General features: G+C 69.5%; 57 protein-coding genes and 1 pseudogene (2 of these 58 cut by a window edge). 23 read left to right on the top strand and 35 right to left on the bottom strand.

Annotated elements, in window-relative coordinates:
- The 7 genes from KCH87_RS05825 to KCH87_RS05795 form a co-directional block, all read right to left on the bottom strand.
- Window positions 1-308, bottom strand: the 5' portion of a protein-coding gene (locus KCH87_RS05825; protein WP_308298754.1) for a nucleobase:cation symporter-2 family protein. It extends 1063 nt beyond the left edge of the window; only the first 308 of its 1371 coding nucleotides appear in the window; its start codon is at window positions 306-308; its stop codon lies off the left edge, out of view.
- A gap of 233 nt (window positions 309-541) precedes the next feature.
- Window positions 542-1921, bottom strand: a complete 1380-nt coding sequence (locus KCH87_RS05820; protein ID WP_210584698.1) for an 8-oxoguanine deaminase — start codon at window positions 1919-1921, stop codon at window positions 542-544.
- A 110-nt stretch (window positions 1922-2031) separates the two neighbouring features.
- On the bottom strand, window positions 2032-2955 hold the full coding sequence (pucL, locus tag KCH87_RS05815; RefSeq protein WP_210584696.1) for a factor-independent urate hydroxylase: 924 nt from the start codon (window positions 2953-2955) through the stop codon (window positions 2032-2034).
- Window positions 2956-2963: 8 nt separating this feature from the next.
- Window positions 2964-3362, bottom strand: a complete 399-nt coding sequence (gene uraH / locus KCH87_RS05810) for a hydroxyisourate hydrolase (protein ID WP_210584694.1) — start codon at window positions 3360-3362, stop codon at window positions 2964-2966.
- A 15-nt stretch (window positions 3363-3377) separates the two neighbouring features.
- On the bottom strand, window positions 3378-3887 hold the full coding sequence (gene uraD / locus KCH87_RS05805; RefSeq protein WP_210584692.1) for a 2-oxo-4-hydroxy-4-carboxy-5-ureidoimidazoline decarboxylase: 510 nt from the start codon (window positions 3885-3887) through the stop codon (window positions 3378-3380).
- 131 nt (window positions 3888-4018) lie between these two features.
- Window positions 4019-4330 carry a helix-turn-helix domain-containing protein gene (locus KCH87_RS05800; protein WP_210585005.1) on the bottom strand — a complete coding sequence of 104 codons (312 nt, stop codon included), beginning with the start codon at window positions 4328-4330 and terminating at the stop codon, window positions 4019-4021.
- Window positions 4331-4377: 47 nt separating this feature from the next.
- Entirely contained in the window at window positions 4378-4629 is a 252-nt protein-coding gene (locus KCH87_RS05795) for a hypothetical protein (RefSeq protein ID WP_210584691.1), read from the bottom strand.
- 138 nt (window positions 4630-4767) lie between these two features.
- Here KCH87_RS05795 and KCH87_RS05790 point away from each other — a divergent pair, with 138 nt between their 5' ends.
- From KCH87_RS05790 to KCH87_RS05775, 4 genes are all read left to right on the top strand, one after another.
- On the top strand, window positions 4768-5589 hold the full coding sequence (locus tag KCH87_RS05790) for a TIM barrel protein (protein ID WP_210584689.1): 822 nt from the start codon (window positions 4768-4770) through the stop codon (window positions 5587-5589).
- 25 nt (window positions 5590-5614) lie between these two features.
- Entirely contained in the window at window positions 5615-6508 is an 894-nt protein-coding gene (locus KCH87_RS05785; protein WP_210584687.1) for a 2-hydroxy-3-oxopropionate reductase, read from the top strand.
- Window positions 6509-6691: 183 nt separating this feature from the next.
- Entirely contained in the window at window positions 6692-8149 is a 1458-nt protein-coding gene (locus KCH87_RS05780; protein ID WP_210584685.1) for a catalase, read from the top strand.
- A gap of 404 nt (window positions 8150-8553) precedes the next feature.
- On the top strand, window positions 8554-8802 hold the full coding sequence (locus tag KCH87_RS05775) for a hypothetical protein (RefSeq protein WP_210584683.1): 249 nt from the start codon (window positions 8554-8556) through the stop codon (window positions 8800-8802).
- 224 nt (window positions 8803-9026) lie between these two features.
- On the opposite strand, the gene gcl is transcribed toward KCH87_RS05775, so the two are convergent.
- On the bottom strand, window positions 9027-10811 hold the full coding sequence (gene gcl, locus KCH87_RS05770; RefSeq protein ID WP_210584681.1) for a glyoxylate carboligase: 1785 nt from the start codon (window positions 10809-10811) through the stop codon (window positions 9027-9029).
- A 169-nt stretch (window positions 10812-10980) separates the two neighbouring features.
- Here gcl and KCH87_RS05765 point away from each other — a divergent pair, with 169 nt between their 5' ends.
- From KCH87_RS05765 to KCH87_RS48860, 5 genes are all read left to right on the top strand, one after another.
- On the top strand, window positions 10981-11736 hold the full coding sequence (locus KCH87_RS05765; RefSeq protein WP_247195715.1) for a hypothetical protein: 756 nt from the start codon (window positions 10981-10983) through the stop codon (window positions 11734-11736).
- Window positions 11737-11853: 117 nt separating this feature from the next.
- Window positions 11854-12264: a hypothetical protein gene (locus KCH87_RS05760; protein ID WP_210584679.1), complete on the top strand. Its 411-nt coding sequence runs from the start codon at window positions 11854-11856 to the stop codon at window positions 12262-12264.
- Between the two features lie 215 nt (window positions 12265-12479).
- A complete protein-coding gene (locus KCH87_RS05755) occupies window positions 12480-12839 on the top strand; it encodes a hypothetical protein (RefSeq protein ID WP_210584677.1) in 360 nt (119 codons plus the stop codon).
- A 9-nt stretch (window positions 12840-12848) separates the two neighbouring features.
- Window positions 12849-13142: a hypothetical protein gene (locus KCH87_RS05750; protein WP_210584675.1), complete on the top strand. Its 294-nt coding sequence runs from the start codon at window positions 12849-12851 to the stop codon at window positions 13140-13142.
- Window positions 13129-14250 (top strand): ATP-binding protein, encoded by a 1122-nt coding sequence (locus KCH87_RS48860; RefSeq protein WP_210584673.1) that lies wholly within the window; start codon window positions 13129-13131, stop codon window positions 14248-14250. Before KCH87_RS05750 ends, KCH87_RS48860 begins: the two co-directional genes overlap by 14 nt.
- Before the next feature lie 3 nt (window positions 14251-14253).
- Here KCH87_RS48860 and KCH87_RS05740 read toward each other — a convergent pair whose 3' ends face one another.
- Both KCH87_RS05740 and KCH87_RS05735 read right to left on the bottom strand, forming a co-directional pair.
- Window positions 14254-15840 carry an AMP-binding protein gene (locus tag KCH87_RS05740; protein WP_210584671.1) on the bottom strand — a complete coding sequence of 529 codons (1587 nt, stop codon included), beginning with the start codon at window positions 15838-15840 and terminating at the stop codon, window positions 14254-14256.
- Window positions 15837-17504 (bottom strand): AMP-binding protein, encoded by a 1668-nt coding sequence (locus KCH87_RS05735; RefSeq protein WP_210585003.1) that lies wholly within the window; start codon window positions 17502-17504, stop codon window positions 15837-15839. Before KCH87_RS05735 ends, KCH87_RS05740 begins: the two co-directional genes overlap by 4 nt.
- Window positions 17505-17770: 266 nt before the next feature.
- Here KCH87_RS05735 and KCH87_RS05730 point away from each other — a divergent pair, with 266 nt between their 5' ends.
- Both KCH87_RS05730 and KCH87_RS05725 read left to right on the top strand, forming a co-directional pair.
- Window positions 17771-20581 (top strand): AAA family ATPase, encoded by a 2811-nt coding sequence (locus tag KCH87_RS05730; RefSeq protein WP_210584669.1) that lies wholly within the window; start codon window positions 17771-17773, stop codon window positions 20579-20581.
- Window positions 20582-20783: 202 nt separating this feature from the next.
- Window positions 20784-21575 (top strand): trypsin-like serine protease, encoded by a 792-nt coding sequence (locus tag KCH87_RS05725; RefSeq protein ID WP_210584667.1) that lies wholly within the window; start codon window positions 20784-20786, stop codon window positions 21573-21575.
- A 105-nt stretch (window positions 21576-21680) separates the two neighbouring features.
- Here the strand turns inward: KCH87_RS05725 and KCH87_RS05720 are convergent, their stop codons facing one another.
- On the bottom strand, window positions 21681-22787 hold the full coding sequence (locus tag KCH87_RS05720; protein ID WP_210584666.1) for a winged helix DNA-binding domain-containing protein: 1107 nt from the start codon (window positions 22785-22787) through the stop codon (window positions 21681-21683).
- Between the two features lie 279 nt (window positions 22788-23066).
- On the opposite strand from KCH87_RS05720, the gene KCH87_RS05715 reads away from it, so the two are divergent.
- The gene (locus KCH87_RS05715) at window positions 23067-24077 is read left to right on the top strand and encodes a magnesium and cobalt transport protein CorA (RefSeq protein WP_210585002.1); all 1011 of its coding nucleotides are present in this window, start codon (window positions 23067-23069) and stop codon (window positions 24075-24077) included.
- 356 nt (window positions 24078-24433) lie between these two features.
- Here KCH87_RS05715 and KCH87_RS05710 read toward each other — a convergent pair whose 3' ends face one another.
- The 3 genes from KCH87_RS05710 to KCH87_RS05700 form a co-directional block, all read right to left on the bottom strand.
- Window positions 24434-25201, bottom strand: coding sequence for a glucose 1-dehydrogenase (locus KCH87_RS05710; RefSeq protein WP_210584664.1), 768 nt, complete (start codon window positions 25199-25201; stop codon window positions 24434-24436).
- Window positions 25202-25231: 30 nt separating this feature from the next.
- Window positions 25232-25579, bottom strand: coding sequence for a cyclophilin-like fold protein (locus tag KCH87_RS05705; RefSeq protein WP_210584662.1), 348 nt, complete (start codon window positions 25577-25579; stop codon window positions 25232-25234).
- A 208-nt stretch (window positions 25580-25787) separates the two neighbouring features.
- Window positions 25788-26453 carry an SDR family oxidoreductase gene (locus KCH87_RS05700; protein ID WP_210584660.1) on the bottom strand — a complete coding sequence of 222 codons (666 nt, stop codon included), beginning with the start codon at window positions 26451-26453 and terminating at the stop codon, window positions 25788-25790.
- A gap of 196 nt (window positions 26454-26649) precedes the next feature.
- On the opposite strand from KCH87_RS05700, the gene KCH87_RS05695 reads away from it, so the two are divergent.
- Both KCH87_RS05695 and KCH87_RS05690 read left to right on the top strand, forming a co-directional pair.
- Window positions 26650-27531, top strand: a complete 882-nt coding sequence (locus tag KCH87_RS05695) for a helix-turn-helix domain-containing protein (RefSeq protein WP_210584658.1) — start codon at window positions 26650-26652, stop codon at window positions 27529-27531.
- A gap of 39 nt (window positions 27532-27570) precedes the next feature.
- Complete coding sequence (locus tag KCH87_RS05690) at window positions 27571-28233, top strand: N-acetylmuramoyl-L-alanine amidase (RefSeq protein WP_210584657.1); 663 nt, start codon at window positions 27571-27573, stop codon at window positions 28231-28233.
- 81 nt (window positions 28234-28314) lie between these two features.
- Here KCH87_RS05690 and moaA read toward each other — a convergent pair whose 3' ends face one another.
- The 12 genes and pseudogenes from moaA to KCH87_RS05630 form a co-directional block, all read right to left on the bottom strand.
- The gene (moaA, locus tag KCH87_RS05685; RefSeq protein WP_210584655.1) at window positions 28315-29295 is read right to left on the bottom strand and encodes a GTP 3',8-cyclase MoaA; all 981 of its coding nucleotides are present in this window, start codon (window positions 29293-29295) and stop codon (window positions 28315-28317) included.
- Window positions 29289-30449, bottom strand: coding sequence for an XdhC/CoxI family protein (locus tag KCH87_RS05680; protein WP_210584653.1), 1161 nt, complete (start codon window positions 30447-30449; stop codon window positions 29289-29291). Before KCH87_RS05680 ends, moaA begins: the two co-directional genes overlap by 7 nt.
- A 149-nt stretch (window positions 30450-30598) precedes the next feature.
- Window positions 30599-32791, bottom strand: coding sequence for a xanthine dehydrogenase family protein molybdopterin-binding subunit (locus KCH87_RS05675; protein WP_210584651.1), 2193 nt, complete (start codon window positions 32789-32791; stop codon window positions 30599-30601).
- Complete coding sequence (locus KCH87_RS05670; protein ID WP_210584649.1) at window positions 32788-33768, bottom strand: xanthine dehydrogenase family protein subunit M; 981 nt, start codon at window positions 33766-33768, stop codon at window positions 32788-32790. The genes KCH87_RS05675 and KCH87_RS05670 overlap by 4 nt, the downstream gene beginning before the upstream one ends.
- Window positions 33769-33783: 15 nt before the next feature.
- Window positions 33784-34422 carry a (2Fe-2S)-binding protein gene (locus KCH87_RS05665; RefSeq protein WP_210584647.1) on the bottom strand — a complete coding sequence of 213 codons (639 nt, stop codon included), beginning with the start codon at window positions 34420-34422 and terminating at the stop codon, window positions 33784-33786.
- A gap of 291 nt (window positions 34423-34713) precedes the next feature.
- Window positions 34714-36135, bottom strand: coding sequence for an MFS transporter (locus KCH87_RS05660; protein WP_210584645.1), 1422 nt, complete (start codon window positions 36133-36135; stop codon window positions 34714-34716).
- 253 nt (window positions 36136-36388) lie between these two features.
- Complete coding sequence (locus tag KCH87_RS05655; protein WP_210584644.1) at window positions 36389-37258, bottom strand: helix-turn-helix transcriptional regulator; 870 nt, start codon at window positions 37256-37258, stop codon at window positions 36389-36391.
- A gap of 105 nt (window positions 37259-37363) precedes the next feature.
- Window positions 37364-37702 (bottom strand): MoaF N-terminal domain-containing protein, encoded by a 339-nt coding sequence (locus KCH87_RS05650; RefSeq protein WP_210584642.1) that lies wholly within the window; start codon window positions 37700-37702, stop codon window positions 37364-37366.
- Between the two features lie 35 nt (window positions 37703-37737).
- Window positions 37738-38439 (bottom strand): type 1 glutamine amidotransferase domain-containing protein, encoded by a 702-nt coding sequence (locus tag KCH87_RS05645; protein ID WP_210584640.1) that lies wholly within the window; start codon window positions 38437-38439, stop codon window positions 37738-37740.
- Window positions 38440-38468: 29 nt separating this feature from the next.
- On the bottom strand, window positions 38469-38858 hold the full coding sequence (locus KCH87_RS05640) for a nuclear transport factor 2 family protein (RefSeq protein ID WP_210584638.1): 390 nt from the start codon (window positions 38856-38858) through the stop codon (window positions 38469-38471).
- Between the two features lie 37 nt (window positions 38859-38895).
- Window positions 38896-39495, bottom strand: a complete 600-nt coding sequence (locus KCH87_RS05635; RefSeq protein ID WP_210584637.1) for a flavodoxin family protein — start codon at window positions 39493-39495, stop codon at window positions 38896-38898.
- 134 nt (window positions 39496-39629) lie between these two features.
- Window positions 39630-40338: pseudogene (locus tag KCH87_RS05630) on the bottom strand (helix-turn-helix domain-containing protein).
- A gap of 236 nt (window positions 40339-40574) precedes the next feature.
- On the opposite strand from KCH87_RS05630, the gene KCH87_RS05625 reads away from it, so the two are divergent.
- From KCH87_RS05625 to KCH87_RS50025, 5 genes are all read left to right on the top strand, one after another.
- Window positions 40575-41591, top strand: a complete 1017-nt coding sequence (locus tag KCH87_RS05625) for a zinc-dependent alcohol dehydrogenase family protein (protein WP_210584636.1) — start codon at window positions 40575-40577, stop codon at window positions 41589-41591.
- A gap of 89 nt (window positions 41592-41680) precedes the next feature.
- Entirely contained in the window at window positions 41681-42052 is a 372-nt protein-coding gene (locus KCH87_RS05620) for a DUF2255 family protein (protein WP_210584635.1), read from the top strand.
- Between the two features lie 34 nt (window positions 42053-42086).
- A complete protein-coding gene (locus KCH87_RS05615) occupies window positions 42087-43673 on the top strand; it encodes a Na+/H+ antiporter (RefSeq protein ID WP_210584634.1) in 1587 nt (528 codons plus the stop codon).
- Between the two features lie 23 nt (window positions 43674-43696).
- Window positions 43697-44632, top strand: a complete 936-nt coding sequence (locus tag KCH87_RS05610) for an NADP-dependent oxidoreductase (protein ID WP_210584633.1) — start codon at window positions 43697-43699, stop codon at window positions 44630-44632.
- Window positions 44633-44696: 64 nt separating this feature from the next.
- A complete protein-coding gene (locus KCH87_RS50025; RefSeq protein WP_282612916.1) occupies window positions 44697-45089 on the top strand; it encodes a CorA family divalent cation transporter in 393 nt (130 codons plus the stop codon).
- Between the two features lie 121 nt (window positions 45090-45210).
- On the opposite strand, the gene KCH87_RS05600 is transcribed toward KCH87_RS50025, so the two are convergent.
- The 7 genes from KCH87_RS05600 to KCH87_RS05570 all read right to left on the bottom strand — a co-directional run bounded on the left by KCH87_RS05600 (window position 45211) and on the right by KCH87_RS05570 (window position 50613).
- A complete protein-coding gene (locus KCH87_RS05600) occupies window positions 45211-45576 on the bottom strand; it encodes an adenylyl-sulfate kinase (protein ID WP_247195713.1) in 366 nt (121 codons plus the stop codon).
- A 5-nt stretch (window positions 45577-45581) separates the two neighbouring features.
- Window positions 45582-46397, bottom strand: a complete 816-nt coding sequence (locus KCH87_RS05595; protein WP_210584631.1) for a sulfotransferase — start codon at window positions 46395-46397, stop codon at window positions 45582-45584.
- Window positions 46398-46479: 82 nt separating this feature from the next.
- Window positions 46480-46959 carry an alpha/beta hydrolase-fold protein gene (locus tag KCH87_RS50705; RefSeq protein ID WP_210584629.1) on the bottom strand — a complete coding sequence of 160 codons (480 nt, stop codon included), beginning with the start codon at window positions 46957-46959 and terminating at the stop codon, window positions 46480-46482.
- 43 nt (window positions 46960-47002) lie between these two features.
- Complete coding sequence (locus KCH87_RS05585) at window positions 47003-47770, bottom strand: ABC transporter permease subunit (protein WP_210584627.1); 768 nt, start codon at window positions 47768-47770, stop codon at window positions 47003-47005.
- Window positions 47767-48684 carry an ABC transporter ATP-binding protein gene (locus tag KCH87_RS05580; RefSeq protein ID WP_210584625.1) on the bottom strand — a complete coding sequence of 306 codons (918 nt, stop codon included), beginning with the start codon at window positions 48682-48684 and terminating at the stop codon, window positions 47767-47769. The genes KCH87_RS05585 and KCH87_RS05580 overlap by 4 nt, the downstream gene beginning before the upstream one ends.
- 76 nt (window positions 48685-48760) lie before the next feature.
- Window positions 48761-49429, bottom strand: a complete 669-nt coding sequence (locus KCH87_RS05575; protein ID WP_210584623.1) for a response regulator transcription factor — start codon at window positions 49427-49429, stop codon at window positions 48761-48763.
- Complete coding sequence (locus KCH87_RS05570) at window positions 49426-50613, bottom strand: sensor histidine kinase (RefSeq protein ID WP_308298753.1); 1188 nt, start codon at window positions 50611-50613, stop codon at window positions 49426-49428. The genes KCH87_RS05575 and KCH87_RS05570 overlap by 4 nt, the downstream gene beginning before the upstream one ends.
- A 177-nt stretch (window positions 50614-50790) precedes the next feature.
- On the opposite strand from KCH87_RS05570, the gene KCH87_RS05565 reads away from it, so the two are divergent.
- The 4 genes from KCH87_RS05565 to KCH87_RS05550 all read left to right on the top strand — a co-directional run bounded on the left by KCH87_RS05565 (window position 50791) and on the right by KCH87_RS05550 (window position 54090).
- The gene (locus KCH87_RS05565) at window positions 50791-51162 is read left to right on the top strand and encodes a winged helix-turn-helix domain-containing protein (RefSeq protein WP_210584619.1); all 372 of its coding nucleotides are present in this window, start codon (window positions 50791-50793) and stop codon (window positions 51160-51162) included.
- Window positions 51159-51473, top strand: coding sequence for a hypothetical protein (locus KCH87_RS05560; protein ID WP_210584617.1), 315 nt, complete (start codon window positions 51159-51161; stop codon window positions 51471-51473). Before KCH87_RS05565 ends, KCH87_RS05560 begins: the two co-directional genes overlap by 4 nt.
- Before the next feature lie 191 nt (window positions 51474-51664).
- Window positions 51665-53776: an MMPL family transporter gene (locus KCH87_RS05555; protein WP_210584615.1), complete on the top strand. Its 2112-nt coding sequence runs from the start codon at window positions 51665-51667 to the stop codon at window positions 53774-53776.
- 92 nt (window positions 53777-53868) lie between these two features.
- Window positions 53869-54090: an SDR family oxidoreductase gene (locus KCH87_RS05550; RefSeq protein WP_374198958.1), complete on the top strand. Its 222-nt coding sequence runs from the start codon at window positions 53869-53871 to the stop codon at window positions 54088-54090.
- Window positions 54091-54427: 337 nt separating this feature from the next.
- On the opposite strand, the gene KCH87_RS05545 is transcribed toward KCH87_RS05550, so the two are convergent.
- Window positions 54428-54625: a hypothetical protein gene (locus KCH87_RS05545; RefSeq protein WP_210584613.1), complete on the bottom strand. Its 198-nt coding sequence runs from the start codon at window positions 54623-54625 to the stop codon at window positions 54428-54430.
- Between the two features lie 651 nt (window positions 54626-55276).
- Window positions 55277-55776 carry the 3' portion of a hypothetical protein gene (locus tag KCH87_RS05540; RefSeq protein WP_210584611.1) on the bottom strand. It continues 310 nt past the right edge of the window, so only the last 500 of its 810 coding nucleotides appear in the window; the start codon falls outside the window, past its right edge; the stop codon is at window positions 55277-55279.

Here is a 55776-nt window from a genome sequence, read left to right as displayed (position 1 = left end):
TTGTCCTCGGTCGAGGCGACGATCGCGGTCATGGGGGCGACACCGGCGAAGGTGACGCCGTTGACGAACGGCAGCCGGGCGCCGATCTTCCAGATGCCGATGGTCTGGAGGAAGGTGGCGAGGCCCGCGGTGAACAGACACGCGCCGGTGAGAAAGGTCAGTTCGGTGCCGGAGAGGCCGATGGCCGCGCCGATGATCAGGGGTGGGGCGACGACTCCCGCGTACATGGCGGCCACGTGTTGCAGGCCTGTCGTCGCCATCTTGGCGGCGGGGAGTTTTTCGTCGACGGGGTGGGCGGGGGCGGACACGGGCGGCTCCTCCGGTCGGTTGACAGCACGTCGGCTCTGACGTGGGTTTCAAGGAGGTGATGCGCGGTCGTGCGGGACCGTTTTCAGGAACTTTCAGGGAGAAGAGGACGGAGACCGTTCCGGGGCGCACACCTCTGTGCGCGCCCCGGCGACGGCCGCCGCGAACCCTCTTGGGGTCCACGGCCGCCGACCGGGAGCCGTCCCTCCCGGCCGGAGATCGAGTAGCCGTACGGCTAGCTGCCGGAGGCGATCCGCGCCAGCCGCTGCGCCTGTTCGCGCGTCGACCGGGCGATCGCGTCCTCGTCGACGTGCAACAGGCGGTTGTCCTCGACGATCTGACGGCCGTTCACGAACGAGGCGGTGACCGGAGCGGCGGCGCCGAAGACCAGCGCGGTCACCGGGTCGGCGATCGAGGCGTGGGCCAGGGTGTCCAGCTTCCACAGCACCAGGTCGGCCAGCTTGCCCGGCTCAAGCGAGCCGATCTCGGCGCCGCGGCCGAGGACTTGGGCACCGCCGTGGGTGCCGAGGCGCAGCGCCTGCCGGGCGTTGAGCGCGGCCTCACGGTGCGCACCGAGCCGGTTGATGAGCAGGGCGTTGCGCAGCTCGGTGTGGAGTTCGCCGGACTCGTTCGACGCGGTGCCGTCGACGCCGAGGCCGACCGGGACGCCGGCGGCGAGCATGTCGGGGACGCGGGCGATGCCGGCGGCGAGACGGGCGTTGGACGAGGGACAGTGGGCGACACCGGTCTTCGTCCGGGCGAAGGCGGCGATGTCGGAGTCGTTCATGTGGACGCAGTGCGCCATCCACACGTCCTCGCCGAGCCAGCCCGTGGACTCGAAGTAGTCGGTCGGCCCCATGCCGAACAGCTCCTTGCAGAACTGCTCCTCCTCGACCGTCTCCGAGCCGTGTGTGTGCAGCCGTACGCCGAGACGGCGGGCCAACTGGGCGCCGTCGCGGAGGAGTTCGGTGGAGACGGAGAAGGGCGAGCAGGGCGCGACGGCGACCTGGGTCATCGCGTCGAAGGAGGAGTCGTGGTGTTCCCTCACGGTCGCCTCGGTCGCGGCGAGGGCGCCGTCCAGGGTCTCGACGGCGAAGTCCGGCGGCAGCCCGCCGTCCTTCTCGCTGCGGTCCATGGAGCCGCGGGCGAGGGTGAAGCGGACGCCGGTCTCGCGGGCGGCGCGGATGATCGAGCCGGACAGGTCGCCGGAGCCCTGCGGGAAGACGTAGTGGTGGTCCATGGCCGTGGTGACACCGCCGCGGGCCATCATCGCGAGCGAGCCCTGCGCGGCCGAGTACGTCATCTGCTCGTCGATGCGCGCCCAGGTCGGGTACAGGGCGACGAGCCAGTCGAAGAGGTTGTGGTCGGTGGCCAGGCCCCGGGTGATCCACTGGTAGAAGTGGTGGTGGGTGTTGACCAGACCGGGGGTCACCAGGTGACCGGTGGCGTCGATTCGGCGTACGACGTTCTCCAGGCCCTCGGGGGCCGTGCCCGGGCCGAGCGCCTCGATGCGGTTGTCGGCGATGACGACGTAACCGTTTGCGTACTCGGTGTCGGCGGCATCGACCGTCGCGATCGAACAGTTCTCGATGACGATGCGCTGGGCTGCTGCCATGGTTCGTCCTTAGCGCTGTTGTGGAGAGGGCACGGCAGGACCCGGGGAGTTTGAGTACCGCGGCCGGGAGCCAGGCCCACCGGCCGCGGGTGCCGAGAATGTGGAGTCGGTCAGAGGTTGGTGAGGTCCACCGGGATCTTCGGCTCGCAGCCGTCCCGCAGGATCGTCGCCTCGATCAGGCCGTACGGCCGGTCGGCCGCGAAGTACACCTCGTTGTCGTTCTTCAGCCCGAACGGCTCCAGATCCACCAGGAAGTGGTGCTTGTTCGGGAGCGAGAAGCGGACCTCGTCGATCTCACTGCGGTTGTTGATGATCCGCGAACCCATCTGGTACAGGGTCTGCTGGAGCGACAGCGAGTAGGTCTCGGCGAAGGCCTGGAGCATGTGCTTCCTGGTCTGCTCGTAGGACTTCTCCCAGTTGGGCATCTTCTGCTCGTCGTCGGTCCAGTTGAACCGCCAGCGGCTGGAGACCTGGGTGGCCAGGATGCGGTCGTACGCCTCCGGGAGCGTCGTGTACTTGTCCTTGACGTAGCCCCAGAACTCGGAGTTCGTCGAGTTCATCACCACCAGGTCCTTGAGACCGGAGATGACCTCCCACTCCGAGCCGCCGTACGTGATCTGCGTGACCCGGGTCTCCTGGCCCTTGCGGACGAAGGAGTGCTTGACCTCGTCTGCGCCGATGAACTTGGAGTTGGCGTCCGAGCTCTCGATCCGCTCCCAGGAGTACTCCTCGATGCGGATCCGGGCCGTCTTGATCGGCTCCTGACTCGACACGAAGTGCCGGGCGAGGTGGATGCCGAACTGTTCGGCGGACTCGATGCCGTGCTCCTTGGCGAACGCGTACACCGTGTTCTTGGTGGTGTCGGTCGGCAGGACGTTGGCGTTCGAGCCGGAGTAGTGGACCTCGTCCATGTCGCCGGAGAGGGCGACGGACACATTGAGGTCCTTGATGTGGTGGGTGGCGCCGTCCCGCGTGATCTTTACGACTCGGTTCTCGGCCTTGCCGTACTGGTTCTGTCCCAGGATCGTGGGCATGGTGTCTGCTAGCTCCCTCGGTATACGGAGTAGCCGAACGGGTTGAGCAGCAGCGGCACGTGGTAATGCTCCCCGGGCCGCACGGCGAAGGTGATCGCCACCTCGGGGAAGAACACGGCACCGCTGTCCCGATTCGCGGGGGCGTCCTGCTGCGCATCGGCTTGCTTCTTCTCGAAATACGGCTCCACCGCGAAGTCGAGCCGTACGTGTGTGGCCCCTTCCGGCAGCGCCGGGAGGTCCTTGCACCGGCCGTCCGCGTCGGTCGCGGATCCGCCGAGCGCCTGCCAGTCCGCATCGCGACCGCTGCGGGCGGAGAGCTGGACGGGGACGCCCTCGGCGGGGCGGCCGACGCTGGTGTCCAGGATGTGCGTGGACACGGAGGCGGTGGTGCTGGTGCTGGTGCTCATACTCGGGCGTCCTCTTCAGTCTTCTTCGACGAGCCGGGCCAGGCGGATACGGTTGATCTTCCCCAGCTCGGTGCGGACGGTCTCCCGCTCCTGTACCGGCGAGTTCCCGATCCGCTCCTTGACCGCGTCCCGCATCTGCTCGCCGGTCCGGCCGGTAGCGCAGATCAGGAAGACATGGCCGAACTTCTCCTGGTAGGCCAGGTTCAGTTCCAGCATCTCCGCCTTCAGTTCCTCGGAGGCGCCGGCCATACCGCGCTGTTCCCGGGCCGAGGTCGGATCGCCCGGCTTGGGGCGGCCGATCGGCGGGTGCCCGGCCATCGCCTCTTCGAGGTCTACGGCGGTCAGCTCGGCCATCGCGGCATCGCTGGCGGTGTAGAGGTCCTCGGGGGTGGCGTACGGGCGGGCTGCGAGCAGTCGCCTGGCCCAGGTGGTGGCGGCGCAGGCCTCGTGAAGTGCGGCGAAGGCCGCGTGCTCCTCCAGGACGTTGAACCGGGCCAGTCCCGGGGGCGTGGAAGTCGAAGTCACGGGAGCCTCCGTGGCCGTTACCGGCCTAGCGTGCTGAACGGGCTGCGGACAGCTAACGCTCTCCGAAACACGACGTCAACACTTTGTTGAAAATTCCGGGTAACAAACCCCGGCGACCCCGAGCCCCGCCCTCAGACGCCCTTCTCGCGATTGAGGTAGTTGTAAACGGTGAACCGGCTGACACCGAGCGCACCCGCCACGGTCTCGACCCCATGCCGTACGGAGAAGGCGCCGCGCGCCTCCAGTATCCGTACGACCTCCTGCTTGGCCTTGCGGTCCAGCTCGGCCAGCGGCCTGCCCTTCTTGCGCTCCATGGCGGCCAGGATGTGATCGAGGGAGTCGGCCAGCTGCGGCAGACGCACGGCGACGACGTCCGCACCTTCCCAGGAGAGCACGACATCGTCGGGGCCGGCCTCGTCCGGCGGGAGCATCACGCCACCCATGGAGTCGACCAGCGGCTTCACGGCCGTGATGAAGGGCTCGTCCTCGCTCACTGCTCGCCCTCCCCGATCACATTGACCTGGAGCGAGACCCGGGTGGCGCCCGACTCCAAGGTCCTGCGCAGCAGCGCGTCCACGGCGGTGAGCACGGCATCGGCTCCGCCCTCCGCCGTGTTGCCGAACGGGCCGACGTCCACCGCGTCCAGCTCGGCGGCCTCGATGACCTCGCGGGCCACCAGCGCGTGCGCGGGTGCCTCGTCCAGGTCGAAGGGCTCGGTCGTGAACTCCACTCTCAATCGCACGCGCACAACCTAACGCGCGGCACGGAGTTCCGCCGAGCCCTCTTGACAAGCGGCAACACACGGCGGCAATCTTCCATTAAGCAGAAACGAACTTCCGTAATACGGAATCACGACCCACGGAAGGGAGCGCCTACCCACATGGGATTCGCAGAGCAGCGCTTCAACGTCAACCTGTCGATCCTCTTCACGGAACTCCCGCTCCTGGAGCGCCCCGCGGCCGCCGCCGCGGCAGGCTTCACCGCGGTCGAGCTGTGGTGGCCCTGGGTCGACTCCCCCACCCCCGAGCAGTCCGAGCTCGACGCCCTCAAGAAGGCGATCGAGGACGCGGGCGTCCAGCTCACGGGCCTGAACTTCTACGCCGGACAGCTGCCCGGCCCGGACCGGGGCGCCCTGTCGGTCCCCGGCGAGGAGTCAGAGCGGTTCCGCGCCAACATCGACGTGGCGGCCGATTTCGCCCGTTCGCTGGACTGCAAGGCACTCAACGCCCTGTACGGCAACCGCGTCGAGGGCGTGGACCCGGCCGAGCAGGACGCGCTCGCACTGGAGAACCTCGTCCTCGCGGCGCGGGCCGCCGACCGGATCGGCGCGATCCTGCTGATCGAGGCCCTCAACCAGCCCGAGTCGCCGCTGTACCCGCTGGTGAGCGCGCCCGCCGCCGTCGGGATCGTCGACAAGGTCAACGAGGCGACGGGACTCGGCAACGCGAAGTTCCTCATGGACCTCTACCACCTGTCCATGAACGGCGAGGACCTGCCGTCGGTGATCGAGCAGTACACATCGAAGACCGGCCATGTGCAGATCGCCGACAACCCGGGCCGCGGAGCGCCGGGCACGGGCGCGCTGCCCCTCGAAGACCTCCTCGACCAGCTGAACAAGGCGGGTTACGACGGCTGGGTCGGCCTCGAGTACAAGCCGGGCGACCGCCCGAGCGCCGAGGCCTTCGACTGGCTGCCCCGCTGACCCCCCGTACCGAAAGGCTCCTCTCATGAGCAACGCTCTTCCCAAGATCGCCTGGATAGGCCTCGGCATCATGGGCTCCCCCATGTCCGAGAACCTGATCAAGGCGGGTTACGACGTCACCGGCTTCACCCTGGAGCAGGACAAGCTCGACCGGCTCGCCGCCGCCGGTGGCAGCGCCGCCGGTTCGATCGCCGAGGCCGTGCGGGACGCCGACGTGGTCGTCACGATGGTGCCCGCCTCCCCGCAGGTCGAGGCCATCGCGTACGGCCCGGACGGCATCCTGGAGAACGCCAAGTCCGGCGCGCTGCTGATCGACATGTCCTCGATCACCCCGCAGACCTCGGTCGACCTGGCGAAGGCGGCCAAGGACAAGGGCATCCGCGTGCTGGACGCCCCGGTCTCCGGCGGCGAGGCCGGCGCGATCGAGGCCGTACTGTCGATCATGGTCGGCGGCGAGCAGGCCGACTTCGACGCCGCGAAGCCGATCCTCGAAGCACTCGGCAAGACCATCGTGCTGTGCGGTCCGCACGGCTCGGGCCAGACCGTGAAGGCCGCCAACCAGCTGATCGTCGCCGTGAACATCCAGGCGTGCGCCGAGGCCGTGGTCTTCCTGGAGAAGTCCGGCGTGGACCTGACGGCCGCACTGGACGTCCTGAACGGCGGGCTCGCCGGCTCCACCGTGCTGACCCGCAAGAAGGACAACTTCCTGAACCGGGACTTCAAGCCGGGCTTCCGTATCGACCTGCACCACAAGGACATGGGCATCGTCACGGACGCGGCCCGCAACGTGGGCGCGGCCCTTCCGGTCGGCGCCGTGGTGGCCCAGCTGGTGGCCTCCCTGCGCACCCAGGGCGACGGCGGCCTGGACCACTCCGCGCTGCTGCGCGCCGTCGAGCGTCTGTCCGGCGCTCAGCTCTGACGCCCACCCCAAAGACCTCCGGGCCGCGGCGGTGCTGACATCTGTCCTGTCGCGCCCAAGCGCCGCCGCGGCCCGGAATCCACTTCAACAAACTGTTGACGTCCAGATCGCCCAATCCTAGGCTCCACAAAGCGGAAGTTCTTTTCCGAAACTTCCCGCTGACACCCGCACGGAAGGTCCACGATGTCGAAGCGCGTGCTCACGACCGAGTCCGGCGCCCCGGTCGCCGACAACCAGAACTCCGCCTCCGCCGGCATCGGCGGCCCTCTCCTGCTCCAGGACCAGCACCTTCTGGAGAAGCTGGCGCGCTTCAACCGCGAGCGGATCCCGGAGCGCGTGGTGCACGCCCGCGGTTCCGGCGCGTACGGCTACTTCGAGGTGACCGACGACGTCACGGGCTTCACCCACGCCGATTTCCTGAGCACCGTCGGCAGGCGCACCGAGGTGTTCCTGCGCTTCTCGACCGTCGCCGACAACCTGGGCGGTGCGGACGCGGTCCGCGACCCGCGCGGCTTCGCGGTCAAGTTCTATACGGAAGAGGGCAATTACGACCTCGTCGGGAACAACACCCCGGTGTTCTTCATCAAGGACCCGATCAAGTTCCCGGACTTCATCCACTCACAGAAGCGCGACCCGTTCACCGGCAAGCAGGAGCCGGACAACGTCTGGGACTTCTGGGCGCACGCCCCCGAGGCCACGCACCAGGTGACCTGGCTGATGGGCGACCGCGGCATCCCGGCGTCGTACCGCCACATGAACGGTTACGGCTCGCACACCTACCAGTGGACCAACGCCGACGGCGAGGCCTTCTTCGTCAAGTACCACTTCAAGACCAACCAGGGCATCCGCTGCCTGAGCGGCGAGCAGGCAGCCGAGATCGCGGGCAAGGACCCCAACTCGCACCAGACGGACCTGCTCCAGGCGATCGAGCGGGGCGTCAACCCGTCGTGGACCCTGCACGTCCAGGTCATGCCGGCGGCCGACGCGGCGGACTACCGCTTCAACCCCTTCGACCTGACCAAGGTCTGGCCGCACAAGGACTACCCGCTCCAGCGCGTGGGCCGTCTGGTCCTGGACCGCAACCCGGACAACGTCTTCGCCGAGGTCGAGCAGGCCGCGTTCTCCCCGAACAACTTCGTTCCGGGCATCGGCCCCTCCCCCGACAAGATGCTCCAGGGCCGGCTGTTCGCCTACGCGGACGCGCACCGCTACCGCCTGGGCGTCAATCACACCCTGCTCGCGGTGAACGCCCCGAAGGCGACCGTCGCGAACAACTACGGCCGCGACGGCCTCATGGCGTCCAACTCCCAGGGCCGGCACGCCAGGAACTACGAGCCCAACTCGTACGACGGCCCGGCCGAGACCGGCCGCCCGCTGTCCGCCCCGCTGGCGGTGGGCGGCCACACCGGCACCCACGAGGCCCCTCTCCACACCAAGGACGACGCCTTCTTCCAGGCGGGCGAGCTCTACCGCCTGATGTCCGAGGAGGAGAGGTCCCGGCTGGTCGCGAACATCGCCGGCGGCCTGTCCCAGGTCTCCCGCGACGACGTGATCGAGAAGAACCTGGCCCACTTCCACGCCGCCGACCCGGAGTACGGCAAGCGGGTGGAGGAGGCCGTCCACGCCCTGCGCGAGGACTGAACTCCCTGCCGGCGCCCGGCAACCGATCGACCCGGATGAGGGGTGGTCCCTCGGTACGGGGCGCGGGCAGGGTGTGGACCGCGGCGGCGTGCGAGCCAGTGCGGTGGTGAAGGTCCCGAGGCGCTCCTTCTTCGACCTGAGGGAAGAAGCACCCGGCTCCGTCGCAACCGCCGCGGTCCCGGTACGACATCCCGGCCAATCAGGTCGGGTCAACTCGGCAGCGGTTCGGCAGCGCCCCGAAGGGGCGCGGGGAACTGCGCGACCAGCCACGATGGCGCCGCAGCGGACGACGCACATCGCGGCAATTCCAGCGGAGCGCTCAGCGTCGGATACGGACAACCCGTATCCGGCGCTCTCGGCGTTTCCGGGGTGCGCACACGGCCCGTCCGCAGGACGCTGAAGGCATGGCACACCCAAGGGCACACCCACTGGAACATCCGCACATCGTGGTGCATCCGCCGGCCCTGGACGGCTCCCGACGTGTCACCACGGACGACGAGACGCTGGGGGTCGCCTCGCACATCGACGACGTGGGCGAGATTCTGCGGCTGGCCGACCTGTACGTGACGGACGTGGAGCGGAGCGACCGCATCGAGTGGCAGGGCGGCGGCCCGGACGACTGGCCGGGACTGTCGGAGCACCACGAGCAGTGAGTCCGCCTGCTGCACGGGGCGTACCCCGCCTACGGAACCCTCAAATCAAGCTCTGAAGACGGGCAGGGAGGCTTCAACCTCCCCCCGAAGCGGGCAGAAACCTCACACGCCGGGCCCGCCGGCACGGGGGCGGCGGGCCCGGCGTCAGTGCGACGACCGCGGGACAGCGCGAAGGGCGGCCCATCCCCCTCGGATGGACCGCCCCTGGTGTTGGTGCGGGTACGTCAGACCTTCAGCGTCTTGATCGACGTCGGCGCATGGCCGGGCTCGGTCGCCAACTCCTCGAACTCCACCACGTTGCTGATGTCGTTGGTGGTGGACATGGAGATGTTGGTGACCCGCTCCAGGATCGCCTCAACGATCACCGGAACCTGGAACTCGGCGGCCAGCTTCTTGGCCTCCTCGAGTGCCGCACCCAGCTCGTTCGGGTCGGTCACCCTGATCGCCTTGCAGCCGAGGCCTTCGGCGACCTTGACGTGGTCCACGCCGTAGACGCCCAGCTCGGGCGAGTTGATGTTCTCAAACTCCAGGTTGACCTGGAAGTCGATCTCGAACGCCCGCTGCGCCTGGCGGATGAGGCCCAGGTAGGAGTTGTTGACCAGGACATGGACGTACGGGATCTTGTGCTGCGCCCCGACCGCCAGCTCCTCCATCATGAACTGGAAGTCGTAGTCGCCGGAGAGCGCCACGACCTGCGCCTCCGGGTCGGCCTTGGCGACGCCGAGCGCGGCCGGGACGGTCCAGCCGAGGGGGCCCGCCTGGCCGCAGTTGATCCAGTGCCGCGGCCGGTAGACGTGCAGCATCTGGGCGCCGGCGATCTGCGAGAGGCCGATGGTGGAGACGTACCGGGTCTCCGGGCCGAAGGCCTTGTTCATCTCCTCGTAGACGCGCTGTGGCTTGATCGGGATGTCGTCGAAGTGCGTACGGCGCTGGAGGGTGGCCTTCTTCTCCTGCGCCGAGTCCGCCCACGCCGAGCGGTCGGGCAGCTTGCCAGCCGCCTTCAACTCCCTTGCCACCTCGACGAACAGCTTTAGCGCGGCCTTGGCGTCGGACGCGATGCCGTAGTCCGGGGCGAAGATCTTGCCGATCTGGGTGGGCTCGACATCGACGTGGACGAACTTCCGGCCGGCCGTGTAGACGTCCAGCTTGCCGGTGTGGCGGTTGGCCCAGCGGTTGCCGATGCCGAGGACGAAGTCGGACTCCAGGAAGGTCGCGTTGCCGTAGCGGTGCGAGGTCTGGAGGCCCACCATGCCGGCGTTCAGCTCGTGGTCGTCGGGCAGGATGCCCCAGCCCATGAGGGTGGGGACGACCGGGGTGCCGGTCAACTCGGCGAACTCGACGAGGAGTTCGGCCGCGTCGGCGTTGATGACGCCGCCGCCGGCCACGATCAGCGGGCGCTCGGCGGCGTTCAGCATGCCGATCGCCTTCTCGATCTGGGCGCGGCTCGCGGCGGGCTTGTACACCGGCAGCGGCTCGTACGTCTCCGGGTCGAACTCGATCTCGGTGAGCTGGACGTCGATCGGCAGGTCGATGAGGACGGGGCCGGGACGGCCGGACCGCATCAGATGGAAGGCCTGCTGGAAGACGCCGGGGACCTGCGCGGCCTCCAGGACGGTGACGGCCATCTTGGTCACCGGCTTGGCGATCGAGGCGATGTCGACGGCCTGGAAGTCCTCCTTGTGGATCACGGCGGTCGGGGCCTGGCCCGTGATGCACAGGATCGGGATGGAGTCACCGATGGCGGAGTACAGACCGGTGATCATGTCAGTGCCGGCCGGGCCGGACGTGCCGATGCAGACGCCGATGTTGCCGGGGTGGGTCCGGGTGTACCCCTCCGCCATGTGCGAGGCGCCCTCGACGTGCCGGGCCAGAGTGTGCTGGATGCCGCCGGAGGCCTTGAGGGCCGCGTAGAACGGGTTGATCGCCGCGCCCGGGACACCGAACGCGTCGCTGACGCCCTCGCGCTTGAGGATCTCGACTGCCGCGCGGGCAGCGGTCATACGAGCCATTGAGTACTCCTGCTTCGGCTGTCGGATGTGCACTCCCGTCGCGCCCCGCGGTGAGTACTTCCGATTGACTTCCGTATTGTGGAATTTGTTTTCTACTATCTGGAAACAATGTAGGCGGGTCGGGGAAGGGCAGTCAAGAGACGGACAAGCAGGGGTTTTCTGGAGGACGATGGCAGCGCTTGTCCCGGTGTGCGGTCGCGATCTCGTCCTGGAGTGGGCCATGTCCGAGAGCGTGTCGGTGCGCTGCCCGGCCTGTCGGTGCGAGCAGCTCTACACGGCGCCGTCGTATCCATGCGCGTGCGGCGCGCCCGTGATCCCGCCGCTCGATCCGGAGGGGACCGCGACGGCCGTCACCCACCCGGTCTGGGACGAGCAGTGGGTCACCGTGCGCTGCGCGTCCTGCGGCCGCAGCGACCAGTGGCCACGGCCGGAGCTGGGCTGCGCCTGCGGGACTCTGCTGCGGATCCCGATGGCGCGCGCGGATGCCGACGGCGAGGCGGCCGAACCCGCGACGCCGGCCCCGCGACGCGCCTTCAACCCGGTGACCATCCGCACGGCCCGCGACGCCGTCACCGCCGCGGCCCTCTATCTGCGCTGGCTCGGCTACGAGGACATCCGCCGGGCGGACCAGCGGCCCCCGTCCGGTATCGGCCTGGCCGCCCGCGGCCTGGTGGCCCAGGTCGATCCGACCGTGCGCCCCGCCTCACTGCGGGACGTGGAGTGCCTGTGGCTGACGGCCATGTCGGAGTCCGCCGACTGCGTCTACTTCTCCCTCGCCGGATACGCCACGGACGCCCGCACCCGCGCCGACGCCCTGGGCATCCCCCTCTTCGTCCTCGACCTCACGGGCACCCCCCAGCCGGTCAACAGCCTCGCCGACGAACTGGATGCGACGGGGGCAACGGGCACCACCGACGCCCTGTAATCGCACGGAAAATCGCACAGCGCATAACATTTCCGGACCCCGAAAAAAGGCGATACACAAAACGGCCTCCGCCGCTACACTCTTGCCTCTGGAGATACGGCTTCGGGGGATGATGACATGGCCGATGATCCGCAATCCGCGCACGAACGCAAACTGCGACGCTGGGCAAATGAGGCGCCACCCGACCCGACCGAGGCCATCGTGGGAGTTCTGCAACTCCTCGGCAAGGCGGCGATCAAAAGGGCACAGGTGCCGCGACCCCGCCACTTGGATCTGCTCACCTTCGACGAGATCGTGCGCTATTTCGTGGAAGAACGCCCGGACACACCCGAGGTAGATCACGGCGCCCTCCTCATACGGCAAGGGCTTGCTTCCGGAATCCCCTGCCTCCAGCTGTTCGTGGACTCCGCGAACCGGCCCTGCCTGAGCCCCACCGGGTCTCCGCACGGACGGTTCATGGTGGCCCGGCGCCTGGACCGGGAGCTGACGGCCATGCTCGGCGGCCGAGAACTCATCATCTTCGAGTAGCTCGCCAACGGGGAATCGAGGAACCTATGTGGAAATGGGTGAGCGCGGGTGCGGCGTTGATTGCCGCGTCGACCGTAATCATCGCCGCGCTCCGGATACGTCTGAGGCGGCGCCGACACGAAGTCCGGATCGATCAGGAAGAGCTGAACCAATGGTTCCGGCGCCACAACTGAACAAAATCACGTAGCAAACGAACATCATCGGGGGAAAGAACAATGGATCCACTCTCTCTCATCGCCGCGATCTCCTTTTTCGGGTATATCGCTGTGGCCATCGTGGCCATCACCGTGGAAATCATCACGGAATGGTTCAAGGCCCGTGGAAAGATCAAGGCGGAGAACACGAACGCCATCGCCTTCACCCTGGCGGAGCGCATCGCCAACAAGGACTACGCGAAGGTGGGCGGGGTTTTCGACAAGACCCCGGTGACCGCGTCCACACGTGTCGTCCAGGGCTTCTTCGACGAGCGGAGCGGCCGGGTGATCGAGGCCCGCGCGCTCGCCAGCTCCCGCGAGCCCGGCGTCGACGTGGTGAAGAACCACACGGCGGGCCGCGGCCTCGTCGTCTACACCTGAGGACCGACGGTGGAACCCATCAGCATCATCTTCCTCCTCCTGGCAGGCCTCGCCGCCGGAGCCGTGCTGGCCCAGGTGACCTGGGACATGGTGGACACCTGGGTCCGCGGACGGTCCCTGCGGGGCGGATACGCCGAGATCCTCTCCAGCCGCCTGGCCAGCGGGGACTACCACGTCGTCGCCGGCATCTTCACATCGGCCGGGGTCAGGGCCGCCGACCAGACCTGGGACGCCCACGCCCTGGATCCCGAACTCACGCGCAGGCTCGCCACGTCGGGAGGTGTGATCCGTGTCCGCACATGAATCCGGGGACACCCGGTTCGCGCCCCGTCTGTTCCTCAGCGGATTCCCCGAGGACATCCCGGAACGGGAGCTGGTGAAGTTCAGAGTGCGCCTGTTCGCGATGCTCGGTGAGGTCATCAGCCGCTACCGGCCCGCCCCGTTCGCCATCAGCGCCGGATACGGCCAACCGGCGCACGAGGAGGCCCGGTCGGCCCCGGCCACCGAGCACGAAACGGAGACGCCCGAGTTTCCGACGATCGAACCGCTCTACAGCTTCGACCAGTTGGTGTTGCCCCACGAGACCACCGACAGACTGCTCGACTGTGTGTCGCTCGTCGAGGTGGCTCCACTCGTCTTCGGCACCTGGAACCTGCGGTCGATCGAGCCGAATCCGTCCACGGCGGTCAACTTCCGTGGGCCGCCCGGCACGGGAAAGACCATGGCCGCCCATGCCATCGCACACCGGCTGGGCCGCCGCATCCTGTCCTGCAGGCTGTCGGACCTGGAAAGCAAGTACCACGGCGAAGGCCCGAAGAACCTCGCCGCGCTGTTCGCCACGGCCAAGGAACAGAACGCCGTCCTGTTCGTCGACGAGGCGGAGTCGTTGCTCTCCCGCCGGTTCGCCCAGCCCCAGCAGGCCGCGGAGAGCGCCATCAACTCCATGCGGACCGAACTGCTGATGGCGCTCGACACCTTCGAAGGGCTGGTGATCTTCGCGAGCAATCTGCCGCACAGCTATGACGCGGCGATCGAGTCCCGGCTGCTGCACGTCGACTTCACGCTGCCCGACCGCACGGCCCGCAGGCTCATCTGGCAGACCCACCTGCCCGCCGAACTGCCTGTACACGACGACGTCACGCTCGACGAACTCGCCGACGTGTCCGACGTGTCGGGTCGCGACATCAAGATGGCGGTCGTCCTAGCGGCCGTCGGCACGGCCCGCCGCCGCCTCGGCACCGTCACCCGCGCCGCGCTGCTGTCGGCGCTCGAGGAGCAGCGCGCGCCCCGACCGGCCGCTCCGGCTGCGGACACCACCGCGGCCGAACTCACCGAAGAGGGACGGGAGTCGGTCGCCGACCAGCTCCGCCGCCGCCTGGCCGACGGGAAGCACGCCGAGGAGGTGAGCTGAGCGTCAGAGCCCCCGCACAGCCTCCTCCCGCAGCTCGATCTTGCGTACCTTCCCGGACACGGTCATCGGGAAGGAGTCCAGGATCTGCAGCCGGCTGGGGATCTTGTAGTGGGCCAGCCGTCCGTCGCAGAAGGACCGCAGCTCCTCCAGGGTCGGCGGGTCGGCCGGGTCGCGCGGGATGACACAGGCGAGGACCTCCTCGCCGTAGCGCTCGTGCGGTACGCCGACCACCTGGACGTCCGCGATCTTCGGATGGGCGTAGAGGAACTCCTCGATCTCGCGGGGGTAGATGTTCTCGCCGCCCCGGATGATCATGTCCTTGATGCGGCCGACGATCTCGACATAGCCGTCCTCGCGCATCACCGCGAGGTCGCCGGTGTGCATCCAGCGGGCGGCGTCGATGGACTCGGCGGTCTTCTCGGGTTCGTTCCAGTAGCCGAGCATCACGCTGTAGCCACGGGTGCACAACTCGCCCGGAACGCCCCGCGGCCCGGTCCGTCCGTCGGCCGGGTCGACGATCTTCACCTCGATGTGCGGGAGGACCCGGCCGACGGTGCCGGTGCGGTGCTCCAGGTCGTCGTCGATCCGGGTCTGGAGGGAGACCGGGGAGGTCTCGGTCATGCCGTAGCAGATGGAGACCTCCTCCATGTGCATCTCGGCGACCACCCGCTTCATCACCTCCACCGGGCAGGGCGAACCCGCCATGATCCCGGTGCGCAGCGACGACAGGTCGTATGTGGCGAAGTCCGGATGGTTCAGCTCCGCGATGAACATGGTCGGTACGCCGTACAGGGAGGTGCACCGCTCCTGCTGCACCGCCTCCAGCGTGGCCTGCGGATCGAAGGACGGTGCCGGGACGACCATGCACGCGCCGTGCGACGTGGCCGCCAGATTTCCCATGACCATGCCGAAGCAGTGGTAGAAGGGCACGGGGATGCAGATCCGGTCCTGCTCGCTGTACGAGATCGACTCGCCGACGAAGTAACCGTTGTTGAGGATGTTGTGGTGGGACAGCGTGGCCCCCTTCGGGAAGCCCGTCGTGCCCGAGGTGTACTGGATGTTGATGGGGTCGTCGCAGGACAGTTCCTCGTACGGAACAGGCGTCCCCCGCGCGATCAGCGCGTCCCAGCTCGGGTCCCCGATGAACACGGTCTCCCTCAACTGCGGGCACTTGCCCCGCACTTGCCCGACCATCGCCCGGTAGTCGCTGGTCTTGTGCCGGAGCGAGGCGAACAGCAGGGAGATCCCGGCCTGGTTGAGGACGTACTCGACCTCGTGCGTGCGGTACGCCGGGTTGATGTTCACCATGATCGCGCCGATGCGGGCGGTGGCGTACTGAACCAGCACCCACTCGGGGCAGTTCACCGCCCAGATACCCACCCGGTCACCCTTGGCGACGCCGCTCGCGACCAGCGCGTACGCCAACTCGTCGATGTCCGCCGCGAATTGGGCGTAGGTCCAGCGCCGCCCGGAGGGCACGTCGACGAGCGCCTCGCGGTCCGGCCAGGCGGCGACGGCCCGGTCCAGATTGGCGCCGATCGTGTCGCCGAGGAGCGCGGTCCCGCTCGTCCCATGGGTGTACGAGGTCACCGGAAGTCCTCCTCGCGGTACTCGGCGTCCGAGCCGGCGGCCGTGGCCTCGCGCAGCTCGATCCGGCGGATCTTGCCGGAGACGGTCTTGGGCAGCGGCGCGAACTCCAGGCGGCGGACGCGCTTGTAGGGGGCGAGGACCTCACGGGAGTGCTCGAACAGCACCTTCGCGGTGTCCGGCCCCGGCTGCCAGCCCTCCGCGAGGACGACGTACGCCTTGGGCACCGCCAGCCGCAGCTCGTCCGGCGCGGGCACGACGGCCGCCTCGGCCACCGCCTCGTGCTCCAGCAGGGCGCTCTCCAGCTCGAAGGGGGAGATCTTGTAGTCGGAGGCCTTGAAGACGTCGTCACTTCGCCCGATGTACGTCAGGTATCCGTCTTCATCCACCGATGCGACGTCTCCCGTCCGGTAGTAGCCGCCCGCCATCGCCTCCGCCGTACGCTCCGGGTCGCCGTGGTAGCCGGTCATCAGGCCGACCGGGCGGGCCGACAGGTCGAGGGCGATCTCGCCCTCCTCGGCGCCGGGCGCTCCGGAGACCGGGTCGAGGAGCTCCACCCGGTAGCCGGGGCTGGGCCGCCCCATGGAGCCCGTCTTCAACCGCTGGCCGGGACTGTTGGAGACCTGTACGGCCGTCTCGGTCTGGCCGAACCCGTCCCGGATGGTGACGCCCCAGGCCAGCCGCACCTGCTCGATGACCTCGGGGTTCAACGGCTCTCCCGCGGCCACCGCCTCGCGCGGCCGGGTGCGCAGCTGGGTCAGGTCGGCCTGGATGAGCATGCGCCACACGGTCGGCGGGGCGCAGAACGTGGTCACGCCCGCCCGGTCCATCTCGGCCATCAGCCGGGCCGCGTCGAAGCGTGTGTAGTTGTGCAGGAAGACGGTCGCCTCCGCGTTCCACGGCGCGAACAGGTTGGACCAGGCGTGCTTGGCCCAGCCCGGGGAGGAGATGTTGAGGTGGACGTCGCCGGGCCTGAGGCCGATCCAGTACATGGTGGCGAGATGCCCGATCGGGTACGAGGCGTGGGTGTGCTCGACGAGCTTGGGGCGGGCCGTCGTACCGGAGGTGAAGTAGAGCATCAGCGGGTCGTCGGCGCGGGTCGGCCCGTCGGGCGCGAAGTCCGCGGGGGCCGCGTAGGCGTCCTCGTACGTCCGCCAGCCCGCTGCCGGGGCGCCGACCACGACGCGCGTGTAGCCGCCGGGCACCTCGTCGAACTTGCCGGTGTCCTCGGCCCGTACGAGCACGTGCCGCACGCGCCCGCGCTCGACCCGGTCCCGCAGGTCGGCGGGGCCGAGCAGCGGGGTGGCCGGGATGACCACCGCGCGCAGCTTCATCGCGGCCAGCGCCGTCTCCCACAGCTCGGCCTGGTTGCCGAGCATGACGAGGATGCGGTCCCCCGCCGCGACGCCCTGCCCGCGCAGCCAGTTGGCCACCCGGTTCGAGCGCTCCGACATCTCGGCGAAGGACAGCCGGACCTCGTCGCCGTCCTCCTCGACGATGTGCAGCGCGGTCCGGGCGTTGCCCTGGGCGATGGCGTCGAACCAGTCGAGCGCCCAGTTGAACCGCTCGGGCCGGGGCCAGACGAAGCCCTTGTACGCCGTGGCGTAGTCCTCGCGGTGCTCCAGCAGGAAGTCCCGTGCCCTGCGGAACTCCTCCATCGACTCCATCGACTCCATCGGCGTCGTCATCCGTCCTCCTCGGTCCCCGGCCAGCACCGGGCGGCTCCCAGACCTGCTCCAGCTCTCCCTACCCCCGCCGGGACGCCGTTGTCACGTGCCTCGACCGACCCCTCTTCGACGACCGATTATTCATTCACCCGCGCTGTGAATATCCGCATGCTCCGTCCCTGTTATTTCCCTCACCTCGCCACACGTCCGAATTTCAAAGACCCATTGCCTAATATTGGCCCGGACACGACACACGGAGGGGAGCGGTGACCGTGCGACGGGACTTCAAGGAGCCTGCCAGAAGCCGCCCCGACCTGGTCATCGGCCGGGAGGAGCTGGTCACGGCGGCGCGTGAGCAGCTCGGCCGAGGCGGCAGCGTGCTGCTGCACGGCCCCGCCGGAATAGGAAAGTCGACGCTCCTGCGGGCGTTGGCCGCGCAATATGCCGAAGCGGCACGGACCGTGTTGCGCTGCTCGGCGACCGAGTCGGAATCCCACCTCCCCTTCCTCGCCCTCGCCGACCTGCTCGGTCTGGCCCTGGACGAGGTGTCCGACCAGCTGCCCGCCGCCCAGCGCACCGCGCTGGAGTCGGCGCTCACCGGCCGCGGCGAGTCCACGCTCCAGCGCGACGGGCTCGCGCTGCGCCTGGCGGTGCTGTCCGCGCTGCGCGCGCTCGCCGCCGAAGGACCCGTTCTCATCGTCGCCGACGACCTCCAGTGGCTGGACCCGGCCAGCGCCGAGCTCCTCGGCTTCGCCGCGCGCCGCCTCGGCGACACCCCGGTGCGGATGCTGTGCGCGGTCCGCACGGAGGGCCAGGAGTACGACCGCCATCTACGCGCGTCCCCGCCGGACACCCTCGCCGTCCGCCTCAACCCGCTCTCCCGCACCCAGGTGTCCGACCTCCTCGACCACCGCGGCTACACGGGCCTGTCGCGCTCCACGGTCCGCGAGATCCACCGCACCAGCGGCGGCAACCCGCTGTTCGCCCTCGAACTGGGCCGCGCGCTCGCCGAGAGCCCCGCGCGTCCCCGGCCGGGCGAGCCGCTGCCGGTCCCGACCTCGCTGCGGGCCCTCGTCCTCAGCCGGCTGGAGAACCTCTCCGACGAGGTCCGTCACACCCTGCTCGTGGCCAGCGCCGGCGCCCGCCCGACGCTGGCCCTGCTGCACTCGGCCGGCCGCGAGAACGCCGAGGCCGAGACCGCCCAGGCGGCCGCGCTCGGGCTGCTCGCGACCGAGCCCGAGGGTCCCGCCGTACGGTTCGCGCATCCGCTGATCTCGGCCGCGCTGTACGCGGAGGCGGCCGCGCAGGAGCGGCGGGCGGCACATGCCGCACTGTCCACCGCGGCCTCCGATCCGATCGAGCGGGCCCGGCATCTGGCCCTGGCGACGAACGGCACCGATCCGGAGGTGGCGGCCCGGCTCGCGGAGGCCGCCACCCTGGCGCGGGACCGGGGCGCCCCCTCCATGGCCGCCTCGCTCGGCCTGCTCGCGGCCCGGCACACCCCGGCGGACGGCGCGCCCGGCCAGGAGGTGCTGAGGCTGGCCGCCGCCGAGGACGCGATCACCGCCGGCGACCTGGAGCTCGCCCGGGACATCGCCCGCGAGGTGCTCAGCCGGACGACCGTGCCCGAGGACCGGGTGCGGGCCTGGATCATCGTGATCGACACGGCGGGCCACGCCATGACGGAGGTCGACTCGGTCTTCCCGCAGGCCCTCGCCGACGCGGGCGACGACCCGAAGCTGCTCGCCCTGATCCACTACCAACTCGCCTGGCGGGGCCTGCTCGTGGAGGGCGACTTCGACGAGGCCCGCCGGGAGGCGGCGTACTCGGCGGACCTGGCCGCACGGGGCGGCGACCGGTACACCGAGCTCATGGCGCTCTCCTTCCAGGCCCAGATCGAGACCCTCATGGGCCATACGAACGCCCCCGCGACCATCCGGCGCGCGCTGACGGAACCCCAGGACCCGCGGGTGGCCTGCCATCACAACGGGGCCGGCTACTCCCGGTTCCGCTGGCTGATCATGAGCGACCAGCTGGCCGAGGCCCGTGCGACGGTCACCGCCCTGCTGCGCGAGGTGCGTAGGCGCGGGTCGGTCGAGAGCGAGGTGCACTTCCTGCGCGGGGTGGCCGAGACCGAACTGCGGTCCGGGCACTGCGGCCGTGCGCTGGACCTGGCCCGGGAGGGCCTGCGGCTGGCCCGGGACACCGGGATCGGCGAGGTCGCCTCCGCCGTCCTCACCTCGATCGCGGAGGCCTCGGGCGGCGAGGTGGACCGGGCGCTGACGCTGGCCCGGGAGGCGGTGGAGCACGCCGAGGAGGGCGGCGACCAGGTGTACATCTCCCGGGCCCTGGCCGCCCTCGGGTACGCCCAGCTGGTCGCCGGGGACGCGGCGGAGGCGGTCCGCTCGCTGCGCCGGGTGCGGGAACTGGAGCAGGGGCTCGGCATCACCGACCCGGCGCGGGGCCGCTGGCACGGCGACCTCGCCGAGGCGCTGGTGCGGATCGACGAGCCGGCCGAGGCACAGGACGTCATCGACGTCGCCCGCGAACAGGCGATGCGGCTCGGCCGCGAGAGCGTGCTCGCCGTGCTGGACCGGGCGGAGGCCCTGGTGCGTGCCGCGCGGGGTGAACACGACGCCGCCGTCGCCCAGTTGACGTCGGTTCAGGACCGGCTCGCCAAGCTCGGTTACGGCCTCGAAGAGGCCCGGGCCGCGTTCGTGCTGGCCTCGCTGCGCACCCGGCGGCCGGGGCCGACGTCGTACGACGAAGCGGCCCGGCTGTTCCGCCGCTGCCGCGCGCTGCCGTGGCTCAGGCAGGTCGACACGGCGGCGGCCGCGAGCCCGCCGGAACCGGCCGCCGAGCCGCCTGTCGCGCTCGACGGTCTGGAGGGCCTCGCCTCGATGGAGCGTCAGGTCGCCGCGCTGGTCATGGAGGGCGCGACCAACCGGGAGATCGCCGGACGCCTGTTCATCAGCGTCAAGACGGTCGAGGCGACCCTGACCCGGGTCTACCGCAAGCTGGGGATCCGATCGCGCGTGGATATCGTCCGACTGGCGGCAGGACGCCGCGCGAAGTGACACCGGTACGGGTTTACTGAGCCCGACCGAGGGTTTTCCCTGCCCAACTCCCTTAGGGGGTTCCCTCATTGGGAGGTGGGCGCTGCGGCCCTAGCGTATGAGCGTGCCGCTCGCTCGGGCATACGGGGGTCGGTCCCGAGACCCCCGTGGCAACCCCCCACACCCGCGCGTCCCCCCACCGGCAATCCCCTTGAGGAGACTCATGTTCGGGCTCAACCGTGCCACGAAGACCGCCGCCGTCGTCGCGGCGAGCGCTGCCGCCGCCGCGACCGCGCTGCTGACCGCCCCCACTGCGGTCGCCGCCCCGCAGCCCATCGTCGGCGGTACGACGACCACGACGACCGCGTACCCGTTCATGATGCAGATCACGGACGCCTCGCAGAACCAGTTCTGCGGCGGCACGCTCGTCTCGGCCACCAAGGTCGTCACCGCGGCCCACTGCATGGTCGGCGAGTCCCCCAGCGGCGTCAGAGTCGTCGGCGGCCGCACGTACCTCAACGGCACCAACGGCACGGTCAGCCAGGTCACCGACATCTGGGTGAATCCCGACTACACCGACGCCACCAACGGCGACGACGTGGCCGTCCTGACCCTGTCCACCTCGATGCCGTACACGACCGCGCCGTACGTCGCCGCCGACGACACCGATGTGTACGCGGCCGGCAGCACGGCCCGCATCATCGGCTGGGGCACCACCTCCTCGGGCGGCAGCTCCTCCAACCAGCTGCGTACGGCGACGGTCCCGATCGTGTCGGACTCCAGCTGCGGCAGCTCCTACGGTTCGGACTACGTCCAGTCCGACATGGTTTGCGCCGGTTATGAAGACGGCGGCGTCGACACCTGCCAGGGCGACAGCGGCGGTCCCCTGATCATCGGGGGCGTCCTGGCAGGCATCACTTCCTGGGGCGAGGGTTGCGCGGATGCCGGTTACCCGGGTGTCTACACCCGGCTGACGACCTTCTCGGACGAGGTCACCGAGCAGATCAACTCGTAACCGGCAGATCTCCTGAGCAACCCCTCAGGTGAAGAACCAGGGGGCGTTGCGGGCTTCCACGAGCAGCCCGCAACGCCCTCTATCCATGTCCGCCCGCCTTCAGGGCTACGGGATGAGGGTCCCGAAGCGGATGTCGTACGACGCGTCCTGGTGCATCACCTGGAGCATGCGCGCACCCTCCTCCGTCACCTCGTCGCGCCGGGCCTTGGTGAGTTCGGTGAAGAGCTCGATGACGAGGCCTTCGTCGAGGATCCGCCACACGCCCGCGAGGAAGCCGTCGACGAGGAGCGGGCGGTAGAACGTGTTGGCCCGCCAGGTGCGGCCTCGGTTCGCGGGCGGCACCACGCGGGTGCGGTCGGCGTGCGAGAGGAGCAGGTTGTCGAACTCGGGCAGGAAGCGGGGCGGGGCCGGGGTGTCGGGGTCGGGGCGGGGGGCGTCGGGGAGGTCGAAGAGTTCGACGCCGTTCTCGTCCCGGAAGGTGAGCAGCCGGGGGCGGAGCCGTTCGAAGGCGGGGCGCATCCGGGTCAGCCCGGACCAGGTCTGCATGTCCTTCACCGAGGCCGGTCCGAACGCGGCGAGGTAGCGCAGGACCGCGGTGTCGGCGGACGCGGCGGGCTCGGCCGGGCGGCCCAGCCAGTGCTCGGCGGTGGTCAGGGAGACCTGGGCGCTTCTGCCCCACATGCCGCGCGGGGTGACCTGGACGAGGGGCAGCGCGCAGCGGGCGGCGACGGCCAGGGACTGCGGGTCGGCATCCGGCCACTCGACGTGCAGCGCCTCGCGCAGCTGCTTCATGGTGCGCGGTCCGTCCTCGACGAGCTCACGGGCGAGTACGGCCAGCCGGTCGAGGTCGACGCCGACGAGACCCTTGCGGAAGTAGTTGATCTCACGGTCCCGGGCGGGCTGGACCAGTGGACGCAGGGTGAGGCTGTCGTCGGCGGTGTGCAGATGGATCGTCGAGCGCATGGTGACGATGCGCACCGCCTCGCGGCGCTCCAGCAGCCCGGACAGCTCCTCGGGCGCGAAGCCGTCGAGCCGGGCGGCTAGCGCGTAGTACGGCGGCTTGACCTCCTGCGCCTGGAGGCCGACGAGGTGTTCCACGGCCGCCTGCGCGGAGAGCGGTGAGCGGCGCAGCAGCAACTGCCGGTCGAGGGTCGCGCGGTTGAGGGCGCGGATGCCGAGCACGGGGGCCGTCGCGGTCGTCGTCTTCGTCATGCTCCGCACGCTAGCCCCGGTTGCGGACACCCTCTGTCCGCAACTCTCACTGATTTCCCTACCGTCCGCCCGCCCGGATGCCGTATGCCCCCGCATATCCTGCTTCGTGATCAGCCGTTCCACTCGAACAGGAACCAGCAGGGAGGTGCCGCCATCGCCGCGCAGAACCCCAGGAAGTCCGTCTGGCGCCGTGCCCCGAACCAGCCGGTGACACCCGAGGCACCGCCCGAATCCACGCCGGACACTGCGACGCCGGCGGAGACGTCCGAGCCGGCGAGCATCGTCCAGGCCGTCCTCTACCAGGACGGTATCCGCGTCTCCTCCCCCGCCACCCTCGCCGAGACCTACCGCGAACTGCGCGAGAAGCCCGGCATGGCGTGGATCGGCCTGGCCCGCCCCACCGAGAGCGAACTCCTCTCCCTCGCCGCCGAGTTCGACCTGCATCCACTGTCGGTCGAGGACGCGCTGGAGGCCCACCAGCGCCCGAAACTGGAGCGCTACGGCGAGACGCTCTTCGTCGTCCTGCGGGCGGCCAGGTATCTCGACGCGCCGGAGGAGGTCGACTTCGGCGAGCTGCATGTGTTCGTCGGCCCCGACTTCGTGATCACGGTCCGCCATGGCGCGGCCCCCGACCTGTCGGCGGTCCGCCGCCGTATGGAGGAGACGCCGGAGCTGCTGAAACTGGGCCCGGAGGCGGTGCTGTACGCCATCCTCGACGCGGTCGTCGACGGTTACCTTCCGGTCGTCGCCGGAGTCCAGAACGACATCGACGAGATCGAGACGGAAGTCTTCCGCGGCGAGCCCGCCGTGTCCCGCCGTATCTACGAACTCTCCCGCGAAGTGGTCGAGTTCCAGCGCGCCACCCGCCCCCTCGTCGGCATGCTGCACAGCCTGATGGCCGGCTTCGCCAAGTACGGCACGGACGACGAACTCCAGCGCTACCTCCGGGACGTCGCCGACCACGTCACCCACACCAGCGAGCGCGTCGACGGCTTCCGCCAGGCCCTGACGGACATCCTCGCGGTGAACGCGACGCTGGTGAACCAGCAACAGAACGCGGAGATGCGGGCGTTGGCGGAGGCGGGGTTCGAGCAGAACGAGGAGATCAAGAGGATCTCGAGCTGGGCCGCCATTCTCTTTGCTCCCACACTCGTAGGAACTATCTACGGCATGAACTTTGAGCACATGCCTGAGCTGGGTTGGAGCTTCGGATACCCCTTCGCGATCGGCTTGATGGGGGTAGTTTGTGCGAGTTTGTATGTAATTTTCAAGGGGCGGGACTGGCTCTAGGGTCAGGCGATCGCACCTCCAGCCACTGACCCTGTTTGCTCTCGCATCTCCCGAAAATGGCGCCGTAACCGGCTTTGGGGAGCCGCTGGGGAGAAGTGATGCGGGTGATCTCATCACCCTGCCTCCGAGGAGCCCCTGAACAGGTCTTTTGCGCGTTGGCGGCCGCTGGGGAGAATCCGGGGAGAAACGAATGGCAGCCCGCGCTTCGGGCTTTCGACAACCGACCCGCACGGCTTCCTGTTCGCCGACGCGCGGCGCGAGGCGTGGGACGGGGGCGACCCCTTGGCAGTCTGCTGATACCTGATGACGTTGCCGTGGGAGCCGTCGTCCGTGGCGTGACGGCGGCTGCCACTCTGTTATCGGGCGACGTAGCCGCCGTCGACGGGAAGGGCGACGCCTACGACGAAACCGGCTCCCGGGCTGCACAGCCACAGAACCGCCTGGGCGATCTCCTCGGCCGTACCGAGGCGGTTGATGGGCTGGTTGGCCTCGGCCTCGGCGCGGTCCAGCTCCCCCTTGGCGATCATGTCGCTGACCATCGGGGTGTCGATGGTGCCGGGGCAGACGGCGTTGATGCGGATGCCGCGCGGGGCGTACTCCAGGGCCGCGCTGGTGGTCAGGCCGATCACGCCGTGCTTGGAGGCGTGGTAGGAGGCTCGGCCGGGGAGGCCGACCAGGCCGCCGAGGGAGGAGCAGTTGACGATGGCGCCGCTGCCCTGGGCGCGCATGTGTCGCAGCTCGTGTTTCATGCAGGCCCACACGCCGCGGAGGTTGATGGCGTTGACGCGGTCGAACCGTTCGGCGGGTTCGTCGGCGGCGTCGCTGGGCGGGATCTGGATGCCGGCGTTGTTGTAGGCCATGTCGAGGCGTCCGAAGGTCTCGACGGTCCGGTCGACCGCGGCCGCCACCTGGTCCTCCTCGCTGACGTCGCAGGTGAGGGCGAGTGCTCGGTGGCCGGAGTCGGTGAGTTCCTTGACGGCTGCGTTCAGGGCGGCTTCGTCGATGTCGGTGAGGGCGACGGCGGCCCCGGATGCGGCGAAGGCGCGGGCGGTCGCCAGGCCCATGCCGGAGCCGGCGCCGGTGACGAGGGCGACCTGGCCGGTGAAGTCGTAGGTGGGGTTCACGTGTTTCCCTGCCGGTGAGAGTGGGCCTGGTCAGGAGGCGGTTTCGATGGTGACCTCGGTGGCGGTGGCGAGGCGTTCGGTGTCGCCGTGCACGCTGCCGAGGATGATCAGGCCGGCGTCGCTGGAGCCGCTGCCTCGGTAGTAGAGGGCCAGGTTGCCCCAGGGCGCGTAGTACGCCAGGTCTCCGGGCTTGGCTTCGGCGGCGTCCGGGGCGCCGGAGGTGGACAGCCGACGGGGCAGGTCAGCGATCTTCTCGGTCTCGTGGAAGTCGCTCAGGTTCAGCGTGAGCGGGAGCAGGGCGGCGAAGTCGCGGGCCGTGGCGGTGTCGTTCAGGGTGGCGTCGAGCCGGTGGCCGTCGATGGTGAGGCGGATGTTCATGGCGGTGTCCTTGTCATCGGACGGTGCGGCTGGTGCCGTGGCCGTCGGCGTTCGCTGTGACGCGGAGGCAGAGACGGAGGGCGAGGACGGGGAAGAAGGGGACGGGGCCGGCTCATCGGTACAGGCGGTCACTGCAAGGAGTAAGACGGTCGGGACAGCGCGGGCAAGACTGGAACGGGTGGTCGGGCTCACGGCATCCTCCGGGGCGTCAGTCGGGCAGGGGCTCGGAGTAGTGGCGGAAGCCGTCGCGCTTGAGGTGGATGTCGTACAGGCGGTGGGCCAGCACCTCAGGGCTGCTGTGCTCGGCGTCGGGGCGGATGGCTCCCGGGATGATCAACTGGGCGACGTGGATGTTCTCCGGGGCGAGGGCGTCGTACAGCATGCGTGCGTAGGCGCTCTCGGCCGCGAAGGCCATGGAGGTTCCGGCGACCTTCGGGTTGGGGCGTACGGCGCTGCCGCCGTTGACGAACAGCAGGGTGCCGCGGCCGAGTTCGCGCATGCCGGGAAGGACGGCGTTGACCGCGGCGACCGGACCCTTGACCGAGAAGGCGAGCGGCGCGTCGAGGTCGTCGGCAGTCGTGTCGAGGGCCGGCTTCATGAAGTCGGCGCGAGGGACGGGGCTGTACTGCAGGATCTCGATGGGACCCAGGGCGGCTGCCGCCGCGTACAGGGCCGCGTCCAGTGACTCGATGTCGAGGACGTCGGCGGTGAAGCCCCGCGCCTGGATGCCGTCGCGGGCCAGCTCGGCGGTCAGTCCGTCCAGCTTCTCGGCGCTGCGGGAGATGAGGGCGACGGTATGGCCGGCGGTTCCGAAGCGGCGGGCGGTGGCGAGCCCCAGGCCGGGGCCGGCGCCGACGAGGGCGAAGGTCGTCATGGTGAGTCCTTGTGGGTGGAGGGGCTTCGCTCAGGGTGGGGAGGATCTTGCGGGCACGGCGCTCGGGATCGCCGGGCAGGCTGCTCTATGTCGAGCCTCACACGCCGAGGCAAGGGCCAAAAGCGGAGAAAGACATCCGGGGAGGGAGACATCCGGGGAGGAAACTCTCCCTCCTTCCTTTGGTCCGTTCGGTGTCATGCTGATCGGCATGACCGGCAACGTTCCCCTCAACGAGCTTGGAGAATTCCTCAAGAAGCGCCGCGCCGAGCTGAGCCCTCGCACCGTCGGGCTGCCCGACAACGGCGGCCCCCGCCGGGTCGCCGGGCTGCGCCGCGAAGAGGTCGCCCAGCTCGCCAGCATCAGCATCGACTACTACACGCGTCTCGAACAGGGCCGTATGCAGGCGTCCGCACCCGTGCTGGACACGCTCGCCCGGGTGCTCCACCTCGACGACGACGAACGCGGCTATCTCTTCCAGCTCGCCGGCAAGACCACCACCCGCGCGCGCAGCCGGGGGCGGCAGAAGGTCCAGCCGCAGTTGCAGCGCGTGCTGGACGATCTCACCGCCACCCCGGCCATCGTGCAGGGCCGACGCGGGGACATCCTGGCCTGGAACGCGCTGGCGGCCGCGCTGGTCACCGACTTCTCCCGGATCCCGGAGAAGCACCGCAACTACCCGCGGCTCATCTTCACGGATCCGGCCATGCGCACCCTGTACGCGGACTGGGAGACCTCCGCGCGGCTCGCTGTGGCGCAGCTGCGGATGGAAGCCGCGCAGTATCCCGAGAACTCCCGCCTCATCGAGCTGGTCGGTGAACTATCCCTGTGCGACAAGCAGTTCGCCCAGTGGTGGGGTGACCACCGCGTCGCGGCCCGCACGGTGGGCACGAAGACCCTCAACCACCCGGTGGTCGGCGAACTGGTCCTGGACTGGGACACTCTGACCGCCAACACCGACCCCGACCAGCACCTCACCGTCTGGACGGCCGCACCCGACTCGCCCACCCACGAGCGGCTGCGCATCCTCGCCTCCTGGACCGCCGACCAGAATCTGCTGGCCTCTCCCCCTCTCGCCTGACCACGGTCGGGCCCTTACTCGCCGAGCAGGCATCTCACCATGAACGACATACCCGACGGCCGACTGCCGCCGGCCCGGCGTGAGCTCTCCCGCCCCACCACGACCCGCCGGACCCTGCTGTTCGGTGCGGGCGCCGCGCTCGTCGTCGGCCTCGGCAGCGCGGCGGCCGGCCTCGGCGACGACCTTCCGGGACAGCGTGGCGCGCTGCGGGACGGAACGGTCGACCAGTCCTCCGCCCAGTGGATCGCCGCGTCGGCCGCCAACTACCGCTATGCCGAACGGCCCGACGACTACACCATCGACCGCATCGTCATCCAGTCCCGCTTCACCTCGGCTGCCGGGGCCTTCCAGGACCCGGGGCACCGCGCCGCCGCCCACTATCTGGTCCGCGCCTCCGACGGACACGTCGCCCACCTGGTCCGGGAGTCGGACGTGGCATACCACGCGGGCAACCGTGAAGGGACCGAGCGCAGCATCGGCATCGAGCACGAGGGCTTCGTCGACGCGCCGGACCGCTGGTTCACCGATACCGCCTACCGCGCCTCCGCCGAGTTGGCGGCCGACATCGGTGCCCGCTACGACATCACCGTCGACCGCGAGCACGTCGTCGGCCACAACGAAGTCCCCGGCGCCAGGCACACCGACCCCGGCCCGTACCGGGACTGGGACCGCTACCTGCGCCTGGTGCGCGCCGCCAGGTAACACGCCCTCTGTACCTCCGGGAAACGCCTGGCGGCTCCAGGTCTTCGGAGGGGACTCCCGTGTCCCGTAGAAGAGAATTGGCTAGCCTCCGATCGCGGACATGGGTCGGTCCGGCTGGATGAAGGACGGGGCGTCCAGCCCCGCGCCGGCCTTCTTGTCCAGCATCGCCTCGCGCCATATGTACGCGATCACCTCGTCGCCGGCGCCGGAGCGCAGGGCGGCGCGGAGGTCGGTCTCCTCTCGGGCGAACAGGCAGGTCCGTATCTGCCCGTCTGCTGTGAGCCGGGTGCGGTCGCAGAACGGGCGGGTGACCGAGGCGATCACGCCCACGCGGTGCGGGCCGCCGTTCACCATCCAGCTCTCGGCCGGCGCCGAACCCCGGGCCTGGGAACCCTCCTCCGTCAGCTCGAAGCGGTTGCGCAGGGAGGTCAGGATGTCCCCTGCGGTGATCATGCTGTCGCGCTTCCAGCCGTGCTGGGCGTCCAGGGGCATCTGCTCGATGAAGCGCAGTTCGTAGTCGTGCTCGACCGCCAAGGCCAGCAGGTCGGGGGCCTCGTTGTCGTTCAGTCCCGGCATCAGGACCGAGTTGACCTTCACCGGGGTCAGACCCGCTTCTCGGGCGGCGTACAGGCCCTCGATGACGTCCTTGTGGCGGTCCCGGCGGGTGAGGGTCTTGAAGACGTCCGGGCGGAGAGTGTCGAGGGAGACGTTGACCCGGTCCAGGCCCGCCGCCTTCAGTACGGTGGCGGTGCGGTTGAGGCCAATGCCGCTGGTCGTCAGCGACATCCGGGGGCGGGGCCTCAGAGCCGCGACCCGCTCGACGATGCCCGCCAGGCCGGGGCGCAGCAGGGGCTCGCCGCCGGTGAAGCGGACCTCCTCGATACCGAGGGAGGTGACCGCGATGTCGATCAGACGGACGATCTCGTCGTCCGTGAGGAGGTCGGGCTTCGCCAGCCACTGCAGGCCCTCCTCGGGCATGCAGTACGTACACCGCAGGTTGCATCGGTCGGTCAGCGAGACTCTCAAGTCGGTGGCCACCCGGCCGTAGGTGTCGATCAGCACGTTCCCGAGACCGTTCCTCTCCTCTGGCGCACCGTCTCCGACACCGCCTCGGAAACGCGGTGGATCGGGCCGCCGACCCGGGTCAGGGGCAGGCCGGTGCTCTGGTTGGCGTGGGCGATGATCTCGGCGGTGATGGAGATGGCCGTCTCCTCGGGGGTGCGGGCGCCGAGGTCGAGGCCGATCGGGGAGCGAAGTCGGGCCAACTGTCTTTCGGTGACCCCGACTTCACGCAGGCGACGCAGACGCTCGCCGTGGGTGCGGCGGGAGCCCATGGCGCCGACGTAGCCGACGGGCAGGTCGAGGGCGAGTTGGAGCAGGGGGATGTCGAACTTGGCTTCGTGGGTCAGCACGCAGACGGCGGTTCGGGCGTCCACGGCCGTCTGTGCCAGGTAGCGGTGGGGCCAGTCGACGACCACTTCGTCGGCGTGCGGGAAGCGGGCTTCGGTGGCGAAGACGGGTCGGGCGTCGCACACGGTGACGTGACAGCCGAGGAAGCGGCCGGCTTGGGCGAGGGCGGCGGCGAAGTCGATCGCGCCGAAGATCAGCATGCGGGGGCGGGTGGCGGCTGCGTGGACGAGGACGGAGAGCTTCTCGGGGCAGGTGTCGGCGTCTCCGCCGAGGGCGAGGAGTGCGGTGCGTCCGGTGCGCAGTTGGGCGCTGGCCCGGTCCGCCACTGCCCGGCCGGTCTGCCCGTCGCCGAGCATGCTGTCGGCGATCCAACTGTCGCCGAGCACGCTCAACATGGCGCCGACGAGAGAGCCGTCCACGACCTGGGCGACGGCGGCGGGCCGGCCCTGGACCGCCTCGGCAAGCGCCGCGCCGAGGTGCGGCTGGGTGGCCGGGTCGACATGCTGCACGAGCACGTCGAGTTCCCCACCGCAGGTCAGACCCACGGCGAAGGCATCGTCGTCGGAGTAGCCGAACCACGCACGCTGGGGGGTGCCGCAGTCGTGGAGGACCTGCCGGCACAGTTCGTACACTGCGCCTTCGACACAGCCGCCGGAGATGCTGCCGACGGCGTTGCCGTCCTCGTCCACCGCCACCGACGTACCGATGGGCAGGGGTGCGCTGCCGGTGACGTCGACGACGGTGGCGAGCGCGAAAGGGCGTTTCTCGCGGCACCAGCGGTGCAGTGCGTCCGCGATGTTCAGCATGGGGGGTCTCCAGAACAGACGGTCGCTGTCGCAGAAGGTGAGCGGGCCGCCGCCGCGACGACGGGGGCGCATGCGCGGCGGCGGCCCGGGGAGGTCCGGCATCCGTACGGGGGGTTCGGCTGCCGGACCCGTCTATGGAGGCGGTGTCGTCAGAGCAACGCCTCGGCGGTGATGGGCAGTTGGCGGATCCGTCGGCCGGTGGCGTTGAAGACCGCGTTGCCGATCGCGGCCGCCACACCCACCTGGACGACCTCACCGAGTCCCTTGACGCCGAGCAGGTTGCCGGCGTTGTCCTCGCCGTCGAGGTAGATCGCCTTGATCTCGGGGACGTCGGCGTTCACGGGTACGAGGTAGTCGGCCAGGCTGGCGTTCACGATCCGCCCGTCCCGGTGGTCGGTGACCGTGTGTTCAAGCAGCGCCGTACCAATGCCGCCCACGATGCCGCCGAACGCCTGACTCTGGGCCAGCTTGGGGCTGATGATCCGTCCCGCGTCGTACACGCCGAGCATCCGCCGCACCCGCACCAGACCAAGATTCGCATCTACGGCGACCTCGGCGAAGGTGGCGTTGTAGGCGAAGTAGGCAGATCGTTCGCTGCCCGGCCCGTCGTAGGTGCCGTTGGCTTCCAGGTAGGAGCGGTCGTTGCGGGCCAGCAGACTCTTGTACGTCTCCCCGCGGGCCGGATTGTTCTGCACGTGCAGCCGACCGTTGCGTACGACCACGTGGTCCGCGGTCACGCCGTACAGCGGCGACTCCCGGTCCTCGACGGCCACCTTGATCGCCTGCTGTCGCACCTGGTTGCAGGCGTCGACGACAGCCGAGCCGACACTGGCCATGGTCGCCGAGCCGCCATGCGGCGAGGTCGGCGGATAGAGGGAGTCACCGAGGCGGAAGGTCACCGTGCGCATCGTCAGCCCGAGCGCGTCCGCGGCCACCTGGGTCTGCGAGGTGTAGGTGCCCGGCCCCATGTCACTGGTGGCCGCCTCGACCACCGCGGTGCCGTCGGCATCCAGCCGGGCCCGCGCCTGCGCGGGAAACCGCCCCGGGTCGTACACACCGGCGGCCATACCGAGACCGATCAGCTGGTCCCCGTCCCACGTCGAGCGCGGCCTCGGGTCACGGCGGTCCCATCCGAACTCACGGGCACCGACCGTGTAGCACTCACCGAGCCGCCGGGTGGAGAACGGCTCGTTCGTCGACTCGTCCTCGCGCGGCTCATTGCGCCGGCGCAACTCGATCGGGTCGACGCCGAGTTCGTGCGCGAGCTCGTCCATCGCGGACTCGATCACGAACGACGCCGAGGCGAAACCCGGCCCGCGCATCCAGATCGGCGTGTTCACATCCAGCGGCACGGTCCGGTACGACTGGCGCACGTTCGGCATGCTGTAGAGCATCTGCCCGGCCGACATGACCGCCTCGTTGAACGTCTCGAACGAGGAGGTCTCGGCGTCGATGTCGTGGATCGCGGCGTTCAGCCGACCTCGCCGGTCGCTCCCGAGTCGCAGCCGGTACTCGTACGACGGCCGGAAGCCGGTGCCGAAGTACATCTGCTTGCGGCTGAGCACCAGCTTGACCGGACGACGCGTCACCCGCGCGGCCAGCGCGGCGACGATCGTGTGCGGCCAGCAGCGCAGTCCGCTGCCGAAACCGCCGCCGACGAACGGCGAGATCACGCGTACCGCATCCGCGGGCAGGTCGAACACGGCTGCGAGCTCGTCGTGCGTACCCATCACCCACTGGGTCTTGTCCCACACGGTCAGCTTGTCGCCGTCCCAGCGGGCGATGGTGGCGTGCGGCTCCATCGGGTTGTGGTGATTGCGCGCCAGCTCGTAGGCCAGGTCCAGCCGTACGGCGGCGTTGCTCAAGCCTGCTTCCGCGTCGCCGCGCGCGTAGTCCGTCGGCGCCCCGGGCTCGGCCTCGTGCAGGTCGGTCGACGGCGTTTCGGCCTCGTAGCGGACCTCGACCAGGCTCGCACCGTGCTGCGCGGCCTCCAGGGTCGAGGCGATCACCACAGCGACGGGCTGGCCGTGGAAGACCACCCGGTCGTCCTGGAAGACCCGCAGTCGTCGGCCAGGCGGGTTGTTGGAGCCGGGGTTGTCGCGGTACGGCAGGTTCGGGGCATTGCGGTGGCTGATCACCCGCAGTACGCCCGGGTGGGCTTCGGCGGCGCCGGTGTCGATGGAGGTGATGCGGCCTCGTCCGATGCTCGCGTCGACGATGACGGCGTGTACGGCTCCGTCGACATCGTGTTCGGCGGCGTACAACGCCTTACCGGTGACCTTGAGCCGGCCGTCCACCCGGGACAGCGGCGCGCCGACGGCTGCCTGCGGCTGGGGGCTCACTTCGTACCTCCTACGATGCGCAGCTGGCGTTCGACGGTCCGCTTCAGCAGCTCGACCTTGAAGCCGTTCTGCTGAAGGGGCCGGGCACCGACCGCCGCCTTCGTGGCAGCGGACGTCCACAGGGACTCCGAGGGACGCTCACCGACGAGGTGCTGCTCGACGGCGGGCAGTTTCCACGGCACGGTCCCCACGCCACCGGCTGCGACCTTCGCCTCCTGGATAACCCCGCCCCGGATGTGCAGCGCGACTGCCGCCGAGGTCAGGGCGAACTCGTAGGACTGCCGGTCGCGCACCTTCAGGTAGCCGGACTTGAGCGGACGCGGAAGCGCCGGGATCTCCACCGCCGTGATCAACTCGCCTTTCCTGAGGGCCTGTTCACGGTTCGGGGTAGTGCCGGGCCGTAGCAGGAAGTCGGCGAACGGCAGGGTGCGCGCGCCCTCCGGCCCGAGGAGATGCACGGTTGCCTCCAGGGCGGCGAAGGCCACGGCCACGTCGGAGGGATGGGTGGCCACGCAGGCGTCGGAGGTGCCGAGGATCGCGTGCATCCGGTTGAAGCCCTCCCGGGCCGCGCAACCGGAGCCGGGCTCGCGCTTGTTGCAGGCAGCAGTCACATCCCGGAAGTAGGTGCAACGGGTGCGCTGCATGATGTTGCCGCCGATGCTGGCCATGTTCCGCAGCTGGGCGGACGCACTGAGTTCCAGGGCCTGGGAAATGACGGGATACAGGGTGCGTACCTTGGGGTGCGCGGCAGCCTCGGCCATCCGCACCAGCGCACCGATGCGCAAGCCCCCGCGCTCGGTGACGGTGACCTCGCGCAACGGCAGGCGGGAGATGTCGACCAGCGCCTCGGGGCGTTCGACGGTCTCCCGCATCAGGTCGACCAGCGTGGTGCCCCCGGCGATGTAACGACCGCCGGTACGACCGGCCTTGAGGGCTTCCCGGGTGTCGGAGACACGGGTGTAGGAGAAGGGGTGCATGGGGTCGACCGCTCCTTACTTCCGGCCCGCGGTCTGTTCGACCGCGCGCACGATCTTGACGTAGCAGCCACAGCGGCAGATGTTGCCGCTCATCCACTCCCCGATCTCCTCCGGCGAACCGGTGTGGCCCTCCTGGATGCAGCCGACACCGGAGAGGATCTGCCCAGGGGTGCAGTAGCCGCACTGGAAGGCGTCCTCGCCGATGAACGCCTGCTGCAACGGGTGCAGTTCGTCGCCCTCGGCCAGGCCCTCGATGGTGGTGACCTCGGCGCCTTCCAGCCGCACGGCCAGCATCAAGCAGGCGTTGACCCGCTGTCCGTCGACCAGCACCGTGCACGCTCCGCAGGCGCCGGCGTTGCAGCCCTTCTTCGAGCCCGTCAGGTCGAGATGCTCGCGCAGCAGGTCCAGCAGCGAGGTCCGGTTGTCCACGGTCACCGTCCGACGGGTTCCGTTGACCGTCAGGGAGACACGGCTGGAGGGTGCGGCCCCGGCGGCGGCCGCTTCCTCAGAGCCGACAAGGAGCGTTCCTCCAGCCACCACGACACCGCCCACCGCGGCGCTGTTGGCGATGAAGGTGCGCCGGCTGGGCCCCGAGGTGGACTCACTTGCTCCAGCGGGGGGAGGAACAACAGATTCAGAGAGTTCAGAGGACATGCGTACGCCTTTGCATCACGGACGAAATCAGTCGTGTACACCAGCGGGAGACAAGGCACGGGATCGACGTCACCGCGGGAATCAGGGTGACCGCTCGCCTCGGCATGGCGGCTGATCACGCCGGAAGTCTTGCACCACCGACACCACCCATGGCAGGGAGAGTTTTATCCCCCCTTGGTTTTCCTGTCCGCAAGTAGGCGGTAGACTCGCGGCATTTCGGAACCTGGCGTGACCGCTGCTCGCGGAAACCCGACTCGGGCGGCCCCGGGTCGGGTTTCCGTCTGTCAGGGCTCAGCGTCGCCGGAGGCGCAGCACGGGCACCAGGTTCAGGAACAGCCCGATCGCCGCGACGCCGGTGACCAGGTTCAGGCCGGGTCGGTAGGCGGTGAAGTCGCCGCCGCTGTCGCCCGCTTGGGCGATCACGGCGGTGAGTACGGCGAGGACGAGGGCGGCGCCGACCTGGCCCGAGGTCTGCACCAGGCCGGAGGCGAGGCCCTGTTCGGAGTCGTCAATGCCTTCGGTGGCCTGGGCCATGATGGCGCTGTAGCCGAACGCGAAGCCGCCGCCGAGGAGCAGCAGGGACGGGAGCATGGCGAGCAGGTAGTCGGGCGAGGAGCCGGCCGTGGCCAGGAACCAGACGTAGCCGAGGGTCAGCGAGGTCATCGAGGCGATGATCAGCGGTGCCGTGCCGAAGCGGTTGACGAGTCGGCCGGTGAGGGGCGAGCCGACGGCGACGATCAGGCCGACGGGCAGCAGCGCGAAGGCCATGCGCAGGGGCGACCAGCCGAGTCCGTCCTGCAGGAACAGCGTCATCATGAACTGGAAGCTGAGGTAGGAGCCCATCAGCGCGACGATGCTGAGGTTGGCCCGGACCGTGGTGGCCTTGCGCAGGATGCCGAAGCGGACCAGCGGGTGCCGGACCCGCTGCTCGACCAGGACGAAGGCGAGCAGCAGCAGGGCGGCGACGCCGAAGGCGGCGAGCGTCGCCGCGGAGGTCCAGCCCGTCTGCGGGGCGGTGACCACGGCGTAGACCGCGAGCAGCATGCCTGCGGTGAGGGTGACCGCTCCCGCCGGGTCCTGGCCGCCGGTTTCGGTGCGGCGGTCGCGCGGGATCAGGATCAGGCCGACGACCAGCGCGAGCAGGGCGAGCGGGACCGGCATGAGGAAGGTCCAGCGCCAGCCGATCCCGGTGAGCAGGCCGCCCAGTATCAGGCCCGAGGAGTAGCCCAGGGCGCCGAAGAGGCTGAAGACCGACAGCGCCCGGTTGCGCTGCGGGCCCTCCGGGAACGTCGTGGTGAGGATCGACAGGCCGGCGGGCGCGGTGAAGGCGGCGGCCACGCCCTTGACGAAGCGGGTGGCGATCAGCAGCGAGCCGTCGTCGACCAGACCGCCGAGCAGCGAGGCGGCGGCGAAGACGGCCAGCGCGACGAGGAAGACCCGCCGGCGTCCGAGCAGGTCGGCGGTGCGGCCGCCGAGCAGCATCAGTCCGCCGTAGCCGAGGACGTAGCCGTTGATGATCCACTGCAGTGAGCCGGTGGCCATGCCGAGGTCGTGGCCGATGGAGGGCAGGGCGACGCCGACCATGGAGACGTCGAGGCCGTCGAGGAACAGCACGAGGCACAGCACGGCGAGGACGGCCCAGAAGCGGGCGGTCCAGCGCGGTTCGGGGGCGGCCGAGGGCAGCGTCCCGAGGCGGGACTGGGTCAGGGACATGGGGAGGTGGATCTCTTTCCTGGCGGATGAGCAGGCAGGTCGGACGCCTCGGCGCTGAGGAACCGGTTCTGTCGGTGGGAAGAGGGCCGGACCGGGGGCGGGGACGCGCGGCGCGGTGGGCCTCGTGACGAGCGTGCCAGGAGAGCCGTACACGAAAAAGGGAGAGCTTCTTCCTAGGCGCGGGGCGCGTAGGAAGAAAGGCTCCCCCTTTGAAGGGAATACCTCGGCGACGAAGGGAAGACCTGGGCGACGGTCAGGCGGAGCTGTCGCTGGTCGAGTGGCTCGGGTCCGCCGCCCAGGAGGCCAGCATGCGCAGGCTGTCGTGGGTCGGGGTGCCGGATTCGGCGGTCCAGACGATGATCGCCAGGTCGGGGTCGGCGGCCCAGGTGACGGCGTTCCAGTCGAGGTGCAGGTCGCCGACGACGGGGTGGCGCAGGTGCTTGGTCCCGGTGTCCCGGACGGCGACGTGGTGGGAGCCCCACCACTGGCGGAACTGCTCGTCCCGGACCGAGAGTTCGCCCACCAGGGCGGCGAGCTGCGCGTCCCCGGGGTTGTTCGCGTTGTGCATCCGCATCTGGGCGATGGCCAGCCGGGTCACGCCCTCCCAGTCCGCGTACAGCTCGCGCATCGTGGGGTCGGTGATGAGCAGCCTGATGTAGTAGCGCTGCTTCTCGGGGATCTTCCCGAAGTCGGTGATCAGGGCGGCGCCCATGGCGTTCCAGGCGACGATCTCGGTCCGTGGCCCGATCACGAAGGCGGGGGTGTGCGCCATGTCGTCGAGCATGCGCTGCAGCTGCGGCTGCGCCTTGAGGCGCGGCTGCCGACGGGGCGGGCGGAATTCATCCTTGGCCGCGAGCTCGTACATGTAGGCGCGCTGGTCGTCGTCCAGGCGCAGCACCCGGGCCAGGGACTCCAGCACGGACGGCGACGGCTGGATACGGCCCTGTTCGAGGCGGGCGTAGTAGTCGGTGCTGATGGCCGCCAGTACGGCAACCTCCTCACGACGCAGGCCCGCGACACGACGCGAGCCGCCGTCGGGCAGACCGACGGCGGCCGGGTCGAGCTCCGCGCGGCGTGCCTTGAGGAATTCCCCCAGATCGTGGCGGTGAGGATCGCGGTTCATGCCATCACCTTGGCATCGGAGAGCGGCGTTGTCAGGGGGAGAGATTTGTCCCTGGAAGTCCTCACCGTCAGCATGACGCGCGGCTGGGGGTCGTGCCCCGCGGGATCAGCGGACGCGGCTCCACTTCCCGTGGAGCTGGACGAACTCGCCTCCGATGACGGAGCTGGCCATGCAGGTGCCCTCGGTGTAGTCCTCGATGTGAGTGACGTGGTCACCGGCGTCGGGCTCCGTCCAGCGGACGACGAACAGGCCGTCGCGGAGCTGAGTGGTGGTGTACTCCATCGTCTGCTTACGGCCCTTGATGGCGCCGCCCGTCACCTCGAAGCTGACCTGGGTCGCCGAGTCGAAGGTGATCTCCACCGTGAAGTGGCCGAGCGGGGTGTCGGGGCCGAGGTCCGCCAGCCAGGTCTGGCCCACGCTGGGGAGAGTCGCGTTGCTGTCCATCGGCACTACCTCTTTCTGTCGTACGGGGGGTGTCGTCAGCCGAGGGTCTTGACGACTTCCTGGGCGAGCGGGACGGCCGAGACGGGGTTCTGGCCGGTGATGAGGTTGCGGTCCACCTCGAGGTGGGGGGCGAAGTTCGCCTCGCCCTTGCGGTAGTCCGCGCCCAGGTCCGAGACGAGACGGTCCTCGAGCAGCCACTTCGCCCGGTCGGCGAGGCCGTTCTGGATCTCCTCGGAGTTGGACAGGCCGGTCAGGCGGTAGCCGGAGAACGGGGACTTGCCGTCGGCGTCCACGGTGGACAGCAGCGCGGCAGGGCCGTGGCAGACCAGCGTCACGAGCTTGCCGGAGGCGAGCCAGTCGCTGAGCAACTTGCCGGCCGCGGCGTCGTCGGACAGGTCCTCCATCGGGCCCCAGCCGCCGGGCACGAACACGGCGTCGTAGTCGTCGATGTTCACGTCCTCGATGCGGACAGGGTTCGCCAGTTCGGTGGCCTCGCGCAGGGCGGTCTTCATCTGCTCGGCGCCCTCTTCTCCGCCGTTGAAGTCCGGGGTGAGGCTGAGTGCGTCGGGGGTCGGCGGGACGCCGCCCGGGGTGGCCGCGGCGATCTCGTAGCCGGCCTCCTTGAAGACGCCGTACGGGCCGATGGCCTCCTCGGCCCAGAAGCCGGCCGGCTGCTCGAACCCGTCGGCCAGGGTCCAGTGGTCGGCGGCGGTGATGAGGAAGAGGATCTTCGCCATGAAGTGCTCCCTGGGATGAGTGCGGGCGGTCAGTTGTTCGCGGCCTGCTGGACGACGTGGCTGTCTGCGGCCTGGATCAGGTGGGTGAGCTTGCCGTCGCCGACCGTCCACAGGTGGATGAAGCGGGCGTCCGACTCCTCGCCGGACTTGGACACGGCGTGGTAGTGGCCGCGGACGAAGACGTGCTCACCAGCGTCATAGAAGTCCTCGGCCACCGCGCCGAAGGAGGTGAAGCGCGGCGCGAGCCGGCCGAAGAAGTCGCCGCCGGCGCTGGCCCAGGTCTTGTAGACGCCGCCATAGGGGAAGCCGGGGGTGATGTCCCAGACGATGTCGGGGTCGATGACCTCGGCGACCACGTCGGGGGCCATGCCGGAGTCGTAGAGACGGCGGACGAGGGCGAGGTTCGGGGAGTCGGACATGTCGTGCTCCTTGGAAGGCTGTTCTGCGGGGGATGTGTCAGGCCGCGAGGGCGGCGCGGCCGGCGCGGAAGAAAGCGGTCTGCTGCGCGACGCGGGCGCCGAGGCCCTCGGCGGTGGCGATGTCCGACTTGTGGACGGCCTCCGGGCCGGCATCGGTCGGGGTCTGGGCGCCGGCACCGACGAAGTAGCCCAGACGATTGATGTCGTCCTCGCTGCCCTGCGTGGAGGCCCAGCCCGGCTGCACGCCGAGGCTGACCCAGTGCATGCCGTGCTGGGCGGCCATGGTGAAGAAGTAGCCCAGGGTCGAGGACTTGTCGCCGTTCTTGGCACCGGAGTTGGTGAAGCCGGCGGCGATCTTGTCGACCCAGGTCTGGGTGAACCAGCGCTTGCTGCTCGCCTCGGCGAAGGTGTGGAAGGCGGCGGAGGCGGTGCCCATGTAGGTGGGGGCACCGAAGATGATGGCGTCGGCGGCGTCCAGCTGCGCCCACTGCTCGTCGGTGATCGTGTCCACGGGGATGGAGATCACCTCGGCACCGGCTTCCGCGGCACCGCGCGCCACAGCCTCGGCTATGACGGCGGTGTGGCCGTAGCCGGAATGGAAAGCGACGGCGACCGTGGGGCGGGAGGTGGAGGACATGGGGGTATTACTCCTCGAAAAGGATTGCGTGAATCGTGCTCTGGAAGCATGGCACGGAATTCAAATGCAAAGGTAGGAAGGATTCGTCCCTGGCTTTACTGTCCCTGGTTTTACGCCGGGGCCACCTGCCGGTTTTACGAATTCATGGCGCAGGTCGCCGCCCAGGAGGAGAGGAAGCGCAGCCCCTCGTACGTACGCGAGTCGGGTTCGGCGCTCCAGACGATCAGCTGCTGATCGGGGTCGGCCACGCAGGTGAGGGCATCCCAGGCGAGGGAGAGTTCACCGGCGACCGGGTGGTTGAACACCTTGGTGCCGCCGGTCCGGGGCACAACAGGGCGACCTCCCCACCACTGGCGGAACTGGTCATCCTGCATCGACAACTCACCGACGAGGTCGGCCGGTCTCCGGTCGTCGGTGCAGGCCGCGGCCTGCTGCCGCAGCAACGCGTTGTCCAGGTGCCGGCCCAGGATCACGCCGGGGGCCACGCTGAGCTCGTTCAGCACGGTACGCAGCCGGGGTGCGCCTTCTGCGGAGCCCGCCGCCGCACCCGACCGGCCTCCTTTCTGGCCAGCTCGAATAGCTGGTCTCGCTGGTCGTCACTCAGGTGCAAGACCGGGACAAGCTCGGACAGCACGGACGCGGAGGGGGCCATACGCCCCTCCTCCAGACGGGTGTAATAGTCGCGGTACTGATGGCCGCCAGCACGGCCACCTCGTCCCGGCGCAGTCCGGCCACACGGCGGCGCCGGTCAGTTTCGGACAGACCGACCGTACGGGGGCTGAGCTCAGCCCGACGGGCCTTCAGGAATTGACCCAGCTCCTTACGGTGCGCGCTGCTGTTCATACTGGCCAGTTTGCGCTGTCCGCCACTCGGCTGGGTAGGAAGGTTTTATCCCTGGATACATCCCTCCGGGGGTGGAATTCTCCTCTGTACGGGCCCTGCGGGCGGTGACAGAGTCAGAGACCGACAATTGTTTTTCACAAGCCGTCGGCGCTTCTGTACACCCCTTTGACCATCGTCGACGAATCCGGCACGTCCGGGTGACATCGCTGCCCGAGAAACGCACCAGGAGAAAAGATATGCGCGCAACCGTGATCCACGCCCCCGGTGACATCCGAGTGGAGGACGTCCCCGAGCCCAAGATCCTCAAGCCGACGGACGCGATCATCCGCACGGTCGCCACCTGTGTGTGCGGCTCGGACCTGTGGCCGTATCGCGGCCTGGAGCCGGTCGGCGACCCGCACCCGATGGGGCACGAGTACGTCGGGATCGTTGAGGAAGTCGGCAGCGAAATCGGCAACGTCAAGCCGGGCCAGTTCGTGGTCGGCTCCTTCGCCACGTCGGACAACACCTGCGCGAACTGCCAGAAGGGCTGGCAGTCCTCCTGCCTGAACCGCGAGTTCATGGGCACCTGCCAGGCCGAGTACGTACGCATCCCCAACGCCCACGGCACCCTGGTCGCCACCGACGAGCACCCCGCCGGCGAGCTCGTGCCGAGCCTGCTGGCCGTGTCCGACGTGATGGGCACCGGCTGGTTCGCAGCCCTCGCCGCCGAGGTCAAGCCCGGCTCGACGACCGTCGTGGTCGGTGACGGAGCCGTCGGCCTGTGCGGTGTCATCGCCGCGAAGGAGCTCGGCGCGGAGCGAATCATCGCCATGTCCCGGCACGAGTCCCGGCAGAAGCTCGCCCTGGAGTTCGGCGCCACGGACATCGTCAGCGAGCGCGGCGAGGAAGGCATCGCGCGCATCAAGGACCTCACCGGCGGCATCGGCGCCGACTCCGTCCTGGAGTGCGTCGGCACCTCCCAGTCCATGAGCCAGGCCCTGCACTCCGCCCGCCCGGGCGGCAACGTCGGCTTCGTCGGCGTCCCGCACGAGGTGGCCGTAGACGGCCAGGAGCTGTTCTTCTCCCAGGTCGGCCTGCGCGGCGGCCCGGCCCCCGTCCGCCGCTACCTGCCCGACCTGATCGACCGCGTGCTGTCCGGCCACATCAACCCGGGCAAGGTCTTCGACCTCACCCTGCCGCTGGAGCAGGTCGCCGAGGGCTACAAGGCGATGGACGAACGCCGCGCCATCAAGGCCCTCCTCAAGCCCTGACCCGATCGCCTCGTGGGCGTGAGCTGCGCCGGCCGCGCTCACGCCCACGAGGGCACACCCCGCCGCACGGTCGCAAAGGAGGCAAGCCCATGACGACCTGGACGAACGACGAACTGACCCGGATCGAACACGCCGAGGAACTTCAGATGGCCCCCTCGCGCAGCGACGGAACGCCGCGCGCACCCGTGCCGATCTGGGTGGTCCGCGACGGCGACGACCTCTACGTCCGCTCCTTCCGTGGCAACACCGGCGCCTGGTACCGCGCGGCCCGGGCCAGCCACGAGGGCCGTATCCGCTCCGGCGGCGTCGGCAAGGACGTCACCCTCGTCGAGGTCACCGACCCCGGCGCCAACGACCGCATCGACACCGCCTACCGCATCAAGTACGGCCGGAACGGCCCGAGTTACGTCGATCCCATGGTGGCTTCTCGGGACACGACCCTGAAGCTCGTACCGCGCTGAACATCGGCTCTTTCACCCCTCCAGGAGAAGCACCTTGCTCGGTCTCGAACTCGTCGTGGTCCTGGGCGTGGCTGTGCTGGTGGGCAACGTCATGGGACAGCGACTCGGCATCGCCCCGCCCGTCGTCCTGCTTGTGACGGGTGTGCTGCTGGGGTTCGTCCCAGCGGTGCGGGAGGCACAACTGCCCCCGGAAGTCGTGCTGTTGCTCTTCCTTCCGGTGCTGCTGTACTGGGAGAGCCTGACCACCTCCCTGCGGGAGATCCGCACCAACCTGCGCGGCATCCTGCAGCTGAGCACCGTACTGGTCATCCTCACCGCCTGGGCGGTCGCGGCGACGGGGCACGCCCTCGGGCTGCCGTGGGGGCCAGCGTGGGTGCTCGGCGCGGCCATGGCGCCCACGGACGCGACGGCGGTCGGCGTCCTCGCGCGCGCCCTGCCGCGCCGTCAGGTCACCATCCTGCGCGCGGAGAGCCTGGTCAACGACGGCACGGCGCTGGTCGTCTACGGTCTGGCCGTCGGCATCACGGTCGGCGAGGAGCACCTGAGCATCCCGCACGTCGGCGGGCTGTTCCTGCTCGCCTACGGCGGTGGAGCCCTGGTCGGGGTGGCGGTCGCGTGGGTCAACATGAACCTGCGGCGCCGCCTGACCGATCCCCTGCTCGGCAACCTCGTCATGATCCTGGCGCCCTTCACCGCGTATCTGCTGGCCGAACTGGTCGAGGCGTCCGGCGTCCTCGCGGTGGTCGTCAGCGGCCTGATCATGTCCCAGGTCGCCCCGCGCATCATCCAGGCCGAACACCGCACGCAGGCACTGGCGTTCTGGCCGCTCGCCACCTTCATCATCAACGGGGCGCTGTTCGTCCTGGTCGGGGTGGAACTGCAGTACGCCGTCCGCGACCTGGGCCGCGCCGATCTCCAGGACGCGCTCATCGCGGTCGGCGTCATCTGCGTGGTCCTCGTCGCCGTGCGCTTCGCGTTCCTGTACGCCTCCACCTACCTGGTCCGCGCACTCGACCGGCGCCCCCAGCAACGATCGCTCCGCGTCGGTCACCGGACCCGTGTCGTCAGCGGATTGGCCGGCTTCCGGGGCGCGGTCTCGCTCGCGATGGTGCTCTCGGTGCCGCAGACCCTCGACTCGGGCGAGCCGTTCCCCGACCGCAGCTTCATCGTCTTCGTCACCTCCGGCGTCATCCTCGTGACGCTGGTGGTGCAGGGACTGCTGCTGCCGGTGGCGGTGCGCTGGGCGAAGCTGCCGCCCGACACGTCGGTCGACGAAGAGCACGACCTCGCCGAGACCACCGCCATCGAAGAGGCGATCAAGGCAATGCCCCAACTCGCCGCCGACCTGCGGAGCGATCCGAAGATCACCGAGTGGCTGCGCCAGGAGTACGAGGCCCACCTGGCATCCGTCCAGGCCATGAGCGCGGGCGCCCACGACGACCCCGCCGTGCTCCAGCACCAGGACTACCTCGCACTGCGCCTGGCCCTCATCGCCAACAAACGCTCCACCGTCGTCCGGCTCCGCGACGAGCGCCGGATCGACGACACCGTACTGCGCCGCCTGCAGGCCGCCCTCGACAGCGAAGAGGTCCGCTTGTCGGGAGGCGCGGCGGTCGAATGACTCATCCCTGAGGAAGGACTTCCATGAAGGCCATAGGACTGACTGAATTCGGCGGGCCCGACGTACTGCGCGTCCTTGAGCTTCCGGTCCCCGAAGCCGGGCCGGGCGAGATCCGGATCCGGGTGCACGCGGCGACGGTCAACCCCGTCGACACGATGGTGCGCAGGGGAATCGCCTTCGTCTCCGACGCCGAGCCGCCCTATGTTCCCGGGATGGACGCGGCGGGCGTGGTCGAGCAGATCGGCAAGGGAGTCGACACCGATCTCGCCGTGGGCGACCACGTCATGGCCGTCGTGGTCATCTCCGGAACGCGCGGAGCGTACGCCGAACACGTGGTCGTACCCGCCGAGTCGGTGGTCCGCGCCCCTGCGAGCGCGACCGCCATCGAGGCCGCCACGCTCCCGATGAACGGACTGACAGCCCACATGGCCCTGGACCTGCTGGAACTTCCCGCTGGCGCCACCGTGGCGGTCACCGGAGCGGCCGGCGCGGTCGGCGGCTACGCCGTCCAACTGGCCAAGGCGGACGGGTTCCGGGTGATCTCCGACGCGGCACCGAAGGACGAGCCACTGGTGAAGGAACTCGGCGCTGACGTGATCCTGCCTCGCGGTACCGAGTTCCCCGAGTTGGTGCGCAAGGAGATACCTGACGGAGTCGACGGCCTCGTCGACACCGCGGGCATCGCCGCCCTCGCCATCCGCGCGGTACGCGACGGAGGCCGAGTAGCGACATCGGTCGGCGGCATCCAGGTCCCCGTTGAACGCGGCATCGAGACCCGGAACACCTTCGTCCCGCAGTACGCACGCGAACACGCCAAGCTCAACCGCCTGCGCGAACTGGCGGAGAAGGGCAGCCTCACTCCTCGGGTCGCGCGGATGTTGGCGGCCGAGCAGGCCCCCGAAGCACACCGACTGTTGGAGGCAGGCGGCCTCCGGGGGCGAGTGGTGCTCACTTTCTGAGCCTCCGATCGAGAACGGCAGCCGACTGCGCCCAGTGACTGCTCGTGACCGCCGGACGAATCGAATGAGCTTCCGCAGCGCGCCGAACCGACCGCAGGCAGGGCCGTCCTCCGGGGAGAATCTGGGGAGTACGAGCGGCTCCGGGGAGCGCGTGGGGAGAACCGACTACGTAAGCCGGCGCCAGCCTGAAAGACCCAGAAAGGATGGATCAGCCCAGGCCAGAGACTCAAACAGCGGCATCGCTGCAGGTCAGAGCCGCCAGGCAGACAACTTCAAGAGGATTTCGTCGTGGGCGGCGATTCTGTTCGCTCCGACGCTGGTGGGGACGATCTACGGGATGAACTTCGACCGGATGCCGGAGTTGCACTGGGTGCTCGGGTATCCCTTCGCACTGGTCCTGATGGCGATCGTATGCACCAGTCTCTACCTCATCTTCAAGCGTAGGGACTGGCTCTGAGCAATCGGCGAGACGAGCGCGTGCCCTACAGGCCGGGAGCGACGAAGACTCGTGTCGTAACCTCGCCGAGCGCAAGCGACGGGCTTGGACTGGAGACGTGCTGCGGCTGCGGGAAAGCCGTTCACCCTCGCCCGGTCAGCAGGCCGTGGACCGTATCCGCAGTCTCCGCGCACTCCGGCCCTGAGGCGCACACCTCGACGTACCGCGTGCCGGTCGCCGTGTGGCGTTCACGTACCTCCGTCACGCCCTCTTCCGCGCACGGGACGATCGCCACGATGCCGTTGCGGGCCAGCACCTCGGCCATCAGGCCGATGCGTTCGGGGTTCGTGTCGTGGTCGTTGAGGCGGTCGAGCACCTCGACCCGGTGCTGTCCGGCCAGCAGGCGTTCGGCGAGCGCGTAGGCGGCCGCGCGGCGGTCGGCCGTCGACGGCCCGGTCACCCACACCGTCGCTCCCGGGCACGTACATCGGCACTTCACGTCGGACATGTCACTCAACACGGATACCCCCAGGCACGGGTGATGTCGCGCAGCGCAGCCGGAACGTCTCCCGCGTCCGGCAGCGGTCGCGCCTTCTGGATCTTGCCGGACTTGATGTTCTCGCTCCAGTCACCGATGAAGGGCACGAACGGACCATGATCACCCTTCCGGTAGTCGAGCATCCGCGATGTCCACGGGACACCGAGGTACGCGCAGATCTCCCGGGTGACCGCCTCGGGGCTCTCGGTCAGGTCCTCGTAGCGGACCGTGAGACCCGGCAGTGCGGTGCGGGCCGCCTCGACCGCTTCGACGTACATACGCACTTCGCGTACGGTCGCGTCCGGATCGCGGTCGGGGCGGTTGTTGATCAGTGAGCTCACCATCGAGGCGGGATGGCGCAGCAGGAAGATGTACCGGGCCTTCGGCCAGCCCTCGTGCAGCCGCTCCCAGAAGCCCGCGTTGCCGGGCGTCTTGTCGACGATGATCCGCTTGCCGCTGCGCACGAGTTCGCGGTGCAGCACCCGGTCCCACAGCAGGTACTCCAACTCCCGCTGGTCCAGATCGAGTTCGGCCATCGCCTTCTTCGTGTACGGCTTGTTCAGGTCGACCGAAAGCGTGCGCAGGTGCATCTCGTGCGGGGCGCGGATCTGCGGGTGGCTGTTGAGCAGGACCCGCAGCAGCGTGGAGCCGGAGCGCACGGAGGAGAGGACGAACACCGGTTCCGGTACGAGCCGGTGGGCCGACTCCGGCGCAGGGGGCTCCCCCAGCCTCCGTATCCGCCGTCTCACCCCGCGCGCCACCCGGCGCACTCCCGGACCGACCACAACCATCGCCGTGCCTCCCTGACCCCCTGGCGTGCGGAACCTCACCCTCCCGTTGAATGTTTGACCATACTGTGGCCGACGCCTGGTTTCACCATGGGAAGCGCATGAGATTTTCCTGTGACTCGTGTGCCGCTGAGCATGCGGCTACGTCCCTCGAAGGGCTTCCAGGAGCAGTCGAGGACACCGGCCGTGCCGTCGCCGCTGGATAGGTGGACGGGGGTGGTGCGCAGCCGATCAGCCAGGTAGAGAGGGCGCCGAACCCGCCCTGCGACTCCCCTGCGGCCGCACGACGGGTACCCGCACCGTAGTGGCGCTCCAGCAGCGGGCGCACCTCCTCCAGGTGGAAGGTCTCGACGGCGGGAGGGCCGCCCCGGCCGGCGTTGAACCAGTCGGTGTAGAAGGGCGAGTCGATCGTGAGGTCGATGAGGCGGTCGCCCACCTTCTCCTCGGCGACGACTCGGGCGCCGTGTGGTGCGGCCGCGTCGGCGTCGGACACTGCCAGCCACAGCAGGAGGTCCGTGATCACGAGGGCGAGGAGTAGGCGTAACCGGGCTGGGCTCCACGACATGGCGAAGTCTCCTTTCGTACAAGGGTATTTACGCGCGCCGTCGTCATGCGTCTCGCCTGTGCAGCGTTCCGGCCGCGAGCAGGAGCAGCGCTCCCGTGTAGGCGGTGACGAGCAGCAGGGACGGCCAGGGGCCCAGACTGCCGACCGTCTCGGCGGTGGCGTCCGAGGTCTGGGTGAGCTTCTGCAGGGCGGCCGTCGGTGAGATCCCGGCGACCCATCGCTGGGCGTCGCCGAAGAGCGGGCCGAGGAGGGCGGGCAGGAGCAGGACTCCGATGACCGCGGTGACGGCGCCCGCGGAGTGGCGGATGAGGGTGCCGGCCGCGAGACCCAGCAGCGCGGCCACGGCGAAGGAGCCCGCGACGCCGAACAGTGCGGGCCATGGCTCGCCTTGGGCGTACTTGCCGTCTTCGAGGAGTGCGTCGCCGATCAGGTAGGCGAGTGTGCAGGAGAGCAGGGACAGGGCGTACGTGACCGCCGCGATCAGGGTCGCCTTCGCGGACAGCACGGTGGTGCGGCGCGGGTTGGCGGCGAAGGTGGTGCGGATGGTGCCGGTGCCGTACTCGCCGGTGATCAGCAGCGCGCCGGTCACGGCGGCCAGGATCTGGGCCACGACGGTGAGGGAGAGGCTGCCGCCGAGGACCGTGTCGTCGGGTTGCAGGCTGCCCGTGGCCGCGACGAAGACCGAGCCCAGGACGGGTACGGCGGTGGTCGCCAGGGTCGTCCACACCAGGGAGCGCACGCTGCGGAACTTGGTCCACTCGTAGGCGAGGGCCTGCGGGAAACCGGCCCGGGCATCGATAAGGGCCGTCATTGCAGGGCCTCCTGCCGTGTCCGGTACTCGGCCGAGTCCTGGGACAGGGCCGTGTAGACCTCCTCCAACGAGGAGCGGGTCGGGGTGAGTTCATGGAGGGCGAGGCCGTGGTCGCGGGCCAGGTCTCCGATGGTGTGCGCGTCGAGGCCGTCCACTCGCCAGCCGCCCCGGGCTTCCAGGCGTACGGTCGCGCCTTTGGCCTGGAGCAGGTCGCGCAGCTTCTCCGGCTCCGGGGAGCGGACGAGCGTATGGGCACGGGAGTTGGTCTCGATGAAGTCGCGGACCGTGGTGTCGGCCAGCAGCCGACCGCGGCCGATCACCACCAGGTGGTCGGCGGTGAGCTCCATCTCGCTCATCAGGTGGCTGGAGAGGAAGACCGTACGGCCTTGTGCGGCAAGGGACTTCAGGAGTGTGCGGATCCAGCGGATGCCCTCGGTGTCCAGGCCGTTGACCGGCTCGTCGAGCAGCAGCACCTCCGGGTCGCCGAGCAACGCGGCTGCGATACCGAGCCGCCCGGCCATGCCGAGCGAGAAGCCCTTGACCCGTTGGCCTGCGGCGCCGGTCAGGCCGGTCATGTCCAGGACCTCCGCCACCCGGCGGCGCGGGAGGTTGTTGCTCGCCGCGAGGCCGGCCAGGTGGTGATGGGCGGTGCGGCCGCCGTGCACCCCCTTGGCGTCCAGTAGCGAGCCGACCGTGCGCAGGGGCGCGGGCAGTTCGGTGTACGGGCGGCCCGCCACCGTGACCGTGCCGGAGGTGGGTGCGTCCAGGCCGAGGACGAGACGCATGGTGGTGGATTTCCCGGCTCCGTTGGGGCCGAGGAAGCCGGTCACCCGGCCGGGCCGGACGGTGAACGTCAGCCGGTCGACGGCGGTTCTGTCCCCGTAACGTTTCGTGAGGTCGTGTGCTTCGATCATGCCGACGACGGTAGGAATCCGGGGCGTTGCTGACATCCGTCGGCGGGAGTCGGCGGCTACTCCGGCGGGAGTACGGTCACCGCTCCCCGGCCCTGACCAGCCCGGTCTCGTAGGCCAGCACCACCAGTTGCGCCCGGTCCCGTGCCCCCAGCTTGGTCATCGCCCGGCTCACATGCGTCTTGGCGGTGAGCGGGCTCATCAGCAGCTCCCGGCCGATCTCCGCGTTGCTCAGCCCGGCCGCGACCAGCGCCATGACCTCCCGCTCCCGCTCGGTGAGCACGGCGAGGCGTTCGGCACCGGCCGCTTCCGGGGCCTTCAGCCGGGCGAACTCCTCCACGACCGCGCGCGTGACGGCCGGTGCGAGGAGGCTCTGCCCGGCGGCGACCGTCCGGATCGCCTCCCGGAGTTCGTCCGGCTCGATGTCCTTCAGCAGGAACCCGGCCGCGCCGTGCCGCAGCGCCTCGAAGACGTACGCGTCGACCTGGTACGTGGTGAGGACGACGACCCGTACGCCGTCCAGCGCGGCGTCGGCGGCGATGCGGCGGATGGCTTCGATGCCGTCGACGCCCGGCATGCGGATGTCCATCAGGACGACGTCCGGCCGGGTCAGGCGTACGGCTTCGACGGCCTGCGCACCGTCCGCCGCCTCGGCGACCACGACCAGGTCGGCCGTGAGATCCAGCAGGGCACGGAAACCCGCCCGGACGACGGTCTGGTCGTCGGCGAGCACCACGCGTACGGTCACCGTCGTTCTCCGCTCTCACCGGCCGGGAGTTCGGCCCGTACCCGGAATCCACCGCCCGGTGCCGCCCCGAACTCGATGATTCCCCCGGCCGCAGCCGCCCGCTCCCGCATGCCGACCAGTCCGAAGCCGCTCGTCGGTCCCTGTGGCGACGGCGGGGACGGTGAGCCGTCGTCGACGACCTCCACCGCCAGCGTGCCGTCCCGCCGGACCACCGACACCGCTGCGTGCCGGGCGCCGGAGTGCTTGACGACGTTCGTCAGGGCCTCCTGGACGATGCGGTAGGCGGCCAGCGCCACCACCGGCGGCAGGCCGTCCGGCGCTCCTTCCTGCCGGAGCGTGATCGAGATGCCGCCGCCCGCGAACCGCTCGACCATCTCGGGGAGCCGTTCGATTCCTGGCGCGGGTTCGATGGGCTCGCCGTCCCCCTCCCGCAGTACCCCGACCGTGGCCCGCAGCTCCCGCACCGCATCCTTGCCCGAGTCCCGGACCTGCCGCATCGCCTGCCGGGCCATGTCGGGCCGCACGTCGATGGTCTCCAGGGCCACGCCCGCCTGGACGGTCATCGCCGTGACCGTGTGGGCGACGACGTCGTGCAGCTCTCGGGCGATCCGGACCCGTTCCTCGCGGACCAGGCGGGCCGCCTCCCGCTCCCGTTCGGCCTCGGCGCGGGCGGCCCGGTCGGCGTATTCGGCGAGCAACTCCCGTCGGGTGCGGACCACTTCGCCGAGCAGCAGCGGCACCAGCGGCCAGAGCATTTCCAGCACCGGCAGTCCCTGCGGGTTCACCACGTCCTTGCCGACCCACAGCGCGACCACACCCGAGGTAAGCGCGGCGACCAGCCCGGTCCACAGGGTGCGCCGACGGTCGCCCTGCACGGCGACGGTGTACAGCGCCACGATCACCGGCAGGTTCAGCAGCTCCCCGATGTGCCCGTGCAGCGCCCAGCCGGCACACGCCGCCCCGGTGACCACGGCGACCGGCACCGGCCACCGCCGCCGCCACAGCAGCGCCAGCAGTGAGATCGCGAGCAGCAGCCAGGTCAACCGGTCCGCCTGCTGGTACGGCGGTTCGTTCACCGCCGCGTCCGGTCCGGTGAACATCCCGACGACGCCCACCACCAACACGTCCATCGCACCCGGCGGCAGCGCCCGCAGGCGGTCGGGCAGGCGGTCGAAGGTCGTCACTTGCACACCGTATGAGCGCGAATGCCCGGGCGCATACGACAGCGGGAGTACCCGGGCCCGTCCCCGAACCGACCCTGAGACATCCCCCATCTCACCCCGAGATGTGTCAGGAATCTTTGACAGGTGCCCGAAGCAGCTGTCAGCCTTTTCTGACAGGTACGGCGGAAAGGGGCCGCGATGCACGAGGTCGCCGACCACAACGGCGTACCGCCTCCGGCACCGACGGGCGACGAACTGCTGAAAGTGCTCTCCGCGCTCGGCAATCCGCACCGCATGCGGATCGTCGCGGCGCTCATGGAGAGCCGGAACTACGTCAGCGCGCTCGCTCGCCAGATCGGCATGGGCCGCCCGCTGCTGCACATGCACCTGCAACGGCTGGAGGCCGCCGGACTGGTCGTCGGCACGCTCGAACTCGCGGAGGACGGCAAGGCGATGAAGTACTTCGAAGTCGCCCCGTTCTTCTACGAGTTGACACCCCACGTCATCGCCCAGGCGGCCACGACGATCACCGAGACCGCCGACCGGACCGCGAAAGAGGAAGCGAAGTGAATCAGGAACTGGTGACGCTCGCCGCCGGAGAGGACGAGTGGGGGATTCTGGTCGGCGCCGTCGGCGCGGCCGGGCTCTTCACCCTGCTCATCGTGATCGTCTGGCAGGCCGCCGCGACCTGGCGGGCCCGGATGCTGGCCGCGCGTGAGGAGCAGTACAAGGAACTGGCCAAGAAGTACGCCCAACTCCTCGAAGACACCGTGGAGTTGCAACGGCGCACCGTCGAGGAACAGCGCCAGACCCTGGACGAGCTGACGCAGACCCGGCTGGCGGTCGGCTCGATGGAGAAGATGATGCGCGAGATCGAATAGCAGCCACCGCCGACGTACGGCCGGGAGCGCCAACTCCCGGCCGTACCGAGAAGCACACACCCCGGACACACCCATCCCGTACGCCACGGCAGGTCATCACACCTCTATACGCCGTGGCGCCGATCCCGTGCGCCCTGTGCCGGTCGCCGTACTCGGCTGCCGGCGGCGCGCTCCCACGAAGGAGACTACTCATGCGTGCGCTGCTCAAGCGCGTCGCCCGCGCCCCCGGCGGGCGACGCGGCAAATGGCTCGTCCTGGCGGCCTGGCTGATCGTGGCCGTCGCACTCGGCCCGCTCGCCGGGAAACTCGGCGACGTCGAGGACACGAGCGCCAACGCCTTCCTGCCGCGCGGCGCCGAGTCCGCCCGGGTCAACACCGAGCTGGAGAAGTTCCGTACGGACACGGTCATGCCGGCCGTCGTCGTCTACACCGGCGAGGGCGCGGATGCGAAGGCGGCCGCCGACCGGACCGCCTTCGCACCGTTCGTCCCGGCAGGCGAGGAGGTCTCGCAGCCGATCCCGTCCGACGACGGCCAAGCCCTGATGACCGTCGTCCCGCTGGACAGCGAGGACGACATCACCGACACGATCGACAAGCTGCGCGACATCGCCGGGGCCAATGCCCCGCCCGGCGTGGACGTCGAGGTCGGCGGACCGGCCGGCTCCCTCACCGACCAGGTCGCGGTCTTCGACGGCCTCGACTCGACGCTGCTGCTCGCCACCGCCCTGGTCGTGGCCGTACTGCTGCTGATCACCTACCGCAGCCCGGTCCTCTGGCTGCTCCCCCTGCTCTCCGTCGGCTTCGCGGCCGTCCTCACCCAGGTCTCCACCTACCTGCTGGCCCAGCACGCCGGACTGCCGGTGAATCCGCAGAGCGCGGGCGTGCTGATGGTCCTCGTCTTCGGCGTCGGCACCGACTACGCGCTGCTGCTCATCGCCCGCTACCGCGAGGAACTGCACCGCCACGCCGACCGCCACGAGGCGATGCGCATCGCGCTCCGCCGCTCCGGCCCGGCGATCCTCGCCTCGGCCGGCACCGTCGCCGTCGGCCTGGCCTGCCTCGCCTTCGCCGACATCGACTCCTCACGCTCGCTGGGGCTGGTCGGCGCGATCGGCGTCGTCTGCGCCTTCCTCGCCATGGTCACGGTGCTTCCGGCACTGCTGGTCATCACGGGCCGCTGGGTGTTCTGGCCGTTCGTACCGCACCACGGCACCCCCGCCCGCAAGGCGCGCACCGTCTGGTCCCGCATCGGAACGGCCGTCGCCCGGCGTCCGCGCTGGTCCTGGATGATGTCCGTCGCCGCCACCGGCGTCCTCGCCCTCAGCGCGGCCGGCATCTCCATGGGTCTGACGCAGGCCGAGATGTTCCAGGACAAGCCCGAATCGGTCGTAGCCCAGGAGCGGATCGCGGCGCACTATCCGTCGGGCGCCTCCGATCCCGCGAAGATCGTCACCAGTACCGACCGGGCCGAGGCGATCCGGACAGCCGCGGCAGAAGTCGACGGCGTGGCCCGCGTCGAGGACGGCGGCGACCGCACCCCGGACGGCCAACTCACCACCCTCTCCGTGGTGTTGCAGGACGCCCCGGACAGCAAGGCCGCCAAGGACACGATCGACGAACTCCGCGACGCCGTGGCTCCCATGGACGCCCTCGTCGGCGGCACCACCGCACAGACCCTCGACACCCAGCGGGCCGCCGATCGTGACCTGACCACGGTGATCCCGATCGTGCTCCTGGTCGTCCTCGGCGTCCTCATCTGGCTGCTGCGAGCCCTCGTAGCACCGCTGCTGCTCCTGGCCACCGTGGTGTTGTCGTACTTCGCCGCCCTGGGCGCCTCGAACCTGCTCTTCGAGCACGTCCTCGGCTTCGCCGGCGTCGACTGGTCGATCCCGCTGCTCGGCTTCGTCTTCCTGGTCGCCCTCGGTATCGACTACAACATCTTCCTCATGCACCGCGTGAAGGAGGAGGCCGCCCGCCTCGGCCACACACGCGGCGTCCTGGAGGGCCTGACCAGCACCGGAGGTGTCATCACCTCCGCAGGCGTCGTCCTCGCCGCGACCTTCGCGGTCTTCGCCGGCCTGCCGCTCGTCACCATGGCCCAGATGGGCGTCCTCGTCGGCATCGGCGTCCTGCTCGACACCTTCATCGTCCGCACGGTCCTGGTCCCCGCGCTCGCCCTGGACCTCGGCCGCCGGTTCTGGTGGCCGGGCAAGCTCTTCCGCCACCTGGGCGCCCGCGACCGAGCCGCTGCGGGCAGCGACACCTCGCCTTCCGCACGGGACCAGGCACACGAACCGGCCTGACACCGGACGACGTCGACGCGGGTTCCCTACGCCCGTGTCGACGTCGACGAACCACGCCAGATGCCGGGCCGTGGCGACGGGCGGAACGCGAGGTGCCGCTGCCCGCGGGCGACATGACCCGCATCACCGCCGACATGAACGCGTCCTGGTTGCGCGGAAACTCCGAACTCGTCGCCGCCATAGCCGCACAGAACGCCCTCGGCCGCATCGGCGAACCCGCCGACGTCGCCGACGTAGTCGCCCTTCTCGCCTCCCACGACGCCCGGTGGATCACGGGCCAACTCATCGACGCCACCGGCGGCTTCCGCCTGTAGGCGGTATCCCTCCGGGGACACAGGAGACATCCGAGTCGCGACATGGTCGGTCGACACACGACGAGAGCCCGGCCGGTGGCTGAATGATCTGAGTCCAAGGTCAACGACCTCATCGTCTTTGCCGATCAGCACACCTGATCCCGACTCAAAGACGAATCAGACAGGGACTCGCATTCCGCCCTCTCAGACTCTGATGAGTCGTCACCATTTCTCCTCCCGCGCATCCCAGATGACCGTTTCGACGCGGGGTATCTGCTGGGCGGCGCCACACGCGGTATCCACACGATGGGCCCCGGATTCATCTGATCCGGGGCCCATCGTGTGGATACGCGTGTCGTCACAGAGCGGCAGTGTGGACGCCCGCTCCCGCCACGAGACCCTCGGTCGACGCGACAGCCGTGAGGCCGGCAAAGACGTCTCCGATCGGCGTCTCCAGGAAGAGACCGCCGGAGCCGCCGGCCGCGAGGCCGCCGGAGACGTTGTCCAGGTCGGTGTCGGAGATCTCGGCTGCTTCAACCTGGGAGGCAAAGTTCATAATGCGCGGTTCCCTTCGAATAGGTACTTCGGAATGGCAGAGTTCGCCTGAAACTGGGAACCCTTCCCGGCGACTTGCGCCACGCGCAGGATCAAAGCACGCCGATAAACGGGCGGCCAGCCGCCCGAGGCTCAAACGGGACGCACCGCGCAAGGCGACTTCACCGGTGTGACTGCGCAGTGACCGAACACGCCGACTCCTTCACGCGGTCTGCCACTCGGCTGCACGCACACCGGTTGCCACCGATTCCCAAGATTGATGCTTCCGTGCCGAGGCCGCCGTAGTCCGGCACAGTCGTGACTACTGCTCAGGTTCCGTACGACCTGTCAGTGAAGCTGTGCAGGTTTACCGGATCTTCGGCACCCGGCCAAAGGCGCGCGTGCCCGATGCCGTCCGTTCGGCTTTCCAACACGGCGTGAGCAGACGAGTGCCGTCACTGCCCCGGCTTTTCATTGCTGCGGGCGTGCCACCCGACCGAGGCGATCGAACTGGATGCCTTCCGCCGCGGCCAGGCCAACGACCCTCCTGGTGCGGGCCGCTCCTGGGCGGCCGCGGCGCCCAGGTCATGTCCGCGAAGTGGTTGGTGTGTTGGTCTGTTCGTGGTGCGTCGTCATGAGTTGACTGATCAGGCAGCCGGAGCGGCCGTCCGGCTCAGCCGTTCAGGATGCCGCCGACCTCGGTGACGGGGATCGTGTCCGCGGCCCGTGGAACCGTCACGGGGACCGGCTCACCGATGTCCGACAGGGCCATGGTCAGCGTCACCCGCGCACCGGACATGTTGACGCTCGTGCGGATCTGCACCAGGCGCCCCCGGCCGTCGACCCACGCGTCCGCGAAGACCGGGAGGTCGCTGCCCAGGACGTCGCGGGCTTGGTCCGTCTTCGTGCGGACGTCCGGGGCCATGCGCAGAGTGACGGTCCGGTGGTCGAGGATGCCGCGGTAGCGCACTGCGCGCACCCCCTGGACGTTCTCCTCGCCCTCCCGGGAGATCTTGCGCATTGCGGCGATCTGCCGCAGGACGTGCTCGGGGTCGTTGAGCGGGGCCCGCAGCAGGTAGTGGGCCTGCGCCTTGTCCCGGGGCACAACCCCCCAGGCATCCTCGCCGATCCCCTCGACGCCGCTGATGTAAATCTTGCCGTCCGCGAAGACCT

It is taken from the genome of Streptomyces sp. GESEQ-35, from assembly GCF_017948485.1.
In the GTDB taxonomy this organism is placed as follows: Bacteria; Actinomycetota; Actinomycetes; order Streptomycetales; family Streptomycetaceae; genus Streptomyces.
This window is presented reverse-complemented; position numbering and strand designations above follow the sequence as displayed.

Excerpts from the sequence above, each read along its gene's own strand:
- uraH (WP_210584694.1), bottom strand. The coding sequence starts at position 3,362 with ATGAGCACCAGCACCAGCACCACCGCCTCCGTGTCCACGCACATCCTG.
- KCH87_RS05735 (WP_210585003.1), bottom strand. The coding sequence starts at position 17,504 with ATGGAGTCGATGGAGGAGTTCCGCAGGGCACGGGACTTCCTGCTGGAG.
- KCH87_RS05580 (WP_210584625.1), bottom strand. The coding sequence starts at position 48,684 with ATGATCGAAGCACACGACCTCACGAAACGTTACGGGGACAGAACCGCC.
- KCH87_RS05620 (WP_210584635.1), top strand. The coding sequence starts at position 41,681 with ATGACGACCTGGACGAACGACGAACTGACCCGGATCGAACACGCCGAG.
- KCH87_RS05670 (WP_210584649.1), bottom strand. The coding sequence starts at position 33,768 with ATGCACCCCTTCTCCTACACCCGTGTCTCCGACACCCGGGAAGCCCTC.
- KCH87_RS05640 (WP_210584638.1), bottom strand. The coding sequence starts at position 38,858 with ATGTCCGACTCCCCGAACCTCGCCCTCGTCCGCCGTCTCTACGACTCC.
- KCH87_RS05760 (WP_210584679.1), top strand. The coding sequence starts at position 11,854 with ATGGCCGATGATCCGCAATCCGCGCACGAACGCAAACTGCGACGCTGG.
- KCH87_RS05635 (WP_210584637.1), bottom strand. The coding sequence starts at position 39,495 with ATGTCCTCCACCTCCCGCCCCACGGTCGCCGTCGCTTTCCATTCCGGC.
- KCH87_RS05545 (WP_210584613.1), bottom strand. The coding sequence starts at position 54,625 with ATGAACTTTGCCTCCCAGGTTGAAGCAGCCGAGATCTCCGACACCGAC.
- KCH87_RS05585 (WP_210584627.1), bottom strand. The coding sequence starts at position 47,770 with ATGACGGCCCTTATCGATGCCCGGGCCGGTTTCCCGCAGGCCCTCGCC.
- pucL (WP_210584696.1), bottom strand. The coding sequence starts at position 2,955 with ATGCCCACGATCCTGGGACAGAACCAGTACGGCAAGGCCGAGAACCGA.
- KCH87_RS05660 (WP_210584645.1), bottom strand. The coding sequence starts at position 36,135 with ATGTCCCTGACCCAGTCCCGCCTCGGGACGCTGCCCTCGGCCGCCCCC.
- KCH87_RS05820 (WP_210584698.1), bottom strand. The coding sequence starts at position 1,921 with ATGGCAGCAGCCCAGCGCATCGTCATCGAGAACTGTTCGATCGCGACG.
- KCH87_RS05705 (WP_210584662.1), bottom strand. The coding sequence starts at position 25,579 with ATGAACATCCGCCTCACCATCGACGGCCACCGGCTCGACGCCACCCTG.
- KCH87_RS05555 (WP_210584615.1), top strand. The coding sequence starts at position 51,665 with ATGCGTGCGCTGCTCAAGCGCGTCGCCCGCGCCCCCGGCGGGCGACGC.
- KCH87_RS05645 (WP_210584640.1), bottom strand. The coding sequence starts at position 38,439 with ATGGCGAAGATCCTCTTCCTCATCACCGCCGCCGACCACTGGACCCTG.
- KCH87_RS05695 (WP_210584658.1), top strand. The coding sequence starts at position 26,650 with ATGCTGATCGGCATGACCGGCAACGTTCCCCTCAACGAGCTTGGAGAA.
- KCH87_RS05565 (WP_210584619.1), top strand. The coding sequence starts at position 50,791 with ATGCACGAGGTCGCCGACCACAACGGCGTACCGCCTCCGGCACCGACG.
- KCH87_RS05725 (WP_210584667.1), top strand. The coding sequence starts at position 20,784 with ATGTTCGGGCTCAACCGTGCCACGAAGACCGCCGCCGTCGTCGCGGCG.
- KCH87_RS05720 (WP_210584666.1), bottom strand. The coding sequence starts at position 22,787 with ATGACGAAGACGACGACCGCGACGGCCCCCGTGCTCGGCATCCGCGCC.
- gcl (WP_210584681.1), bottom strand. The coding sequence starts at position 10,811 with ATGGCTCGTATGACCGCTGCCCGCGCGGCAGTCGAGATCCTCAAGCGC.
- KCH87_RS05665 (WP_210584647.1), bottom strand. The coding sequence starts at position 34,422 with ATGTCCTCTGAACTCTCTGAATCTGTTGTTCCTCCCCCCGCTGGAGCA.
- KCH87_RS05650 (WP_210584642.1), bottom strand. The coding sequence starts at position 37,702 with ATGGACAGCAACGCGACTCTCCCCAGCGTGGGCCAGACCTGGCTGGCG.
- KCH87_RS50025 (WP_282612916.1), top strand. The coding sequence starts at position 44,697 with ATGAGCTTCCGCAGCGCGCCGAACCGACCGCAGGCAGGGCCGTCCTCC.
- KCH87_RS05655 (WP_210584644.1), bottom strand. The coding sequence starts at position 37,258 with ATGAACCGCGATCCTCACCGCCACGATCTGGGGGAATTCCTCAAGGCA.
- KCH87_RS05680 (WP_210584653.1), bottom strand. The coding sequence starts at position 30,449 with ATGCTGAACATCGCGGACGCACTGCACCGCTGGTGCCGCGAGAAACGC.
- KCH87_RS05790 (WP_210584689.1), top strand. The coding sequence starts at position 4,768 with ATGGGATTCGCAGAGCAGCGCTTCAACGTCAACCTGTCGATCCTCTTC.
- KCH87_RS05600 (WP_247195713.1), bottom strand. The coding sequence starts at position 45,576 with ATGTCCGACGTGAAGTGCCGATGTACGTGCCCGGGAGCGACGGTGTGG.
- KCH87_RS05775 (WP_210584683.1), top strand. The coding sequence starts at position 8,554 with ATGGCACACCCAAGGGCACACCCACTGGAACATCCGCACATCGTGGTG.
- KCH87_RS05800 (WP_210585005.1), bottom strand. The coding sequence starts at position 4,330 with ATGGGTGGCGTGATGCTCCCGCCGGACGAGGCCGGCCCCGACGATGTC.
- KCH87_RS05595 (WP_210584631.1), bottom strand. The coding sequence starts at position 46,397 with ATGGTTGTGGTCGGTCCGGGAGTGCGCCGGGTGGCGCGCGGGGTGAGA.
- KCH87_RS05780 (WP_210584685.1), top strand. The coding sequence starts at position 6,692 with ATGTCGAAGCGCGTGCTCACGACCGAGTCCGGCGCCCCGGTCGCCGAC.
- KCH87_RS05625 (WP_210584636.1), top strand. The coding sequence starts at position 40,575 with ATGCGCGCAACCGTGATCCACGCCCCCGGTGACATCCGAGTGGAGGAC.
- KCH87_RS05755 (WP_210584677.1), top strand. The coding sequence starts at position 12,480 with ATGGATCCACTCTCTCTCATCGCCGCGATCTCCTTTTTCGGGTATATC.
- KCH87_RS05765 (WP_247195715.1), top strand. The coding sequence starts at position 10,981 with ATGGCAGCGCTTGTCCCGGTGTGCGGTCGCGATCTCGTCCTGGAGTGG.
- KCH87_RS05785 (WP_210584687.1), top strand. The coding sequence starts at position 5,615 with ATGAGCAACGCTCTTCCCAAGATCGCCTGGATAGGCCTCGGCATCATG.
- KCH87_RS05610 (WP_210584633.1), top strand. The coding sequence starts at position 43,697 with ATGAAGGCCATAGGACTGACTGAATTCGGCGGGCCCGACGTACTGCGC.
- KCH87_RS05690 (WP_210584657.1), top strand. The coding sequence starts at position 27,571 with ATGAACGACATACCCGACGGCCGACTGCCGCCGGCCCGGCGTGAGCTC.
- KCH87_RS05700 (WP_210584660.1), bottom strand. The coding sequence starts at position 26,453 with ATGACGACCTTCGCCCTCGTCGGCGCCGGCCCCGGCCTGGGGCTCGCC.
- KCH87_RS50705 (WP_210584629.1), bottom strand. The coding sequence starts at position 46,959 with ATGTCGTGGAGCCCAGCCCGGTTACGCCTACTCCTCGCCCTCGTGATC.